Origin of the sequence: Paenibacillus sp. F411, assembly GCF_017582705.1 — a bacterium.
In the GTDB taxonomy this organism is placed as follows: Bacteria; Bacillota; Bacilli; order Paenibacillales; family Paenibacillaceae; genus Paenibacillus_AQ; species Paenibacillus_AQ algicola.
Window position 1 is genome coordinate 56,596 of sequence record NZ_JAGFIP010000017.1, and the last position, 57,671, is coordinate 114,266.

The window sequence follows — 57,671 nt, forward strand, 5'->3', positions numbered from 1 at the left end:
AAAAATATTTTTTGCACGCAAAAAAGCGCCGCTGCCTGAAATCAGGCCCGCGACGCATATATACGCTGTCTTCCTTCCGCAGCCTGCTGTCAACCCTCATCGGCCGAGGCGGCAGACTGCTGACTGGCTTCCAGGCGATACCCGGTGAGTCTGACGGCCGTCAGCCATTCCGGTTCACAGCATACCTCGTTCATCCCCAGCCGATACACCGCTCTTAAATCGGCCGGCCGAATATCCCCCCCGGCGCGGATGTCCAGCTCCGGCTTGATGCTGCGCATGATATCTACAATCTCCTCCAGCCGGGAGCACTGCAGCGCCGGACCGCCCCAATCGCTGACGGGCTCCTCCAGCTCTATCATGCGGGCAGGCCCTCCCAGCGGCTGCTGCTCCTGCAGAAGATGGAATCGCGATGCGCTCTCTATATCCATGACGACCAGATCTGCAGAACGCGCAATGCCGGCAGCATCAACAGGCCGCACATCGGGGTGCAGCAAGGCGCCTACCTTACAATGCGCTTCCGGCCACCATGCTCCTAGCGTCTGCCGGCCCACTTCCTCAATGAAATCATATACGGCCAGCCATTCCTCCTCCTGCATCGGCCACAGCGCCAGCAGCGCAAGCTCAAAGGGAATCTCCTCCTGATCACATCGGAGCATAGCGCGAAACATGGCCTCCAGCTGCACATCCTGAAGGGCTAGCCGTTCCTCCGGAGCTGCAGCCTGCCGGGCATCCCAGGCGAGACTGACGGAGCAAGGCTTGCCGTCTGCGGCCTGAAGCAGTCTGATCCAGGACTCTGTCCATAAATACACCAAGCGCCCACGCTTGAGCTTTCTTTCCTCCTCGTCCTCCGTGCATGAGAGCCATGCCTCATACACGGCCAGCAGGCTTTCGTCCCGCAGCAGCTCTTCACCCCGGAGCAAGCCAATGCCCTGAGCCCCCCGCTGGAGACCGGCGCAAGCCCTGGCCACGGAGTCCGCGCGGCTCGTCACCCGCAGGCGGCGCTGGCCGTCACTCCAGCTCAGCAGACGCTGCAGCGAAGCTTCATCGCTGGAGGCTGCGCCCAGCCTCTGAGCGATGATCGACTCTATATCATCAGGCTGAGCCAGCAGCAGTAAAGCCTCCTCATGCGTGACACCCTTACCGGCTGCCAGCTCTCCCAGCCCGGTCAGATCGAGTCCCTGCCCGGAATTACGCTCCCATTCCTTTCGGGCAAACCGATCATAAAAGCGCTTCCCTTGCTCGGCACCTTGTGTCCGTTTCGCTTCTGTCATGAGACTCTACCCCTTTTCGTGAATGGTATCGTATTCATGTTGCCGCCTCCATACCAGATTATTGTCCCGGGCCCCAAAATATACGGCTTTCCCCCATCTTTCTGAAGATGAACCTGCGCGCAAAAAGACCCATCAAGCGGTTGTTCACCATGCTTGATGGGTCTTGGTCATATTGTGTAATGATAATGTCAGCTTACGCCTGGCTTGCAGCCAGTGCCTGCTCCAGATCATACAAGATATCATCAATGGACTCCGTACCCACGGAAATCCGAAGCAGCTCCGGATTAACGCCGGCCGCCACCTGCTCTTCAGCCGTCAGCTGTTGATGTGTCGTGCTCGCAGGATGAATAATGAGAGACTTGGAATCACCGACGTTCGCCAGGTGAGAGAACAGCTTCACGTTCTCAATGACCTTGCGACCCGCTTCGGTTCCACCCTTGATGCCGAAGGTCAGGATTGCGCCCTGGCCTTTAGGCAAATATTTCTGAGCCAGGCTGTAGGAAGGATGGCTTGCCAATCCCGCATAGCTGACCCATTCAACCGCATCATGCTGCTCCAGGAATTCGGCAACCTTCTTGGCATTCTCGCTATGACGCTCCATGCGCAGATGCAAGGTTTCCAGGCCTTGAAGCAGCATCCAGGAATTGAACGGGGAGATGGACGCGCCGATGTCACGCAGCAGCTGTACTCTGGCCTTGATGATGTATGCCAGCGGTCCTACCGCTTCCGTGTATACCACGCCATGATAGCTCGGGTCCGGCTCAGTCAAGCCTTGGAACTTGCCGCTTTCGGCCCAGTTGAATTTGCCGCTGTCCACAATGATCCCGCCAATGGACGTGCCATGACCGCCAATGAACTTGGTTGCGGAATGAACCACGATGTCTGCGCCATGCTCAATCGGACGGAGCAGATACGGGCTTGGGAATGTGTTGTCCACGATCAGCGGAATACCGTGCTCATGCGCAATCGCTGCAACCGCCTCAATGTCCAGCACGTTGCCCTGCGGATTGCCAATCGTCTCGGCGTACAGTGCCTTCGTGTTCTCATTGATATGCTTACGGAAATTGTCCGGATTTGAGGAGTCTACGAAATGGACCTTGATGCCCAGCTTCGCAAGCGTCGTCGAGAACAGGTTGTATGTGCCTCCGTACAGACTCGAAGCCGATACGATTTCATCTCCGGCACCGGCAATGTTCAGGATGGAGAAGGTGATCGCCGCCTGTCCGGACGCTGTAGCCAGGGCTCCGGCTCCGCCTTCCAGTGCAGCGATCCGCTGCTCGAATACATCCGTGGTCGGATTCATGATCCGGGTGTAAATATTGCCGAATTCCTTCAATGAAAACAGATTGGCGGCGTGATCACTGTCACGAAAGCCGTAGGACGTGGTCTGATACAGCGGAACTGCCCGCGACATCGTCGTGGGATCAATCTCCTGTCCGGCGTGTACCGCCAGGGTTTCAATAGACAGCTTGCGTTGCTCTGACATTAGGTATTTCCTCCCTTGTTTACAATGAAAATCATGAGTACAGTGAGAATTTCTCCCATTCTCTCATACTTTCCATCATTTGAAAAGAGTCAAATCCTATTATTTTCATCGGAATTAAAAGGCGGTCTTAAAATTTTACAAGCTGATCCACATGTACCGGTAATCCGGTAGCAATGGCCTTGTTCGCGGCGATCCCGGTCAGAATGGATCTGGCACCGTCAATCTGGTCCGCCGCACGCTGGAACTTATCCTCCGCCGGCTCTCCGAACAGATCATTCAGCAGGACAGGGTCCCCGCCGCCATGGCCGCCTTCCTTCTCTTCAACTTCAACCTCGTACGGTGCGCCGAACATAGGCAGTACGGTGAGCGTCTTGCCCTTTAAGGCGCCCTCAAGCTTCTTGTCGCCGCCCGAGTTCACGTAGGACTGCTCGACAATAGACATTTCAATCCGGCCCTTCGTGCCGTTGATCGCCAGACGGTAGCCTTCCCATGGCTGATAAGCCACGAGAGAATACGTCAGAATCGCTTTGTTGCGATATTGAACGATGACGCCCATCGTGTCTTCGATGTTAATCCCGTCACCGAATACGCTTTGATCACGCTGATATCCGTCCTCTTCTTCGGCGTCGAGGTACATGGCCTTTAAATGGTCATTGGAATCCAAATGAAGCGCGAACGGATCATCCTTTGCAGCCGGGCTGCCGGTTGCCCGGTTATAGAACTCGGTCACCCCGCGCTCTTCCGCATTTTCTTTACCGTAGAACATAAGGTCGCCAAATGCAAAGACGGTTTGCGGCTGAGAACCGATCCAGAAGTTTACGAGGTCGAAGTGATGTGTAGATTTATGAACCAGCAGTCCTCCACTGTTGCGCTTGTCCCGGTGCCAGCGGCGGAAGTAATCCGCACCGTGCTGGGTGTTCAGCAGCCATTCGAAATGAACCGAGGTTACTTTACCGATGGTTCCCTCCTGAATGAGCTCACGCACCTTGGTGTGGTGGGGAGCGTAGCGGTAGTTAAAGGTAACGCGGATGTTGCGGCCCGTTCTTTTGGAGGCGTCCAGAATTTCCTGGCACTTTTCTTCATCCACTGTCATCGGCTTCTCCGTGATTACATCACAGCCAAGCTCCATGGCGCGGATAATGTAACGATGATGGGTCCGGTCTACGCTGGTCACGATCACATAATCCGGCTTATGCTCCTGAATCATCTGGTCGAACTGATCTGCTGTATACATAGGAATTTCACGATGGTTGTATTTCTCTTTCAGCAGCCGATTGGCATACACCATCCGAGTCTTGTTGCTATCACAAAAAGCGATAAGCTCCGAGCGTTCTTGAAAATGCTCTGCCAGCGCGCCATAAAAAAATTCCGCCCGGCCTCCAGTGCCTACCTGCACATAACGTTTCTTCGTACTCATCATGATCGCCTCCTCTTATATTAGCTTCAGACTATAACAAATAAGCATTTATATCTCCGCATTTTATGCTTTGAAGTCCATAAATGCCGCTTATTTTGCTATAATCTGTGTACAAGGGAGGCGGTATAGATGATGAAAACACCGGTTCAAGGCAGTTATCAGGACCCATCCGGCTGGCTTAGTATCGAGTATGACCGCCGGGTGGGCTATTTCTCCATGGCTACGGATCATATTCATGACCATTATGAGCTGTATTATCTTATTGAAGGGGAACGGATTTATTTCATGAAGGACCGGACCTACCGGATTCGGGCCGGTGATCTGGTATATGTAAACCGGAATGTGCTCCACAAGACGCTGGACAGCGGGCGAGGAGACCACGAGCGGGTCGTATTCTACCTGCAGCCTGACCTTTTTGCCCGCAGCCTGGAGCCGCATCTGGTCCGCCTGCTGCTGGAGCCCTTCGAGCGGGACATTCCGATCCTGCGGCTGCCTGCCCTCGGCAGTGATTCTGCAAGGAGCCTGGTGGAGCGCATTGTAGAGGAAATGGAGCATACCCGGCCGGGACGGGAGCTTCTGCTGCGACAGTGGACGGCCGAGCTGCTGCTGCACGCCTGGCGCAATGTCGCAGCAAGCACGGTCACGCCGGCGGATATTGAACCGATGCTGCATCCCACGATGCAGCAGATCGTCCGGGACTTGAATGAACGCTTTGCCGAGCCGCTGCAGCTTACACAGGTTGCCGAGGCTCACGACATCAGCCCGTCCTACCTCAGCCGATTGTTCAAGCAGACGACCGGCTTCACGTTCAGCGACTACATTAATCTGCTTCGCATTCAGGAAGCCCAGCGGCTCCTGCGCGAAAGTCAGCTTCCTATTACGGATATCGCGTGGCAGTCCGGATTCTCGAACTTTTCCCACTTCGGCAAAATGTTCAAGCGCACGGTCAAGCTCTCGCCCCGGGAATACCGCCGGCAGTATCAGCTGCCGGACTCCCGCTGAACCTTCCCCCAGCCGTATCCGGCTTCAGGAGAGGTATCCTCCGGTAACCAGTGCCACCTTCTCCTGAACAGCTCGTCCTGCAGCTTCCATTTTTAGCTCGCTCCCTTCAAGGTGTCGTTGTACGTGTTTCTTACCCTGCAGCGTACAATTTGCACCTCACCTCAGAAGCGGCTCTCCTCCAGCGCGTCCAGATGCAGGAAAAAAGCGTCCTCCAGCGTCGGCTCCTTCTCCTGATATTCCGGCCCCGGCGCGGTGTGTCCCATTTGGCGAACCGTTATGCCGCCGGGCGACATTTGGAAATGGATCAGCTTGCGCTCCTCGATCTCCTCAAACTGCTCCCGCGACACCTCGGCCTCCCATACGCTCGACGGAACGCACAGCTTCCACGTCCTTACCGGACCGTAATACCGGATGCTTCCAAGGTGCAGCCAGGTCACGTAATCTGCCGCCTCCTCCCACTCGTTCAGCTCGTGAGCCGCCACCACAACGGTTCTCCCCCCTTTGGCATAGCGGGCTAAATAGGTGATGAGGAACTTGCGTTCCTCGGCGTCCATCCCATTCAGCGGCTCATCGAGAAACAGAAAGGCGGGAGACGCGAGCAGCGCCTGAACGACCGCAATCCGCCGCTGGATGCCTTGGGACAGCTTTTTCACCTTCGTTCGCTGGTAAGGCTCCAATCGAAAATCCCGTATGAATCGGTTCACAGCCTCCCGGGAATACACGCCCTTCAGCTCAGCCAGGTAACGCAGCAGCTTCCCGGTCTTCATATCGCCGTACAGCTCGATGTCTGCAGGGACATATCCGATCTGGCTGCGGACCAGCGGCAGATCGTCTGCCGCCTTTCTGCCCTGATACCGAATGTTACCTGCATCCGGAGAGCGCAGCGTCGTCAGCAGCTCCATCAGCGTGGTTTTGCCGGCTCCATTGGCTCCGACAATCAGGTTCAGACCGCGCTGAATCTGGGCCCGCTCCACCTCCAGCCGGTATGTTCCCGCCTTCCGCTCCAGTCCCTCGATGTCAATCATGAACCGCGCCTCCCTTCAAGGAGCTGCCCGGCTTCTGGCTTTGGCTGTAGGCTTTGTACAGCAGCGCACCTCCAAGGATAAGGAGCAGGACCTCCAGAGGCATTTTCAACATCGACGTCCCGTTATCTATCGTCAGCACGGTCAGTAAAGCAATCCAGACTATATAGGCAAACAGCGCCGCAGCTACAGCATATCCCATCCCCTTGCGGAACAGCATGAACATCGCCGTCCCGCCGGTCAACAGGAGCACGCTCATCCATTCCAGCAGAAACGGCCCCATCCGGAAATAGGAGTATTCCACAGAAGCCGCGCGCAGTCCCAGCAAAAATGTACTGATAATCCCCAGCCCTGTAATCATGACGGTAACGGACAGCAGCCGGCTGTACAGGACAAGTGATGGGGGGTACGGCGTAATATGCTCTACAGCCCGCATACCGCGGTCCCGGGTCCGGCTGCTGAACAGCATGGAAGACATCAGCAGGAGGGGCGTCACCAGCGGGAAGTAGCCGCCGGGGATGCCGTTCATCCCACTTGTCGCAGACTGGGGATCGATCAGCAGCACCAGCATACAGAACACAGCGGCGGCCGCAAGCAAAATGGACTTTTGATTCAGGCGCAGCTGATTTAGGAGCAGCTGCTTCAGCGAGGGCGGCTCCACCTCCGCATTAAATTCCAGCTTGATTGTTGCATTATTCATTCTCAGCAGGTCAAATTCGTTTTGCAGCGATGAAATCAATTGCGATGTTTCCTCCGGTGTCGGCGGCGGCTGAATGGCACGGGTTAACGGCTCTCTCAGCTCGTCCTCCAGACGCTGCAGCTCAGGATCGGTAATGGGAGCCATAGGAATACACCTCGCTTTCTGGTTTTGTTCTTGAATGCTCTTTCCGGGCGTCAGCGCAAGACGGGGAGGCAGGAGGAGCCTGGGCGTCCTGCTCCGGGACAGAAGCGCTGGAACGGGGGGAGGCCATCAGGCTCTTCAGCTTGCGAAGGCCGCTATATAAATGCGTCTTGACGGTACTGAGCGGCAGGCCGGTCAGCCCCGAGATCTCCTGCAGCTTCATATCGTGAAAGAAACGAAGTGAGATGACATTTTGCTGTACCTCAGGAAGTGCCGCAAGGGAAGCGGCAATCTCCCTGGAGGTTTCCTGCCGCTCCAGCAGCTCCTGAGCCCCTGCCGTTTCATCTGCGGCATCCGGCAGCTCCTCTGCAGGCAGCTTCTCGGAGCGGTACGCTGCACTTTTCCAATAGTCTCTGCACAAATTGAGCAACACCCGGTACAGCCAGGCCTTGACATGCTCCAGCGCCCCGTGGCGGCGCAAATGGCGAATCAGACGCACAAACGTTTCCTGAACCATATCCTGTGCTTTTTCGCGGTCGCCCAGCTGGCCGGAGGCATAGCTGAGCAGCGGCCCGTGATAACGGGACACCAGCAGCTCAAACGCCTCCTGATCCCCTGCAGCCATCCGCTCGGTCAGCTTCTGGTCACTAATCAAGCTCTTCCCCCCTCTCATGCACCGACATCATCTCATCCCATTTCTCATTCCATTGTTTATAAGACACCGGAGCCTCCGGCCGGTAATACGCTTCTTCTCTGCCCGGCAGCCTCAAGCCGCTGCGGTAGAACTCATTCAGCAGGCTCTTCAGCTGCTCTGTTCTGCCGTCTTGAATCGCTTTCGCCGCCTGCGCGGCCAGCTTGTTACCCAGCCGATTCGGATCGGTGCTCTCATCCCCTTCATGAAGCAGGGTCTGCACGGATCTTGCCCAGCCGTATGAAAGCTTCAGCTCCGCGTCACTCAAGCCTTTTTCCTCTTTGTAATAAAGATACCAGAACAAGCTGCTGATCAAATGACGGACGTCCTGCTCTTGCTCCAGCCCTTCCTCTCTCAGTCCTGCCTGATTCCCGAACAATATCGTATTCATCCATTCCCCGGGAAGGCTTTCTATATCATATTGATAATAATACTTCGCAGAAATGATCAAATCACCTTTCAGATCGCCGCCGACATAAAAGGGGTGGTCTGTATATATAATCTGAACCCGCCTGGTGCGCAGGTCCTTCACCCACGTCTCAAAGTAGGCATATCGGGTCTCCAAATACTGCAGCAGCCCTTCCGCATAAAACCGATCGTACGGCGTCGTAATGATCGTCACCGGAACCTTGTCGCTAGGTAGCTCCAGCAGATCGCGGCTTCCATACAGTTCCACGCCCCGCGTCTCTTCTCCCTCAAATCGCTGATACCCCGGCTTACGCTCGGTCTCCAGAATACTGGCATATACAGGACAAGCATACCCCTCCAGGGTGAGCGACATTTGTGCGGGAGGCAAAATCAGCGGCCGGTACACAATGGCCTGATTATAAATTACGGAGTTCATGCCGCTCTTAAAATAAATAGGCTGATCCCCCGGCAGCGGGTACCAGGCTGCACTGGAAGGAAGGTTCACCTCGCAGCCTACGCTGAACAAGGAGCGGTTATAGGGCGGCTGGTACAAATAATCTCTCGGCTTGCCGGTATAGCTCACTGTAGCCTGCAGCTTCCCCGAGCCCCCCTCCGGCAGCAGGATGTCCAGATGATCCCCTTGGCGGTAATATTCAGCCTTGCGGTTCTCGATGCTGACATCGACGACCTGGAAGCTGCGATGCAGCGTTAGCGGAAATACCTGCCGGCTCTCCCCGCTGGATGGCGGGATGCTGAGCACTGCAGTCAGCTGAAGTGAGTCATCCTGCTGTCTTTGCAGATGTATATCATATTTTGTGATTTCATACTCCGGATGAAAGTCCGGCTTGTAATTATCTGGATTACTTACAGAGAGTAAAGTAGGATCTGCCAGAAGCTGCTCATACACCTCATAACGCTCCTGCCACAAGCCAAGGAATGGCCGGAATGCCGCGGTCGCCAGCAGTATGAACGCCACCGTCAATAAGGCCCAGCCGGCCAGATAGCGCGTCGGGCGTTTCCGGTTCAGCAGCAGCAGGCTGAGTGACAGCAGCAGCAAGGTAAAGGCAAGCACAAAGAGCCAGGACGCATTCAGCTCCTTCCGATACAGGGCAATGCCCCACACTTCAGAAGACATATTCAAGCTGTTCAGGAAAAATTGATTGAGATGAAATGCGGACAGGAACTCCAGTCCAATCTGTCCAATCAGAAAGATATCCATGAAAAAAGTCCCAAACATCCAGGCGCAAAAGCCGATCAGATAGACAACCCGATTGCCGATCCACACCGCCAGCAGCATAGACAGTGCCAGGGTAACCAGATAAGAAATTTCCGATTGTATCATGAAATGCAGAAAATCTCTGCCTGCAATGTCTGCTGCAACCCCTTGTGTCCTCGATACATAATAAAGGACTGTATTCGCCGGCAAGGTATAGAGCAGGAGGTACAGCTGGCCCACGGCATATTTGGCCGACAGCATCAGCGAGTAGGAAACCGGCAGGCTCCGGTTCCACTCGAAGGAAGGCTTGCGGACATCCCGGCGAATCATAAGAATGCCGAGCAGCATAACCACACCCAGCGACAGCGTGTGGGCGATTGCATATCGTTCATACAGCTGCCTGAATACTCCTTGGTACTGCGAGAACGGAAGCTGATCCATATAGAGCAGAAACAGCAGTCCAAGGATTAACGGGAGCAGCAGGAACAAGGGATTGCCCAGTAACAGCCGGAGCTCCAGCTGGCACTGCCGTAGCCATTTATACATGACGTTCCCTCCGCAGCAAAGAAATATAACCTTCCTCCAGCTCTGGCTCTACCATGACGCTGCCGGCGAAAGGGCGCCTTGCATGAATCATGCGGCAGATCATATGCTCCCCTTCCTGCCGGCTCGACAGAATCAGAGAAGGATCTGCAGCTTCATAATCTTCAAGACTCATACGGGCTTCCCACAGAAAGCCTCGCCCGCATGCCTGCAGCTCTGCGAGGCTGCCTGCCATAATGAGAGAGCCTTCATGGAGCACAGCCACCTCATGACAGTTGCTCTGAATGTCCGCCACGATATGTGTGGAGAGCAGCACCGTCCGGTTCAGGCTATAGCGTGTCAGCATGTTCCTAAAGCGGACACGCTCCCGCGGATCCAGGCCAGATGTCGGCTCGTCCACAATCAGTACATCCGGTGAGCCGAGCAATGCCTGGGCAATGCCGATCCGCTGGCGCATGCCTCCGGAGTAGGTCCGCATTTTTTGATCGCTGTGGTTGTTCAGGTTCACCACCTCCAGCAGGCGCGATACTTCTGCTGTGCGCTCCTTTCGGCTCTTGAGCCCTTTCATAGACGCAATATAATCCAGATAATCTCTTCCCGTCATCTGCGGATATACCTGAAAATTTTGCGGCAAATACCCGATGGACTGCCGGATTTCCTCCGGCCGGCTCAGCGGGATACCGCGTATCGTCACCTGCCCGGAGGTAGGAGATGCCAGCCCTGCCAAGATTCGCATCAGCGTGGATTTCCCGGCACCGTTAGGTCCCAGCAGCCCGGTCATGCCTGTCCCGAAGACAGCCGATATGTCCAGCAGCGCCCAGGCGCCGCGGCGATAGGTTTTGGAGACGTGTTCAATGCTAATCATAGAAATTCCTTTCTCATGTGCCCGGTATGATCACGAGTTTACCAGCGGTGCTGGACTCTTACGGTTATAACGATACAACCCGGGATAAAGTTTAAAGGTACAGCGAAATACACGAATTGTAGCACGAGAGCTTTTTTAATATTTAAACTGTAACATCCATGAATCGTTTTAAAAATATGGGAAAGGGTAAGTAACACATGCCAATGAGCAAATTTAAATGAAGAGGTGACCTTAGTATGTTCTTTCACAAAAAAGTGCTGCAAAATCCAGCCATGCCGGAGCGTCCTGATCCGTTGTTTGCCAAGAAGCTGCAGGAAATACTAGGCGGCCAATTCGGTGAAATTTCCGTGGCCATGCAATATTTGTTCCAGGGCTGGAACACGCGCGGCCATGACAAGTACAAAGACCTCATTATGGACACGGCGACCGAGGAAATCGGTCATGTGGAGATGATTGCAACGATGATCGCCCGCCTGCTTGATGACGCACCCGTCAAAGATCAGGAGGAGGCTGCGAAGAACCCTGTCATTGAATCGATTCTGGGTGGAATGAACCCTCAGCATGCGATCGTCTCCGGTCTTGGAGCTATGCCGGTCAATAGTGTAGGTGTGCCGTGGAATGCCGGATATATTGTAGCGAGCGGCAACCTGCTCGCCGATTTCCGGGCGAATCTGAATGCCGAATCCCAAGGGCGCCTGCAGGTCGCCAGACTCTACGAAATGACCGATGACCGCGGCATTAAGGACATGCTGTCCTTCCTGCTCACCCGGGATACGATGCACCAGAATCAGTGGCTGGCCGCCATTCGGGAGCTGGAGGCGAAGGAAGGGGTCATCGTTCCAAGCACGGCACCTCCAGAGCTGGAGAAGCAGAACATGTCCCACGTACTCTATAACTTCTCAGAAGGCGAAGAGAGCAGCCTCGGCAGCTGGGCATCCGGACAAGCCCCGGACGGCGCCGAATTCCAGTACTCTGCCGAGCCCGGTCCGTTTACAGAAGAGCAGAAATTAAAGCCGGCTCCGCCGTATACGCATAATACCTTGCCGGGCGTTACAGAATAATAGAACTCACATAAATGAGGCTGTCCCAAAAGCTCCAGGAGCTTGCGGGATGGCCTCGTTTGTTGTTGTGAACGGCTTCGGAATCTGTAGAAGAAGGCGGCCCTCGATCACAATAAAGACATGGCGGTGCTGGACTAATCTCCCAGTCACCGCCATGTCTTTACTTTGTTGCTTCCTATTCCAATGAATTGCCTCGTTAAACCAAAATCTACTCGGGGACTGCCTCTTTTATAGTAATCTCAGCGAATTGGGTTAAGCACAAAACAGCGTGTCCAGCCGTTGTCCTCCCTGTTAAGGCTCAGCGGTGCTGCTCATACTGATTCCGCTTGCTTACAGCCTGGATATATTGAAGCTCCTGCGGACTCAGCTCTTCGGCCTGAGCCGCCAGCAGGTTATCACGCAGCTGTTGGGCGGAGCTTGCACCGGGAATGGTACAGGCGGTTGCCGGATGAGCAAGCGCATAGCGAATGCCTGTCTGAGACAGCTCACGCCCTGGCTGCAGTCCTTCCCGAAGCTGCTTTACGGTTTCAAGCAGCTCTTCCCGGCTGTAGTCCAAATACCCTTTGACCGCCTTTTCCTCGTAACGCTCGGACAGCACCCCTTTGGCAACCGGACCTCTTGCAATCAGCGAAATTCCGTGCTCGGCCAGCAGCGGCAGGATTTCCTCCTCCGGGCGGCGATCGAGAATACTATACTGCATCATGACACTGACAATGCCAGACCGCTTCACATACTCCCGAATGACATTAGGGCGGATTGAAGAAATGCCATACTCGCGGATCCAGCCCTGCTGCTTCAGCTCTTCAAACGCCTCAATAGTCTCCTCAATGTGATCGTCCATCGTGCCCCCGTGGAGCTGATACAGATCAATATAGTCTGTTCCAAGACGGCGCAGGCTATCCTTCACCGCCGTCTGGATGTAGTCTTTGGAAGGATCCCAGGTCCAGCCCTCCTGTCCGGGAATCCTGCGGTTGCCTACCTTGGTCGCCAGCACAACCTGGTCTCTGCGGCCCTTGATCGCTTTGCCCACAAGCTCCTCATTGATGCCTCCATCATACAGATCGGCGGTGTCGAGCAGCGTGACCCCTTGCTCCAATGCTTCATGCACAAGGGCGACCGCCTTTTGTTCCTCCGTACCCAGGGACATGCAGCCCAGTCCGATCTCTCCTACGACCAGCTCTGATTTACCGATTGTATTTGCTCTCATCCACTGACCTCCTCCTTCAATATTTTTTTTCCCGTTTTGCATGGGTTCAAGATTCATTACATTCCTCACCCTAGTATATCACTCCACGCCTTACAGACTGTAACAGCGATTGGCATATCTACGAATACATAAGCAGCCCTGGTGCAATAATAGCCGACAATTGGGGTAATGATTACAGATCACCATTATGTACTTTTGAAGGAGGGCTATGAGATGAAGCATTCGCTAAAAGAAGTGTCACAGTGGCTGGATTCCCATAAACAGCAGGAGCTGACCATTGAAAAGCGGGAGCTGGACGATGTCGATCAGATCAGGTTAACTGTAGATTCTGTGGAGCTCTTGGACGGCAACAATTGCAGCATTGATGACTATTTGGCCTGTCAGGCTCTGCTGCTCCGCGGTAACGGAGTCATTGTGACCGACGTCGAGGAGGCTCCCCTGCCAGGCGGCTCCTTCTCGATTCCCTTGGAAAGCCTGCGCGAGGCGGAGGTTCAGGAACGGCAGATCGTGCTTGAAAATGAACGGGGGACGTACACGATTACAGTGTAGCTATATTTGATAAATACTGTTTCTGCAAGCAGAACCGGGACTTGAGTAAGCCATACTGCTTCATCTGACAGCCGTAACGGGTAGATGCCGAATATCTGCAGTTACGGCTGCTGTCTGTGACTTCGTAGCTGTACAAAAGCTGTACAAAACAGTGCCCTTATGTGCAACGAAATGCTGATCAGAAGGGCCTTCGAGCATTATTCTCAATATACCACTACCACACTCTGCTATAAAAATGGTAAACTGAATGAAGATCATTTCATGTGCGACCGGATTCATGCTGGAACTTCAGGTAAGATTTCTGGTATAAGGGGCAGGATAGACATATATTCTCCGATGGGAGACCGCCTCTGTTCCGTCATAATCCTTAAGGTTTAAATATATAAGATGAGCTATTGATTTAAGATCGCCTGAATGGACACAGAGACCGTGAACAACCAGGCTGCCCTATATAACTTTTTAGTTTGGATGCAAGCCGTGCGATTATTCACGCTAAGCTGCTGCCATCCTGTCCTGAAGTCATGCCCAGCGCTTGCTATGGCGTCTTATGCGCGCCCGTATTTTGATGCTCATTTTTTCCGAGTCTCGGATTACATATTGTTAAATATGAAGGAAATCCACGCCACCGACTATCGATAGAGAGGAATATTACCACATTATGTCCAAACCATTATTGAATGATAAAATACAAAGTCCGCCTGCCCGCAAATCGAAGCCATCGAGGCCATCCTCCCCGCCTGTACGTGTATTCGCACTCGGAGGATTAGGCGAAATCGGCAAGAATATGTATGCGGTCGAATTCCGCAATGAAATCGTGATCATTGATGCCGGATTGAAGTTCCCGGATGCTGAAATGAGCGGAGTCGATTACATTATTCCAGATATCCGCTATCTGATTGAGAATAAGAGCAAGATCAAGGGCCTGTTCCTGACTCATGGACATGAAGACCATATCGGAGCTATTCCTTATGTACTGCGCCAGATTCAGATGCCTATTTATGGAGGACCGCTGACGATCGGTCTCGTTCGCGCGAAGCTCGAAGAGCACCGCCTGCTGGATCAAAGCGATCTGCGGGTGTTTCATGAGAATGATAAATACAGCTTCAAGCACCTCGCCGTGCATTTCTTCCGCACGACACACAGTATTCCGGATGCATTCGGCGTCGTCATTGAAACTCCGTACGGACCTATTGTCCATACCGGAGACTTCAAGTTCGACTTTACTCCAGAGGACAAGCCGGCCGACATTCATAAGATTATGAGCCTTGGCCGCCGAGGGGTGCTTGCGCTTCTCGCGGACAGCACAAACAGTGAGCGTGAGGGCTTCACTCCTTCCGAACGAACCGTAGGGCTGTCCATCCTGAAGCAGTTCCAGGAAAGCCCCGGCCGAATTCTGTTCGCGACCTTCGCCTCCAATGTCCACCGTCTGCAGCAGGTCGTAGAGGCCGCTATACAGACGAACCGAAAGCTCGCCATCGTGGGACGAAGCATGGAGAAGGTGTTTACGATCGGCCAGGAGCTGGGCTATATCCGAATCCCGGACGGCATGCTGATTGATGTGAAAACGGTCAACCGTTACCGTGACCATCAGGTCGCGATTATTTGTACAGGCAGCCAGGGCGAGCCCAACGCGGCTCTCACCCGAATTGCTTCAGGATCACACCGCTCGATTCAGATTCATCCCGATGATACGGTAATCTTCTCCTCCTCGCCCATTCCGGGGAATACGCAAAATGTGAACCGGAGCATCGATCTGCTCATGCGCGCTGGCGCTGAAGTAAGATATGGCTCGATTCTGGACATCCACACGTCCGGCCACGGTTGCCGCGAGGATCTCAAGCTGATGCTCAGCAGCCTGCGTCCGAAATATTTCGTGCCGATTCACGGAGAATACCGGATGCTGCTCAACCATCGCCAGCTGGCGAAGGATGTGGGCGTTCCCGAGAATCATGTTTACTTGCTGAACATCGGCAACACCCTTTCCTTGTTCCGCAACGGGGCTCGTAAAGGCCGTAACATCCCATCCGGAGATGTTTATATTAACAACGGAGAGCTTCGCACGCACGAGAAGGAGCTGCTGGAGGAGCGCGTGCAGCTTGCTCACGACGGTGTCGTCATTGCTGCCATGACCCTGAACCGTGAAACGCGGAAGCTCATTGCCGGTCCCGAGCTGATCACCCGCGGATTCGTTTACATGCAGGACTCGAAGCCGCTGCTGCGCCGGGCTGAAGCCATGCTGCGCAAGCATCTTAACAAGGCTGGAGAGCAGCGGGAGTACGATGAGTCTGCATGGGAGCAGATGACAACATCGACCCTCAATCGTTATTTCAAGCGCGAGCTTGGACGGAGCCCTTACATCATGCCTTCCATTATGGAGATCTAAGCGCTTGGCTTGGCAACGATTGAGCAGCGATGCTGATTTGACTGTTTAACGAGGCAGGTCCCTGGAGTGAAACAGGAAACAAAAAAATAAAGACATGGTGGAGTCAGGGAATTTATCCCGTCACCGCCATGTCTTTATTTTGTTCTATGGCCCGCCTTCTTCAAGAATGATGGGCGATCACCTATTAATCCGCCAGCTCCAGTCCCTTGGTCTCCCGGCCCCAGACCAGGACAGCCGCCGCCCCGATCAGAATGGTTACAAAGAACAGCAGAAAGATGCTGGAGATGCTGTTGCCGTTCTCTTTCAATACACCGACGAGCAGCGGTGCAATGACACCGCCAATACGTCCGAAGGACGTCGCCAGGCCTACGCCGGTGGAGCGCATTCTCGTGGGATAGAGCTCCGGGCTGTACGCATACAGTCCGCCCCAGGCGCCCAGATTGAAGAAGGACAAGCAGATGCCGGCAGCAAGAAGCATTCCTACAGAGGTGGCATAGCCGAACCACATTGCGCTTAAGGCTGTGAACACGAGATAGGTGACGAGTACAAATTTGCGGCCAAACTTCTCAATCAAGTAAGCAGCCGTGAAATATCCTGGCAGCTGAGCGAGTGTCATGATCAGCACATACTGAAAGCTTTTCACCAGACTGAAGCCCTTATCCACCATCACGGTAGGCAGCCACAGGAACATGCCGTAATAAGAAAAGACGACTGTAAACCACAAGACCCACAGCATCAGTGTGGTCTTCCGGTGCTCGCTCGACCAAACAGAGGAAATACGCTCTGACAGGCTCAGCCTCCGCGCCGCCTTCTGTTTCACATACCGCGGAGAATCCTCAATCGCCCGCCGGAGATACAGCGCATAGAAAGCGGGAAGCGCTCCAATGACGAAAGCCATCCGCCACCCGTAATCCGGGATAATAAAATAAGCGATCAGCGCAGACAGAATCCAGCCTGCCGCCCAAAAGCTTTCCAGAAGCACCACCGATCTCCCCCGGTCCTCTACCGGCATGCTCTCCGAAACGAGCGTTGCTGCCACCGGAAGCTCACCGCCCAATCCAATGCCCGCAACAAAGCGAAGGATACACAGGACCGCGAAGCCGGTCGCCAGCGCCGATAAGCCGCTGGCAGCCGAGAAGATGATCAGGGTCCAGAGCAGCAGATTTTTCCGTCCGTACCGGTCTGCCAGCATCCCGGCCAGCAAGGCGCCGAACACCATACCGATGGAGGTGCTGCTGGCGAGCAGCCCCACCTCCTGAGAGCCCAGGCTCCATTCCTTCGCCAGTGCAGCAACCACGAAGGAGATCATGCCGACATCCATGGCATCAAACATCCAGCTGATTCCGGCACTGAACAGCAGCTTACGCTGCTTCGGATTTCTCAATAGATGAGTACGATTCATTATATGACCCTCCTTGCTTCTATTGGTAGCTTGTTACGAAAGCCGCTCTCCCATGCATTCCTCCTCCTAGAGTGATGAACTCTTTAAATCGCGGCAGCATTATAGACTGCGGGCAGCATCACCCGGACCGTTGTGCCCTGCTCCGGCTTGCTCTTGACCTCAACCGTTCCCCGGTGCTCTTCAATCATCTTCTTGCTGATCATAAACCCGAGCCCCGTTCCCTTCTCCTTCGTCGTGTAGAACGGCTCTCCCAAACGGGACAAAATATCCTCCGGCATGCCGCTTCCCTCATCGGTAATGTCGATCAACAGCTCACCCTCCAGGCTGCGGGTAGAGATTGTGATCATCCCCCCGCCCGGCATCGCCTCAACTGCGTTCTTGATAAAATTAATAAACACCTGCTTCATTTGGTTCTCATCGCACTCTACATCCATGTCCTGATCCCGAAAATCCGTTTGAATCTCGACGTTATTCAGTATGGCCTGCGTATTCAGTAACGTAATCACCTGGCTGAGTAGCACCCGAATGTTCCTTCGCTCGAACTTGATGCCCTGGGGCTTAGCCAGGATGAGCAGTTCTCCAAGGATCAGCTCGATGCGTTCGATCTCGGAAGAAATAATTTCATAATACTGCTCTTTACTTCCAAAGCCGCTGCGCAGCAGCTGGATAAAGCCCTTGATCGAGGTCATAGGGTTGCGGATCTCATGCGCAATACCGGCAGCCAGCTGTCCCGCGATGGAAAGCTTGTCCGACTGAATCATCATCGACTCCGCATAATCACTCGCTCTTTTCTGCTCGGTGAGGTCCTGGATATGTACGACATAGCCAGCCGGAAGCTCCTCTTCACTCATCATGGCAGACCATGACACAGACACCCAGATAATATGGCCGTGCTTATGCAGCAGCCGAATTTCAGTTTCGAAGCTTCCCTGGCCTTTTCGAGTCCATTCCGCCCTGTTTACTGGGTTAATAAAAGCATCCTCTGGATGAAATACGTCCCCATAAGGACGATTCATCAACTCCTCGGGTTCATAGCCCAGCATGGCGCAAGCAGAGCCATTCATATATTGTATGCGGCCATCCGGCTTGAGAAATGCACTACCGATCGGCGAGCTTTCCATTGCATGCAGCAGCATCCTATTCCATAGACGTTCATCATCTGCCATAGCCCGACGCTCCTCCATTCTTGCGTTGTACAATCATTCTACATAAATTCGAGGCAGCGTGGTGTTTTTCCTTCTATGTTGGTGAATTCAACCAGTTCCTATCTGATGCTGTCATATTCTCAGAGATGCTGTCACATCCCCTGCGGCGGCAGGCGGAGAAGAGCTACGTCTAGAGACCGATTTGAAAAAAATGGGTTTATTTTACCTTGAACAACCTGGGGATTTCGTTTATTGTGGAGGAAGAACGCACGGGCAGCATGCTGTATCAACAAGCACCACCGTTAAAAGGAGTCTGCGAGTATGGATACAAAACAACATATTTGGATCGTGCTTACAGGCACGGGAACCTGGTTAAGCCGGATTATACAATGCTTTACGAACGCCCCGCTCAACCATGCATCCATTTCATTTGACGGCCAGCTGCAGGAGGTTTACAGCTTCGGCCGAAAGGATGTCAGCAATCCATTCAGCGGCGGACTGGTCCGCGAGAATCTGCGGGCCCCTTTCTTCTACGCCTCCCATTGCGCGATTTATCGGATGGAAGTCAGCCATGATAAGTATAAGCTTATGGTTCATCAGGTTCAGCAGATGATGAACGATCGGGATCGCTATAAATACGATCTGCTGGGCATGATGGGGATGCTGTTCCGGGTCCGCATTGACCGGGCGGATGCGTATTTCTGCTCTTATTTTGTGGCCAGCATTCTGGAGCAGGCAGGCCTGCATCCTGTAGGCAAGCCGCCTCATCTGGTTACTCCCTGTGATTTCTCCCACTCCGAGCAGCTGGAGGAGATCTATCAGGGATCGCTGGACCACTACCTGGACCGTTTCCCGGCAGAATCACTGCCGTACCCTGCACCGGCTTATATCTCCTCTGAGCCTGGAGAGCCGGCCAAGCGCCTGCAAGTAGGCGCCGGTTGAAGATGATTCGAGGACTGAGCCGGGTCCTCTCCCCTTAATCAATACCCCAATGAGAGCGCTTGAAACAGTCCGGCTCACTCACCCTTGGAATTGACAGCACGTACCTTTCTCACGTCTAAGTGTATGTACACATGAAACCGCTCCTTTTTAAATGGTGGCTTCGTCACTTCCATTTAACAAAGAGCGGTTTCTTATTGTTATCTGTTTGTTGGGATCTCTTGAGCAAGGGGAGGAACGTTTCGTACGCGGAGCCTCTCACAACAATAAACGAGGCCACCTTCGCAAGATCCTGGATCTTGTGAGGATGGCCTCCATCATACGGTTTCCGGGTGCCGTAATCCCCCGGCTACGCCGAGGGGGTTTGAGTCTCCGGAAGCACCTTCATTGCAGACTGCTGCTCCGCCTCCAGGCGGGCTGCTTCCAGGCGGGCTGCTTCCCGCTTTCTTTTACGTCTGCGAACCAGAAACATAACAAGCAGGAGCAGCGGCACAGCGATAACAAAAATATACAAGGATACATTCTCCACCATATTCTCGGCGCTTCTCCCGTAATAATAGAACAGGATTCCGACGACGTAGAATTTAGTCGCTCTCCCCAGAGCGGCGTACGCCATCAGGCGCCACAGTGGAAAATTCAAGCATCCGGACAAAATCGTAAACACTTTAAAGGGAATGGGCGTAAAGGAGCCTACCAGAATGGCCGCTTCCCCACTTTTCTGAAAACGATCCGTGGCCGCGTCAATCCATTCTTTCTTCAGAATCTTGTAAAGCACCGATTTACCGAGCAGCTTGCCGATGAGATAGCCGACGGGCGTTCCCAGCAGACAGCCGATAAAGCCGGCCGTAGCCAGCCACAGGGCTGACGATGGATGAAGTATACTAAGGGATACCTGCAGAAAAAACGCGGGAACCGGAAATATAACCGCATCAAGGAAGGAATGAATAAATAACCCCCATGGACCAAACTTCATCAAAAAATCCATTACGTCCTGAAACATAACTCAACCCCTAAACATTTTCTGCCTTACCAGACCCTTACTCATTGAGTATATCACATTCCCCCCTGCAAAAAACCGGAAAACCGTTCGGATTTAAGATTAATTGTCGAATTTATTAGCAAAAAGGACTGTCCCTCAAGATCCGAAGATCTAAAGAGACAGCCCCTGTCTGTCTGGCCGCCTAAAGGCGAGCAGGTTGATTAACGCTGTGTGCGATGTGCCGAATGGCGCGTCGGCCCAACAAATTCATTCAGCTGAAATCCGTTGGCAATCGCTTCCGTTACGAACGCCTTGGCGCGTGCAATGGAATCGGCCATGGAATGTCCATGAGCCAGATTCGCCGTCACCGCAGCGGAGGAGGTGCAGCCTGCACCGTGTGTGTATGCCGTCTCTATGGCTGGCGACTGGAACCACTGATATTCCTTGCCGTCATACAGCAGGTCCATCGCTTTGCCCTCTACAATCCGGCCTCTGTCCTTGATCAGCACATGCTTCGCGCCCTTGTCATGAATGATGGCCGCGGCTTCCTGCATCTGCTCTACCGTCCGAATCGGACCGGATTTAGCGAGCTGGGAGGCTTCGAACAGATTCGGCGTGACGAGATCTGCCCGGGGAAGGAGAAACTCAATCATGGCTTCCGTATTCTCTGGCTGCAGAACCTCATCGGTACCTTTACATACCATAACCGGGTCAATCACGACCGAGGTCAGGCTGTACTGATCTATATATTTCGACACCAGCTCAATCATATCCACCGAGCCCAGCATGCCGGTTTTCATTGCGTCAAAGCCGATGCCTTCAATGACGGTCTTCAGCTGCGTCTCCAGAATGTGCAGATCCACCGGAAATACCTGATGATTCCACGTTCCCGGCTCCATGCACACGATGGTGGTCAGAGCCGTCATACCGTAGACGTCGAATTCCTGAAAAGTCTTGAGATCGGCCTGAATTCCGGCGCCGCCGCTAGTATCCGAGCCTGCGACCGTGAGTGCTTTCTTTACTGTCATGATGAACCATATCCCTTCCTGTATACAAAAATGACTTCTCTATTATACGGGACAGGGTGAATTCTTACAATTACTGCTGTTCGGTCAAAATCACAGGCCCGTTCTTGGTGATGGCAATTGTGTGCTCATATTGTGCCGAAAGCTTGCCATCCGCCGTCCGGGCTGTCCAGCCGTCCTCATCAATCTTGACGTTGAAGGTGCCGATATTGAGCATTGGCTCGATCGTAATGACCATGCCTTCCTTCAGGCGCGGTCCACGGTGCGGAGGTCCATAATGCGGAACCTGCGGCTCCTCGTGCATTTGCTGGCCGATCGCATGGCCGACAAAATGACGGACAACCGAGAGGTTCTCCCCTTCGGCATATTGCTGAATCGCGTGTGAGATATCGCCGATGCGGTTGCCGACCACTGCCTGCTCAATGCCCAGATACAGCGATTTGCGAGTGACCTCCAGCAAATGTGCAGCTTCCTGTGAAATGGTGCCTACCGGATAAGACCAGGCGGAATCCGCAAGCCAGCCGTCCAGACGAACGACCATATCAATGGTGACAATATCTCCGTCGTGCAGCGGCTCCTCCTTAGGAAAGCCGTGGCAGATGACATCGTTCACCGATGCACAGGTTGCATAAGGATAGCCATGGTAGCCTTTTTGCTCCGGGTGAGCCCCGTTCTGCTGCAGGAATTTCTCAACGAAACGATCAATCTCTGCCGTCGTAACCCCCGGCTTGATCATCGCCCCGATCTGACGGTGGCACTCCGCCAGCAGCTCGCCGGCTTTCTTCATCTTTGCAATTTCATCTTCCGTTTTGATAATAATCATGATAGCGCTCCTTTATTCACTCATCCAGCATACCCGTAATCATTTTATTCTACTCTTGGCAGGCTGCGAACACAAGATGAGGCCCATTCAGCAACAACGAAGGCTTATTCATGCATGAGCTCTTTTTTCTCCGCGTCGGTCATTTCCGATTTGTCCTTGGAGAGGAACCAGCCGAGAACCGCAATCAGAATCAGAACGCCCCAGAAGATCAGCTTCCAGCCCGTGCTTTTCGGAAAGCTCTTGTCAATGATGCCAATCTCGGGGTGAGCCAGTGTGTAGATGGCCAGCTTGATGCCGACCCAGCCCACGATCAGAAACGCGGCTGTTTCAAGACCCGGCTTCCGAACCAGCAAATTGACGAATTTGGAAGCTGCAAACCGCATAATAATCAAGCCGATGATTCCGCCGGTCAAGATCACCAGGAACTGCCCTCCGTCCATTCCGCCAATCGCCGGAAGTCCGGTCGCCGGAAGCGTCAATGCCAGCGCTACAGCCGCCAGAATCGCATCGACAGCAAACGCGATGTCCGCCAGCTCCACTTTAAGCACCGTGACCCAGAAATTCTCCTCTTTGTTGGCTGCCTTCTGCTCGTGGACCTTCTTTTTGACAAATAGCTGCTTCACGATGTGGTTAATGCTGATATACAGCAGGTAGACGGCGCCCAGTGCCTGGACATACCAGACATCCGCCAGATAAGAAATAATGAATAAGGAAACAAACCGAAATACAAACGCACCTGCCAGGCCGTAAAACAGCGCCTTCTTGCGCTTCTCCTCCGGCAAATGCTTGACCATGATCGACATAACAAGCGCATTATCCGCCGCCAGAATGCCCTCCAGGCCAATCAACACCAGCAATACCCATCCATACTCTAATAACAATCCCGTGTCCACATCCATCGTTCCCTTCCGGTTAGTGATCCGTATTGTTCAGGGTACCTTATGGCGATATAAAAAATACCCTTACCCCGAAAAATCCGGCGGTAAAGGTATTTACCCACAAATAGATGAAGGGAAAAAGACCTTTACCGATGAATATCGGCAAAGGTCTCGCTTACAGCGTAATGCTGCCAATAAAGCCGGAGACACCGGAGGTGTCACGGAATGACGACTTTATTGCTAGAGCTACTCCCCTTTACGAATTACAAGCATTATAGCATGGCTCCATGGAGGAGCAAAGAGATATTTTTCCTATTACTTATTTGAACTTTGGAAGCCAGTCGCCATGAGCCTCGATCAGATCGTCACACAGTGCCGTGATATCGTCCATCGACAGCTCTGCTGCCGTATGCGGATCCAGCATTGCAGCATGGTAGATATGCTCCTTACGTCCGGTCAATGCCGCTTCAATCGTCAGCAGCTGTGTATTGATGTTTGTGCGGTTCAGCGCAGCCAGCTGCGGCGGCAAATCGCCTACGTAGGTCGGCGTTACGCCGGAAGCATCCACCAGGCACGGAACCTCGACACAGGCTTCCTTCGGCAGGTTTGTAATCAGGCCGGTGTTCATGACGTTGCCGCCGATTTTGAACGGAACATTCGTTTCGATCGCTTCCATAATGAACGATGCGTACTCGTAGGAACGCTCGTGCTCGATGCTTTCGCTCGCGAACAGCTTCTCGCGCATATCCTTCCAGCCGTTGATCTGGTCCACACAGCGGCGCGGATACTCGTCAAGCGGAATGTTGAATCTTTCGATCAGCTCCGGGTAATTGCGCTTGATGAAGTATGGATGGTATTCTGCGTTATGCTCGGAGGATTCTGTTACATAATATCCAAACTTCTGCATCAGCTCGAAGCGGACCATATCCTCATGCTTTTCCTTCTGCTTCTCGGCAGCGCGGCGCTTGATCTCCGGATACAGGTCAACTCCGTCCTTCTTAACCTCCAGCAGCCATGCCATATGGTTGATGCCGGCAATTTTGGATTGAACACCGGTAGCGTCCATATCCAGCGCTTTAAACAGACGGGACACACAGACCTGAACACTATGGCACAGACCTACGGTGTTTACACCGCCAGCAGTGTTCATTACGCTTGTCAGCACGGACATAGGATTGGTGTAATTCAGGAACAGGGCGTCCGGGCATACCTCCTGGATATCACGGGCGAAATCCAGCATCACCGGGATGGTGCGCAGGTTCCGGAAAATTCCGCCAATGCCCAGCGTATCTGCAATCGTTTGACGCAGGCCGTATTTCTTCGGAATCTCAAAGTCCGTAATTGTACAAGGATCATAGCCGCCAACCTGGATGGCATTAATGACGTACTTGGCACCGCTGAGTGCTTGCTTGCGGTCCAGGTAAGCCTTGACGGTGCAGGTGCTTCCCAGGGTGTTCTTGATGCTCTCAAGCAGACGCTCCGAGTCGCGAAGACGCTCCTCGTCGATATCATACAGAGCCAGCTCGAAGCCCTGCAGTGCAGGGGTTGTCAGAACGTCACCCAGAATATTCTTAACGAACACGGTGCTGCCCGCACCGATAAAAGTAATTTTTGACATGCTTGGTTCCTCCTGTGACAGCGCTTTTATTTGCTTTAACTATACTGCGAAAGGCGGTCACTTCACCATGGCGCAAACTCTGTTCTGCATGTCATAATCCCACTTTCAACGGTGCTCTGTCCCTTAAGACTTCCCTTTGTTTACTGCCAGTCCGATGATCATCACAATGAGTGCCAGCAATGCAATCAGCTGATCCAAAGTCATACCGTCCGCCTCCTTGTTTCCTAAGGATGGCTCTTCCAGACGGCTCTTCTCTCCCGGGTTCTTTTACAGCCCAGTCGTTTCCCCATTAGCAATCTATGAGGCCCTGACCTGAAATATGACCAATCCAGATAATTTATACAAAAAAAGCCCCCTCCCTGCTTGGCAAAATAGCGGCGGTAAAGCCAGCCCAGCATATGGAGGAAGCCTCTTATTTATAATGCTTAACCCGTCACGATATCCAGCACCAGTGCCGGAGCCTTTCCCTCTGCTGCAATCGTAATACTGGCGTAGAGCTTCTGAATCACGTCGTCCACCTGCTCCGTGTTCGCATGGATGGTGGCCAGTGACTCGCCCTGCTTCACCGTATCTCCGATCTTCTTGTTCAGCATCAGGCCTACCGCCAAGTCAATCTCAGATTCCTTGGTTGCACGTCCCGCTCCCAGCAGCATCGCTGCCGTGCCGATTTCGTCAGCCACCATCTCTGTCACCTTGCCGGATGCTCTCGCCGGCACCTCGATGTGGAATGGGGCCTGCGGCAGCCGCTCCGGATGATCAACAACGGAGGCATCTCCACCCTGATTGGCTATGAATTCCTTAAACTTCTGCAGTGCTTTGCCGTTACTTATAGCCTCTCGCAGCTTCTCCTCCGCTTCCTCCAGAGAGGACGCCTTGCCAGCCAAAAACACCATTTGCCGGCCTAGAGCGAGACACAGCTCCTCCAGATCCTTCGGTCCCCGACCGCGCAGCGTATCTATCGCCTCCTGCACCTCCAGGGCATTACCGATTGCCTGGCCCAGCGGCTGGCTCATATCCGAGATCACTGCCATCGTCTTGCGCCCGACACGGTTTCCGATGCGTACCATAGCCTGAGCAAGCTCGCGGGCATCCTCCGGAGTCTTCATAAATGCACCTGCACCGGTCTTCACATCCAGCACAATGGCGTCAGAGCCTGCTGCGATCTTCTTGCTCATAATCGAGCTGGCAATCAACGGAATGGAGTTGACCGTAGCCGTTACATCGCGCAGCGCATACAGCTTCTTGTCCGCCGGCGTCAAATTGCCGGTCTGTCCAATGACCGCAATCTTCTGACGATTAACCAGATCTACAAACTGCTCCTTGCTGATCTCGACGTCGAAGCCTGCAATGGATTCCAGCTTATCAATCGTGCCGCCGGTATGTCCCAGACCGCGACCGGACATTTTGGCAACCGGAACATCCAGAGCGGCCACGAGCGGAGCCAGCACGAGAGTCGTCGTATCGCCGACACCGCCTGTGGAGTGCTTATCTACCTTGATCCCTTCAATGGCAGAGAGATCAATCGTCTCGCCCGAATTCACCATTGCCATGGTCAGGTCAGCCCGCTCCTGCTCACTCATATCCTGAAAATAAATGGCCATAGCCAGCGCACTGGCCTGGTAATCCGGAATCTTTCCTTGCGTATACCCCTCAATAAAAAACTGAATCTCTTCAGAGGTCAGCTCCTTGCCGTCACGCTTCCTGGCGATTATATCAACCATTCTCATCGCGTACACTCCTCACCGCTTGATGTCTGGGGGTTAAACGGTCACGGCTGTGTCCAGCGCAACCTCCATCATGTCATTGAAGGTGGACTGGCGCTCTTCAGCACTGGTCTCCTCACCTGTCAGCAGATGATCACTGACCGTCAGAATGGTCAGCGCCTGCACGCCTTTACGCGCAGCGATCGTATAGAGCGCTGTCGTTTCCATTTCTACTGCAAGCACGCCATGATCCATCAGCTTCTGCACGGCGCTTTTGTCCTCACGATAAAAGATATCCGATGTGAAGACATTCCCTACACGAAGCTGCAGCCCCTTCTCAATACCCCGGTCGTAGGCAGACTTCAGCAGCGGGAAGCTCGCAATCGGAGAATAGTCATAGCCTTGAAAATGATGCCGGTTCATACCGGAATCGGTGCAAGCCGCTTGGGCGAGGATGACGTCACGGACCCGGACATCCTCCTGCATCGCACCGCAGGTACCGACGCGGAACAGGTTCTTGACGCCGTATTCAGAGATCAGCTCATTCACATAGATGCCGATGGATGGCACTCCCATACCGGTCCCTTGAACCGATACACGCTTGCCTTTATAGGTTCCTGTAAAGCCGAGCATGCCGCGAACCTCGTTATAACAGACAACATCCTCCAGATAGGTCTTGGCAATAAACTGGGCCCGCAGGGGATCTCCCGGCAGCAGAATAGATTCTGCAATGTCGCCCGGTTTCGCTCCAATATGAGTACTCATAGCTCCTTCTCCTTCCTTATTCCATATCCTTGGCACTAAATGCACCTGGCAGCAGACGCTCCATCGTCCACTCCTCTGTATTACCGTGCAGGTTGCTCAAATAGATGACCGTATCCGGGTCACAAAACTCTGCAAGCACCTGACGGCATGCGCCGCAGGGAGACACGGGGCCTTCTGTATCGGCTACGACGGCAATGGCCTCAATCTTCTGATGGCCTTCGGAAACCATCTTGAATATGGCGGTCCGTTCAGCACAGTTCGTTAAGCCGTAGGCTGCGTTTTCTACATTACAGCCCTGGTATACCTTTCCGCCGGCCAGCACGGCTGCACCAACACGAAATTGAGAATACGGCACATAAGCCTGCTTGCGGGCCTCCAATGCTTGCCGAATCAGCTCTTCTCGGTTCATTCTTTCCCCTCCTTCACAGCATTACAGCAGGATTAATAATTGCCTTCTGACTGCTCGCCTTCCATAATCTTAACGCCGGAGCTGGCGCCGATCCGCGTTGCCCCTGCCTGAATCATGGCCTGCATATCAGCCAGGCTGCGAACGCCGCCGGAGGCCTTCACACCGACTCGGTCCCCAACCGTTCTGCGCATCAAGGACACATCCTCTACGGTTGCGCCTCCGGTAGAGAAGCCCGTGGAGGTCTTGACGAAATCAGCGCCTCCTTGCACGGCCAGCTCACACGCCATGACCTTTTCTTCTTCACTCAGCAGGCAGGTTTCAATAATGACCTTCACCAGCGCCCGGCCTGCAGCCGCATTGACGACGGCCTGAATATCCTGAAGCACCAGCTCCTTGTGGCCCGACTTCAGAGCGCCGATATTGAGCACCATATCCACTTCGGCTGCCCCTTCCTCAATCGCTGTCGCAGTCTCAAAAGCCTTAACTGCGGAGGTCGACGACCCGAGCGGAAATCCGATGACGGTGCATACCTTGACCTCACTACCCTTCAACTCCTCCGCTGCCACCTTGACCCAGGCCGGATTCACGCAGACAGAAGCAAAGCCGTATTGCTTCGCCTCCTCTGCCAGTTTCATAATGTCTGCTTGAACGGTATCCGCCTTCAATGCGGTATGATCAATCATGCTGGCCAAATTCATGGGGAACCCACTCCTTATCTATTTTTAAAGTTTCACTTGTCTCCAAAATTCGCGAAAATCATAACATACTCCCCGGTCTATGTACAACTTGCTCCAGAGGAACGGCTGCCCTTACTTTCTTCCGTAGTCTGCTTTGATTTCGCCCCACTCCCGGGTCTGCCATTTCAGCACCTTATTGCTGTACGTATGCGTCCTCAGCCAGGCTTCCGCGCGGTCGATCAGCTCCCAGATTTCCGTGGTGGAGGAATCGCGCGGCAGGGTGGAGGACACCTTCTTCTGCTTGACCCACTTCAGCGCATTCGCGGAATCGCTGTAGATACTCCGGCTGTCCCCCAGCTGATGAAGATAGGCCAGCGCGTGGACGATGGCCAGGAACTCCCCCAGATTATTCGTTCCCTTTGCAATAGGTCCCTTTGAGAAGATGATGCTGCCCGTCCGGGTGTCCACTCCTTTGTACTCCACCGGTCCCGGATTCCCACGGGTGCCCACATCCACCGAGATGCTGTCATAGTCAATCTCCTCCAGGCTGCCAGGCGGCGAGCCTTCGGTCCCCTTTTTCCCGGATTCCGCTGCTTTCTTCTTCGGTGCACTGCCGGACTGTCCCCAATAGCCCTTCCATCCGGCGGCATAAGCCTGCTCTGCTTCAGCGCGGGTGGCGAACGCCTTGTACTTCGCACCCGCCGAATGATTCACCTGCTGCTGACATTCAGCCCAGCTGGTATAAATACCGGGCCTCGCTCCCACCCAGACAACATAAAATTTCCCCTTCGCCACGTTACTTCATCCTCTCCACTCTTGCCGCAGCGCTCCTTCTTAGAAGCGCCGGCCTTCCGTTAGCTTGACCCAGAAGCCGCCTTTAAAATTCTTGGGCTCGTGGGAAATAATAAACGCATGCGGAGACAGCTTCTTGAGGGTATCCATCAGCCGCCGCTCATTGCTGCGCTTCACCAGCACCTGCAGCACCAGCCGCTTGCCCTCCTTGCCGTCCGCCGTCCAGGAGGTGACCCCATAGCCCTTGTCCCGCAGCTCAGCGGCCAGATCCAGCTCCAGCGAATCCACAATGACCTGAACGACCAGATATCCCAGCGCCAGGTACTCCTCGATCCGGCTGCCCAGATATACCCCGAGACCGAAGCCGAGACAGTACGCCGCCATATTAAACGGATTGTCCAGGTTCTGCAGCACCAGATTCAGACCCATCAGATAGACGAACACCTCCGCCATCGACAAGAAGGAGGCGAGCGCTCTGCGGTTTTTGATCATCAAAATCAGACGAAGCGTAAAAATAGACACATACACTACATTAATTCCGATGATGGAAGCGATCAGCCCAATAGATATCGTCATGTAATACCATCATCTCCTTTTTTATTTTGCTTTTTGCTATGCCGAATGGTCAGCCTTCAGCCTTTAGTGTGGACGGGAGCATACCATTTCAGTCATCCACAAGCGGACGAAGACCATGCTCATCATTACCCCGTGCAGGAAGGTTGTTGACCCTCAATCCCCCGGCTTCTTCCTCTTCTCGGGGGCCTGATCCTTATACAAGGTAAACGGATTGCTGAAGATCAGGCGCGACAAGATCAACGACACCTGCCGTGGCGATTCCTTCATGCCTTCATGAAGCCAGTGCTGGATCACCCCGAGCTGCGCGGAGATTGCATAAGCTGACAAGTATTCCATGGGTACAATCAGCTCCTCCCGATCTTCTGCCAGCCGGGACAGAACACTCTGAGCCATGGTGCGCTGCATAATCTCCTTCAGCTTGACATGAAACGCCGGATTACCGCCGGGACCCAGCAGCAGCGCTACAAACTCTCCATTCTCCTGCAAATATTTGAACAGCTCCTCTACCAGCGGCAGCGGCTTGTTCATATAGTCGAAATTCGGCAGCTCTTCCTTCGTAATCCGCTTCTTCTTCTCGCTACGGATTTTGAGCACTCCGTTCAGAATCTCCTCCTCGCTTTGCTGAAGCAAATCATACTTGTCCCGATAATGGAGGTAAAACGTACCCCGGTTAATATCTGCCCTTGTCGTCAGATCCAGCACCGTGATTTCATCGAACGTTTTCTCTTTCATTAAAGAAGTCAGGGCGTCACGAAGCGCTTTCTTCGTCTTCACAATTCTCCGATCCAGTCCAGGCTCTTTCATAGCTCCCCCTTATGTCAACATTTTAATATACTCTAAGGCCCCTTTATTAGACAAAAGCGGGTGTCGTGTCCATAACATGACAGATGCACTGATATTGTCGGTTGCATTGCAATATGGGTATATTATAATAGACTCCACGATCAATAATAAACAGTTTGTTTATTATTTTTTTGTCAAAGAGTACGTTATTCAAGGACTGGAGGAAGTATCATGGAAGACACCCATAAACAGACACCGGCGATTCCAAGGTCTGTTTATCTGATCATTGGTATTTTGCTGGCAGGCGCCTTTGTCTCCCTGCTGAGCAATACGCTGCTAAATATCGCCCTGCCGTCGATCATGAATTATTTCGAGCTGTCCAGCCCGTCTACGGTACAGTGGCTGACGACCGGATATATGCTGGTCAATGGCATTATGATCCCTACCACCGCTTTTCTCATCCAGCGGTTCTCGGTCCGGGGATTGTTCCTGACCGCCATGACCCTGTTCACGCTCGGGACGATGCTGGGCGGCTTTGCCCCCAGCTTTGGCATTCTGCTCACGGGACGAATGATTCAGGCCTCCGGCTCGGCCATTATGATGCCCCTGCTCATGAACGTCATGCTCACCAGCTTCCCCGTGGAAAAACGCGGCGGTGCCATGGGCATGTTCGGGCTCGTGATGATCTTTGCCCCGGCCATCGGCCCCACGCTGTCCGGCTTTATTATCGAGCGCTATGACCGCTGGGATATGCTGTTCCACCTGATCTGGCCGATTGCACTGCTCGTGCTTCTGTTCGGCTTCATCAAGCTGCGGGACCATAAAGAGAGTGTGGCTATTCACCTGGATTCCCTCTCCATCGCTTTATCCAGCATTGGCTTTGGCGGCATTCTATACGGCTTCAGTACAGCCGGCAACACCGATCTGGGCGGCTGGGACAATATCATCGTGTACTATACGCTTGCTGCCGGCTTCATCGGCCTGCTTCTATTTATTGTCCGCCAGTTCAAGCTGGAGAAGCCAATGCTCGATTTCAGGGTCTACCGGTATCCAATGTTTGCCTTGTCGTCCGTCATTTCGATCATGATGAATATGGCCATGTTCTCAGCGATGCTGCTCATGCCGATCTACCTGCAGACCATCCGCGGTATTTCACCGCTGGACTCCGGCCTGCTGCTGCTGCCCGGCGCCATCGTCATGGGGATTATGTCTCCCATTACCGGCAAGCTGTTTGATAAATTCGGAGCGAAGCTGCTCGTTTTTACCGGCCTTGCGATCTCCGTAGTTACGAGCTACATGTTCAGCCAGCTGACGCTGTCCACGGCGTACTCTACGCTGATCGTCATTTATACACTGCGGATGTTCGGGATGTCGATGGTTATGATGCCCATTATGACAAACGGGCTGAATCAGCTGCCGATGCGCTATACGCCTCACGGCACGGCAATGAACAGCACCCTCTCCCAGGTGTCCGGAGCCATCGGCACCTCGCTGCTCGTCACGATCATGACGACCCGCACGAAATCGTATGTAGAGAGCATGGTTTCTGAGGCGGCAGCCGGTCTTCCGGCTCAGCCTACCGGAGAACAGCTGCAGCAGCTTGCTGCCGAGGTAACGCCTCAGGCGACGGTTCACGGCATTAACGATTCTTTTATGGTTTCCGTCGTGCTGCTTCTTGCCGCGCTGCTGCTGTCACTCTTTATTAAGCGGACATCCCCGTCCAAGGACAAGAATCCCGAGACCGCGCCCGCAGCCCGCACACCGCAAGTTAAACGGGCCTGACCTGTGCTTACCCCGCATTCATAAATAGAAGCTGCTCCTTGAAGATCTTCATCTTCAGGGGCAGCTTCTTTATTAGATTTATCTTAGAAAAAGCAAGGAGCGCAACAGCTCACAAGCAGCACCAGGCTACGTCTTGTCAGGGTTACAATGCCTGGTCGTCCACACTGTTCAGCCAAGCCTCAATCTGATCCACTACCGATGCCACACAGCCATCCTCAAATGGCGATCTCAGGCCCGCGTACTTGACCAGCTCCACGAAGGATCGGCTTCCGCCCACTTGACACAGCTTCAAATAATCAGCCCAAGCGGCTTCATAGTTCTCATGCAGGCGCACCCAGAACTGGAATGCACAGATTTGTGCCAGCGTGTAGTCGATATAGTAAAACGGCGTTCTGAAAATATGGCTCTGCTTATGCCAGAAGCCGCCCTGCTCCAGATAAGCATTTCCGGCATAGTTCCGGTGCGGCATATATTTACGCTCGATCTCGCGCCAAGCCGACTTGCGCTCTGCCGGGCTAGCCTCCGGGTTAAGATATACATAGTGCTGGAATTCATCCACAGCCACGCCATAAGGAAGGAACAGCAGCCCGTCCGCCAGATGGTTGAATTTATATTTATCACTGTCTTCCTGAAAGAACAGCTCCATCCATGGCCAGGTGAAGAACTCCATGCTCATGGAATGAATCTCACAGGCTTCATAGGTCGGGAAATTATATTCCGGCACCTGGAAGCTGCGGCTTTCGTACACCTGGAAGGCGTGCCCGGCTTCGTGGGTCAGCACGTCAATGTCACCGGAGGTGCCATTGAAATTGGAGAAAATAAACGGGGCACGGTGCTCCGGAATGTACGTACAGTAGCCTCCGCCCTGCTTTCCTTTTTTGCTGACGAGATCCATCAGGTTGTTATCAATCATAAAATTAAAAAATTCATTCATTTCCGGCGACAGCTCGCTGTACATCTTCTTTCCGTTCTCGACAATCCATTCCGCATCACCCTTCGGCGCTGCATTACCGGATTTAAAGCTGAAGCCCTCATCGTAGAAGAGCAGCTCCTCCACACCAATCCGGCGTGACTGCCGCTCTCTTAACCGGGTAGCGATCGGTACAATATATTCCTGCACCTGCTTGCGGAAGTTATCCACCATCTCGGCATTATAATCCGTCCGTGCCATACGGGCATAGCCCATCTCCACAAAATTTTGAAAGCCAAGCTTCTTGGCCATCTTGTCCCGTACCTTCACCAGCTCGTCATAAATGCGGTCAAATTCCGCTTCATGCTCCGCCATAAATTGGTAACGAGCCTCAAACGCGGATTGGCGCATCTCGCGGTCTGTAGACAGCTCATAAGGTGTCAGCTGAGACAGCGTCAGCTCCTCGCCATTAAACGGAATTTTGGCCGAAGCGATCAGCTGGGCATATTCGGTGGACAGCTTGTTCTCCAGCTGCAAATCCTGAATGATGTCGGGACTGAAGGTTTGCAGCGACAGCTCAGCCAGGGCGAACAGCTGCCGGCCCCACTTCTGCTCCAGCTGCTCCCGGAACCGGGATTTCGTCAGCGAACGATAGTAATCGGTTATGTACTCCTGATAAACCGGCTCTGTTTCATCCATGTAATCCTGCTCTTGCTTGTAAAATTCATCATTGGTATCTACAGAATGGCGAATGCTGACCAGGGTGCTCTGGGTTTCCACATGCTGGCGAAGCTTGTTGATCTCAGCCATCGCTTGATCCTGCTCTTCAAACGTTGCAGCCCCGTCAAACTGCTGCAGCAGTTCTTTAAACCGCTGTTCAATTACCTTGATGTCCGGGCGTTCATACGGATACTCCGTAAATTTCATGAAATAACCCAACCTTTCTGCTCTTAAAGTAGCTTTATTATACTAAATTTACAGGGAGTTAAATACCATAAATTTTCAGGGATATTCATAAAGGACGGTCAAAGCCGCTGAAAAATAAAACACAGACCAAAAAACCGCCCCTCGTCAGAGTCCAGGCGGCAGCGCCCTTCTCTTATCCGAGAAACGGTTTATGGTGTTAAATATTTATGCAGCTATGGCTGAGTAGCCGAATTCTACAATGATCTTACCAGTGGCCGCCGTAGCGAATCGGTCCCCGCCAAGCGAAAGGATTCTTCTGGCGGTGCTTCCGCTCGTCATCCTCGGATGACTGACCTTTGCGGCCTTCAGCCGCAGCGGTGTCCGGAAAGCGCTCGGAAAGCAGGCTGCGGTAATGCGCAAGCCGCTCAGCATGCTCCGGCTCCGGCGCAAGATCCTGCATCTCGTACGGATCACTCTCCAGATGAAACAGCTGCTCTCTGGCATCCTGGGCGTAGTATACATACTTCCATTTCCCATCCGTACTCATATACAATCCGCCTTCATCCTGGATGTAACCAAGCAGGACTCTTTCCCCGTTCGGGTCCTTCATCGCTTCGATCAGAGAGCGTCCAGCCCGTTGATCCCGATCCGTCTCCACACTGCAGCCTGCCAGCTGGGTCAGAGTCGGATACAGATCGGCCAGCATGACCGGACGGTCGCAGACACTGCCCGGTCCAAGCGGAAGCTTGACGTCGCCGCCTGGCTTGATGATCAGCGGAACCCGCGCGGAAGGGTCGTAGAAGCAGGACTTGTGGAACAAGCCATGGTCTCCCAGCATTTCGCCGTGGTCGGAGGCAAAGACGATGATCGTATTATCCCACAGTCCTTGCTGCTTCAGCTCTCCGAACAAACGTCCCAGCTCGTAGTCAATATGCGTAATCATCGCATAATAATGCTTGCGTGCAGCCAGAATGACCTCATCATTCAGCCGGTCCAGCTTGCGGGACAAGCGGCGGTGGTGCACCCATTCCGGCTCACCTTCTCCGGTCCATGCTCCCGCCAGCGGCTTTGATATCGGCAGATCCCGGTACAGTGACACAAACTGCTCTGGCGGATCGAACGGCGGATGCGGCGCTTCAAAGCTGGTCCACATGAAGAAGGGCGATTCTCCGTCCCGCTGTCTCAGAAAATCAATGGATTCCGAAACCGTCCAGTGCGTGGACGTATGCTGAATCGGAACAGCGCTGAATACAGGATAGACCTCATTGCCTCCGAGTCCATGTCCCCGGTACATGCCTTTATATTCCGTGCGCTCCAGATCATTGACATAATCCTCCGGAAGAAGGCGCATGCGTTCAAATCCGTTGCGGTTGCGCGGAGGATAGAAATGCATTTTGCCGGCCGCATGGGTCTGGTATCCTATCGAGGTCAGACGCCCCGGCAGCGTATGCTCCCGCTCCTCGGGAATACGGAATTCTCCGTTCGTATCCACCCCGTGCTCGTAGGCTGCTTTCCCTGTCATAATCGTCGTGCGGGAAGGAATACACAGCGGACAGTCACTATAAGCCCGGGAGAAGCGCACACCTTCGTCAGCAAGCTGATCCAGATGCGGCGTCATGACCGGATGTGCAGACTTCTCAATACCGAGGCAGTCCGCCCGCTGCTGATCCGTCGTAATCAGTAAAATATTCGGCTTCCTGCTCATCTTGGCTCAGACTCCTTCCTCCAGGCTGTCATCGCGGTCCAGCATTGCACCCTGACTGCGCAGTACGGCTTGAAGCTCCTCAATATTAACCTCGCTCGGAGCAATGCTGTGCTTGACCGACAGTCCTGCCGCAGCGCCCGCAGCTTGTCCTGTTGCCATACAGCTTGGCGTCAGGCGGGTCGTGGCCAGAGTTTCATGCGTTGTCGAGATACAGCGTCCGGCGACGAGCAGGTTGTTGATCTTTTGAGGCAGCAGACAGCGGTAAGGAATGTCATACGCTCCGTCTCCCTCGACCCAGGCTGCTTCCACACCTTTGCCTGTCGGGTCATGAATGTCAATCGGGTACCCGCTGCGCGCGATGCAGTCCGGGAATGGCTTACCCTGCAGCACATCCTGCACCTGCAGCGCGTACTGACCGTCAATACGGCGCGTTTCCCGAATCCCGATCTGGGTGCCTACAGAGGACAGGGAAGCGTTCTGGAAGCCCGGCAGACAATCTCTCATGAAATCGGATACCATTTTGACCTGCTTGCGGCCCAGCACCTCGGCTTCTGTCAGATCCTGAACATTGGTTCCGTCCAGACCTTGTACGCGGGTCGTATTTACCAGTACCTCGTCGGGTCCCGGACCGGTAAAGAAGAGCACCTGATCCCGGTTGATCGGCAGGTCAGCTTCCTTCCAGTGCTTGTAGTAGCCCAGCACTCCCGATAATGGCAGCTCCTCTAACTCGTCAAACGGAGTCTTTTTGTAGAATTCGTCCGGATGGTCGATCATGTACTGCTTGACCTCATCCAGATCGACGCCGCGCATCCGGAATTTCATCGTCATCGGCTGGGTCTGCTTATCGCCTTCCCGGCCCTGCAGGCACGGTGCCCCGGACAGGAACGCCAGATCCGCATCTCCCGTCGTATCTACAAACTGCTTGGCATAGATGTTGAAGCGCCCTGACTTGGTCGTCACCTCAATGGACTCGATCACGTCATCCACGGTATGAACCTCATCCATAAAGCTGTGCAGCAGGACGGTAACGCCTGCTTCACGGAGCATATCAAACATAAGAATCTTATAATATTCCGGATCATATGGAGTAATCGTATTTACAAAGCCAACGGTGTCCCGAACATGGCCCGGGGAAGCGCCCGCTGCCTGCAGCCGGTCTACAATTTCCTGAGCGATGCCGCCGATGACCTGCTTGCCCTCTGTCGTGTGGAACGTCATCCACGGATAGACCAGTGCAATCGTGGACATGCCGCCGAGAAAGCCGTACCTTTCAATCAGAATCGTCTTGGCTCCGCTGCGGCCGGCAGCCAGCGCTGCGTTAATGCCTGCGGGACCTCCGCCGCAGACGACAATATCTGCATCCATTCTTTGAAGCTTACTATGTTTCATGGTGTTGTCGCTCCTTCCGATTGATCTGAGTCTCATTATAGGCAGGGAACGCACTTTAATATAGTTTCATTTTTGTTTAAGATAAGAAGAATGACTGTACATAAGGAGGCGACTCAACCGGCTATGGGGAGAAGAAAAGCAGCCACACTGGAGGATTTATCCTTGGAGCTTGGCATCTCGGTTCAGACGATTTCCAAGGCCCTGCGGGGACGGCCCGGCATGTCGGAGGAAACGCGGGGGCGGATTTTGCGCGCGGCTTACGTCCGCGGCTATTTGTCGACCGCACAGGCCCGGGAAATGGCAAGGCAGGGCATTGCACCGTATCCATCCATACGCCTTCGCTTTATTTTTGTTCAATCGCACCAGTCCCTGAACTATAACCGGCTGCTGACCGACGGGCTGGAGGAGCGCTTTGGACAGTTTGATCATCAGCTGGAGCGGTATGTGCTGGATGAGGACTGGACCGACCCGCAATTTCAGGAGTGGGTCCAGCAGCACAACATTTTGCATGCCGACGGACTCCTGATCGCGCCGCGAATCCGCTCTAGCCTGATCGAGAACAAGCTACTGTCACTGCCGCTCGCCAAGACGCTCATTAACTATCCGAAGCCGCTTTCGCAGGTCGATAGTGTAGTGTGGGATGTGCAGGAGGCGATCTATCAGGCAGTGGACGCTTTATATGCCGGGGGCCACCGCTCTATCCTCTATGTCGGAGATGCACATTCGCAGCGGGGGTATGTGCTCCGGCGGCAGGCGTTCGATGAAGCCATGAATGACCGGGGCTTGCCGCTCATGCACACTTCAGCAGAGGCCTTTCTGGACAGCTACCGCCGCTTCCGGCCGACGGCCGTGCTGTGCGGGATTGACGAGGATTGCAGCCGGATTTACGAAGCCCTTACGGGTGCCGGGGTAAGCATCCCGAAGGATTGCTCCATGGCGGCGCTCGTCAATGAGCAGCCTCCCGGCCTTCCCTTGCTCAGCCGTCCGCAGCTGCTCATCAAGGAAACCGGATTTGAGGCCGCAGACCGCATGCTGTGGAGAATTGCACATCCCCATCAGCCGGTCATGCATTCCCGGATTACCGGCTCCTTTATGGAAGGAAGCACGATTGCCGAGATCTAGGCGTCCCGGGCCCGCTTAAGCCCTTCCCTTCCTCAGGCCTGATCCGGCTTCACTTCAAGCTCTGCCATAGCTCTGCGCTGACGCTTGCGGTACTGATGGGGCGTCACACCGGTCCACTTCTTGAACCGCTGTACAAAATGTGACGCCACCGGCCAACCCACCTGTGTGCCGATGTCTGCGACCGGCAAAGAGCTGCTGCCGAGCAGCTGGCAGGCCTCCTTCATCCTTCTCACCTGAATGTAGTCCGTGATCGTGCTGCCGGTCTCCCGCTTGAAGGTGTGCAGCAGATGGTACTTGGATATATGAAGCTCCTCCGCCAGCACCTCCAGTCGATACGGCTCCGCGTAATGCTGCTCGACCCATTGCAGCACTGCCTCGGAATGGGTCAGGCTCCGCGTAGCGGCAAAGCCTGGCTGCGGCAGCACATCCTGCAGCTGCCCCTGAACCGCCAGCAGCAGCTGCTGCAGGAGCGTCGCAAACCGCTCCATGCGCCCCCGCTCGTGTCCCGGCAGCATAGACGCTGTGCCATAGTACTGCAGCAGCGTCTCGATCGGAGCATGCTGCGGCATGAGGCGGAACACCTGTTTTTGCATCGCTCCCTTCCATAGATGCTGATAGACCTCCATCAGCTGCTCAAAGGGCTCAAAATATCGCTGAAATACCTGCGGCTCGAACTGAATTCTGGAGCGGACATACGGCGTTTCTTCGCCAACATCGGCTTTGACATGATGCAGCTGAAACGGCTGAAAAATATACAGATCGCCAGGCTTCATGGTGTGCACCTGCTGGTCCAGCACCAGCGTCCCGCTTCCCTCATGGATATAGAGCAGCTCCACCCCCTGATGATAATGGAAGTAGCCGCTGTACGAAAGATCAGCCTTTGCCATAATACTGGAGCGAAAAGGCATCGTAATAAAGTCAATGGTCTGAAGTCGGTTGTTTCCCATCATACACTCCCAATACAACAATATAGCTACATTTTAACACAACCAGCATGCACTAAGGGTAACCGTTTTCTTTTATGATAGAGAGAGAATAACGAGGAGGCTGAGTGTATGTGGAAGCAAGCGATTGAAGATGCGGTAGAGAAAACAAGATTAAACATTGAGCGTTTCGGAGATGCCTATCCGCAATGCAGTAAAAATGATGAGTATATGCTATTGCCTAATGCCAACTGGACGAACGGGTTCTGGTCCGGCATTTTGTGGCTGTGCTATGAATACAGCGGAGACGAGGTGTTCCGCACGGCAGCACGCCGGACGGTAGACAGCTTCAAGGAGCGCCTGGATCAGCAGATCAAGATGGATACACATGATATCGGATTCCTGTTCTCCTTGTCCTCGAAGGCACAGTGGATGATCGACAAGGACCCGGCTGCCAAGCAGCTGACTCTTGATGCGGCTGATATGCTGATGAGACGCTGGCGTTCTACAACCGGTGTGCTTCAGGCCTGGGGCCCTGAGGGCGATGCAAGCAATGGCGGACGGATGATCATTGACTGCCTGATGAATCTGCCGATCCTGTACTGGGCGTATGAAATGACGGGCAAGCAGAGCTACCTGGATGTGGCTACTAACCACGCCAACAAAAGCCGCCGTTTCCTGGTTCGCGGTGATGACTCTTCATACCATACCTTCTACTTCGACCAAGAGACCGGTGAAGCACTCCGCGGAGCTACTCAGCAGGGCTACACTAACGGCTCGACCTGGACACGCGGACAGGCATGGGGCATTTACGGCTTTACGCTGTCGTACAAATACACCAAAGACCCGCTCTATCTGGAAACGGCACTGCGCATGACCCGCTTCTTCCTGGACCGCCTGCCGGAGGACAAGGTTGTGTACTGGGATTTCGATGCACCGATTCACGCCGACACGAACCGGGACAGCTCTGCTAACGCCATTGCGGCCTGCGGTATTCATGAAATGCTCAAGCTGCTTCCGGCAGATCATGACGCAAGAGGCTGGCTGCAGAAGGGCTTCGACGATTGCATGAGCGGATTGATGGACCCTGAATATTCCACCATTCAAGAGCCGGAAGCACAAGGCTTTATCAAGCATGGCTCATACAGTGTTCGCAAAGGTAATAATCCGGACGATTTCACCATCTGGGGCGATTATTTCTATCTGGAAGCCCTGATGCGTATGGAACGCGGACATAAAGGCTACTGGTACGAGTAAGCCTTCTGACAATTGAAACAGACCGGCCCGAGAAGATCCTGACGATCTCCTTGGGCCGGTCTGTTTCGTTGTATCATAAAAAGCGGCTCTCTCCGCACCAGCGCCATAGCGGGCGGGAGAGAAACCGCTGTAATACGTCTATTTATTCATAGTCGGGAACCTGGTTGCTGACACAGCTTACCTTGTTGATGCGCGCTCCCTCCGGCTTCTGCACCTTGCCATGCAGCAAAGGATCGCCGGTTTCCTCCATCCAGGCCATCAGGCGCGAGGACAGGTCTTGATATATGCCGGCATACGCTTCATCCCGGACGACATTGACCCGCTCCACCGGATCGAGGTACAGATCATACAGCTCTACTGGCTCTCTTCGTGTGCTCAGCAGCCCCTGCTCTACCAGGAAGCTCTTGGTCGGGGAATCGTCGATATTCGCCGGCACCAGTCCGTCATGCTCATCAAACCAGCGGATCAGCTTGTACCGGTCGGTCCGGATACACCGCATCGGCTCATAGGCAGCATGGAAGGTGACCTCCGCAAAAATCTCCTCCCGAACCTTGTCGCGGCTTCCTTCAATGAGCGGCAGCAAGGATACGCCCTGCAGCCTTTCTGGCTGCTCTACACCCAGCATGTCGCACAGCGTCGGGAACAGGTCCACCTGGGATACCAGCGAATCCTCGACATGTCCGGCCCGGATGAGTCCCGGCTTCTTCATCATTAGCGCGACCCCGATTCCGGTATCGTACAAGCTGCATTTCATGTGCGGGAAGGCGAGGCCGTGATCGGTTGTAAAGATCAGCAGTGTGCTGTCCTCCTGCCCCGATGCCTTCAGCGCCTCCATCACAATGCCGACACAGCGATCCATCAGCTTGGCAGAGCTGATATAATTCGCCATATCCTCGCGGTTCTGAGCCGTATCCGGGAACGGGTGCGGAGGCAGCACATAGTTCGGATTCACCTCCGGATCTCTCTCCGGGAACTCCCGGTGAGTGTTGAACAGTCCCAGCGACAGGAAGAACGGCCGCTCCCGATCTTCACGAATATAAGCTGCGGCCCGTTCGGCACATCTTACGTCCTCATGCTCCTGCTCCGGTGCAGCCTCAGGCTCAAGCAGGTGCTCATATCCGAGGATCGCTTTGTCCGGCGCTTCATGCTGAACGCCGCACAAGGCGGTCTCATATCCCTGATCCTCCAAGAACGAAACCAGGTGCTCCTTGTAATCATTTAGCAGAAAGCCCCGGTGCGTCAGTCCCAGCATACCGTTGGAATGCGGAGCCATGCCTGTCAGCAGCGCAGCCCGGCTCGGCGAGCAGGTAGGTGCAGCACAGAAGGCCTGACGGAACAAGGTTCCCCCGCGCGCCAGCTCCATCAGGTTCGGCGTCGGAACGGCGTAGCCGTATGGCTGAATGTATCTTCCAGTATCGTGCGTATGCAAGTATATGATGTTCATCTCACGAACTCCTTTTGTATGTTTATATAAAAACAGACGGAGGGAAGGGACCCGGCGCAGCTGCTGCCGCCTTGATCCCTCCCCTGTCTTTTATTCCGTCACGGACACCGTGACTTTCGCCTCGGCTCCTTTATACATCGCTACCAGCTCGGTGCTGCCCGCGCTCAAGCCCTCAATGACAGCTTCAGCGCCGCGGGATTGCAGCAGCCGTGCCAGGCTTGCGTCATCGCTGTACCAGATGACTTCCTCCGGATCGCTCACCGGCTGCCCCGATGGATCCAGCACCTGTGCATGGACGGTCAACTGCTCGAATGAATCCAGTGCAATGCTAGAGGTACTGATCTGTACAGTGTACGGTGCCGTGCTCGGTCCCGGATAATGATAGCCCTTGGAAGCGCCGTACAGCTGGCTGTTGAAATCCGTGCTGTCGCCTTTCCAGTTCGCATTCGAGCCATTCACCAGCTGCGGGTCCGTGCCTTGAATTCCTGCGGAGTACTCCTCAGTCTGATAAGCATTCACCTGACCGCCGTTCAGCGTGTACAGGTCTCCTCCCCGGCTGTCGCCGATGATGGAGTTGTACAGATCTACCTGGTTGGTCGGGCCCTCCAGGGAAATCTCGGACTGCGCATTGTTGTACAGGGTGCTGTAGTACATTTCAGCTTTGCCGACTGCGCTGCCGACCCACAGCCCGATGGAGTCACTGTTACCGCCGCGCTTGTAGGAATAACCGCCGATCGCTCTCATAAATACCGCCTTATCGGCAGACCAGATCCGGTAATTCCGCTTGTTGCCGAAGGCCACTGTATCAATAAACACCGGATTGATCGACTTGTCATCCCAGCCGCCGTCCGTGCTGTCAAACGCCTTGCTGCGTACATAGGTCAGGTTATATACCTGCCGCTCCGCACTAAAGCCGTCTCCATTCCAGTAATTACTGCTGCCATTCTCATGCCAGCTGTTGCTGCTCACGACATCCTGGAACACGATATCATGGTCAAAAATATATTCCGATTCCGGCGAGTTACCAATTCTGAAGCCCATAGGGAAGCTGCCGGATGTGAAGTTAGCCTGACCGCCGGCATCTGCCGTTACGCCAATAACACTGGCCAAATAGTTGCCGTTACGGAATCGAACTGCACTTTTCGTGTAATTCGTATATGTGCCGCCCTTGATCATAATATCATGGGAGCCCGCGTCCGGATTGGAACGGGTTGCCCGGCCCCACAAGTACACACCGTCGCTCATATTATGCATATCCACATCCACGACGCGGATGCCGGTATGCTGTCCATTCGCATAGATGCCATAATAATAATTTTCGATCACAATGTCCTCGATCTGCCAGTAGCTGACGCCCAGCGGCACATCAATCAGCGAACGGTTGACTTGATTTTGCAGCGACCAGTCTCCCTGGAATACAGGCACCCCGGCACCGGTATCGACACCCTGAAGCTTCTTCCAGTTCTCCCGGTCCGTACCGCCACGAGTCAGGGTCAAGGTTTGCGGAACGGTGTAGGTGCCGCTGCCGATATACAGCGTGTTGGCATCCCCGGTAGCATCCCAGGCTGCCTGAAGGCCGCCGACCTGATCTCCGGCCAAGGCATTCGCCCAGCTGCTGCCATCCTTCGTACCTGCGCCCTGCGGCGTCACGTACCGGTCTACCGCCGCCGGAGCCGGTACTGTAACCGCCGTGCCTACCGTGTCCGCCAGTAAGGTGGCGTCGCCGAAAGCGACCGTATTCTTGTAGTTATCTGCAATGCCGTTCCAGACGAGCTGCGCTTCCCTTGCACCGCCGTTATCGTCGTCATTGACGGCAAGATCAAATCCGAAATCAAGGCCCGCCTCTGCCGTCAGACCGAGATTCAGCCAAGGAATGGCCAGCTCGACTGCGTACCCGCCAGGAATCGCGGCGGAGGCATGCTGCACGCCGATCCGCTCATTCAATCGCTCGAAGAGCGCATCATCGTTGTACCCTTTACGGAAATGCCAATCATTCACATCATAGGTCGAGCCGTGATTGTGGTCACCGTCGATAAACACCTCGACAGAGTCATTCTCGTAGGAATCCTCGGAATCACTGTAGAGCTGATCATCAAACACCTTCACACCTACGTATAAGTATTTGTCATCCCAGAGCGTACCGAAGTTTACCGTATTACCGCTGGTGCCCAGAACGGCTTTGCGTGCCGTGCGGTCCAGATTCCAGACGCTTTCATCCAGCACGCCATCGACCGCGATCGGCTGCAGCGTACGCTTCAGCTCCAGCGGAAGCTCTTCCTCCAGCTCCTGCACCGTTACCGCTGCGGTAGCCTCCAGATTGTTAAAGGAAGCACGGATCGTTGTTGTGCCTGCAGCCACAGCCGTCACGTTACCGGCGCTGTCTACGGCTGCTATTGCAGCATCATCACTGCTCCAGCTTACCGCTGCGTCGTTCATCGGCTGTCCGCCCTGATCCAGCACCGTCGAGCTCAGCTTGCGGACCTCATCCACGAGCAGCACCGGACTGTCAGGCTGAACGTCGATGGACACGGCCGTTCTCAGGTCGCTGACCAGAACGTCATCCACGCTGTAGCTGGACTTGCTGTAGCCGCCAATGGCAATCTTGCCCTTGGTGAGCGAGCTGTCCGTTGCCGAAAGCAGCGGCGCCCCGTCTACATAGCCTGTGAGCTGGTTTCCGTCTACAGCAAGCTTGACGGTATACAGCGTGTTCAGATCGAGCACGACAGGCGCCGAATCCAGCAATGTCGCGTTACCGTTCAGCTTTTTGACAAGAGAGAGTGTGTCGCTCCCTGTATCCAGCCGAAGCAGATAATGGTTATTTTCTCCCCCATATCTGGCATACACGCCAATACTGTTGCTGTCCGAGGAGCTTTGAAGCTTCGCCTCCACCGCGTACTGGCTCCAGTCCGAGCTGCCCGCTACCGCATACTTGCGCGTAGAGCTGCCAGACTGATATACATACCGGAGCATTTTGTTTCCATTGTCGGTATGCAGGGCAAAACCAGAAGGAAGGTTCCAATCTGAGGTATTCCCGTCCTCAAAATCATTAAACAGCAAAGGGGGATTTCCCTGAGCCTCTACTGCAGTATTTGTAGTTCCAATCCAGGATAATGACAGACAGATCACAAGCATAATCGAAATCGTTTTCATAAATGATGAATTCATTTTGGCATCTCCTCCAGAAGTTTAATCTTGAATCAGGATGCTTCGATTTTCGAAAATACGACGCATTGTGTCGCACCTTTTGCCCCTTTCCTTTGAAACGTTAGCTTCACCGTGGGCTGTAGCTGGGTCACGGCGATCCATTCACTACAGGCGATCACCTCCCGTCCGGCTGGAATGGCGAGCTCCAGCTCGATGGTTCCTTCCTCGGCATGCGTCGGATCCGCAACACACACTTCAATACGTTCTTCGCTTTCCTTCACCATGACACTGGCACGCCGGTCACAAGTGATCGGTCCCGCCGATTTCACCCCGTCCTCCCAGAAGAAGGCGGCGAGCCTGCCTTGCCCCGGCTCCGCTGCCGCGTGGACCTCGCGGGTGCAGGCCAAGATGTGGATGCCTGGTTCGGCGGCATAGCGGGCTGTTTCCTGCGGGCTGGCCCCAGGCAGCAGCATATAGGCATAGCCCTCATCCTTTGCCTTCGCATCGTGCTCAAACCAGGCTGTGAGATAATGTCTGGTAACCAATTCCGCCGAGCCCTTGTTATCCAGCTCTCTCCAGCTGCCGCTCCGGGCTTCTCTCAGCACCTGCAGGAGGCCGGCATCCGGGAATACGTAGCCTACATCGGCTCCCGGAACACTGCCGGACAGATGCATCCACGCTGGGCTTGACGCCAAGGTGTCACCGGATTCCTTCACGCCCTCCTGTCCGTCGATCAGAAGCACGTTACTGCCCTCTTGATTCAGCATCCGGTTGTCCACGATCGTTTCGGTCGCCCCGGCTGCTCCTTCCAGCACCGTTCCCAGGCAAACGTAGACTTCTCCGAACAGAAACCAGGATTTCCGGGCCCGGAATTCATCCGGCTCCACGAGCTCCATACCGACCAGACCGCTGTCCTGTCCGCATTGCACGCCGCCGGCAAACTGTCCCAGCAGCGGACGGTTCAGCCCGAAGCCGTTCTGCCTTGGCACCGTGCTCACGGTCGTCCCCGGCAGCCGGTGCGGATTCACCGTAGGCCAGAAGCCATCAGCGTATACCCGTAAATCGGAGTTATACAAATACGTCATGCCATGGGCAGTGTACCAGCCCTTTAAGTTCTCGCCATTGATGGATTCATAGCTGCCGATCCGCTCGGAGAACATACTCACGCCCAGGGCATGGCCCGGTGCTCTCGATACGGCCCGGTCCATGCTGGCAAACACCTTGCAGAAGACCTTCTCTTCGGCCGGCTCAATACTTTCGTCTTGAAGCACCTCCTGAGCGAGAGAAGCCGCGGCAGGCCCTAGGCCGATATCCCCCCAGCCCTCGGAGAGTGCTAGCAGCCATTGCTTGGCCTGGCTGCGCAGCCAGGCGGCAGGCTCCGGTGAAGCGGCTTTAGCCAGCTGCAGCGACGCCACGGCCACCGCCTGAACATTGGCATGGCTTCCCGGAGTCTGGCGCGACAGCTCCCTGCCCCGAACCATCTCCATCATGAGCCCTCGGAAGATAAAGGGAGCGAAGGAATGCTGGACCCAGCCGGCCATCTCATCCGCCTGTTCTTTGGAGATCGTCCACTGCGAGCCCTGCAGCACAAAGGTCAGCTCTGCCAGCTCCTTCAGCAGCGATTTGCCATACCCGCCGGTGTACGGAAATTTCTTGTGCTGAATAAATGATCCGTCCGGGTAGAAGCCGTCCCCTGCGGAAACGGTTCCAAAAACTGGCGAAAGCGCATCTCTTGCCGCAGCAATTCCTTCTGCATCTTCATGCAGCAAGGAGTAGAATAGAAAGGCGCGGGATTTCCATACCCGATTCGCGCCGGTAGAGAGATAAGGCTCCGGCAGATCGGCCGTCCGCATTATCATCGGATTCGGCACAAACCGGTGCACGGGACGAAGATATTGAACCATTCTCTCCGGCGTCAGCCGCTCCTTCATCAGGCAGAGGATATTGACCAGAAGCAGCGGCGAGCCAATCTCCCAGTACCACCAATTGCCGTAAGTCGGTACCTGCTCGTTGTAGCGGTGCTCATACATCCATTCCAGGCCCTGCAGTATCGACTGCTCTAAAGCGCTGTCTTGATAAAGCGGCGAGCCGGCGGTTTCCAGTGCCAGCGTCATTTCGTAAAGCCGGGAGTAATTATGGTGCAGATCGGCCGCATTGATGAGCTTCGGCAGATCGCTCCACAGTGTTTCCCCGTGGCCAGGTGTCATTGACTGTACAAAGCGGGTCACTCCCTGGCTCTGCTTATCTCCGTCATTCCCGCGGGCCGGGGAGCGGCCTGACTCTGCAGCCGCTCCGCCAACCAGCAGAAATCTCCACCGTTCCAGCAGCATATCAAGCATCGGCAGTCTCCTGGGATTCTTCCGTCAGCTTGATCGCCTCTCCATACAGCATGAACAGGACTCCGTACGCATACAGCGTCTCGGTGTAAGGAACCTGCAGATAGCCTTCCTTCTCCTGACAATCGGTGCCGCCGGAGGCAGATTGCGGAATTCCTTCTTCCGACACATGCTGCGCCAAGGTCTCTGTGGTCTGCCGGCCCCAGGCCTCAAATTTATGTTCCAGAATGCCAAGTCTGACGCCCTTCAGCGCAGCGTAGCCGAACAATGCGGTTGCAGTTGCTTCCGGATAGGCCTCCTCCAGCTCCGGCAGGGTGCGGAGCATCCCGTCCTTCAGGCGAAGCTGATAGCCCTTCTCCATCAGACGCTGGAACACCTCCACATAGCGGCCTTCCTCGCTGTCTACTCCTTGATTCTCAATCAATTCAATCAGGCTCGCAGCAGCCCAGCCGTTGCCTCTGCCCCAGAATTCGCCCAGCGGCTTCTGTTCCAGACAGTGATAGCCGTGATAGAACAGCCCCGCCTCCGGATCAAACTGGGAACGGATATGAATATCAAACTGCTCTTTCCCTGCTGCCAGCAGCTTCTCGTTCCGGCTCCAGGCACCATAGCGGAGCATGAACAGGCCAGCCATAAACAGGGAATCGATCCACAGCTGATTTTTGTAGTCCTCCAGGCCGCCCTCGCTCCATACGTGAGCAAGCCCCCCATTGGTCGTCTTGAGCGAAACGTTCAGGCACCAGTCGGCATACTCCTCGCAGATGGCTGCATATTTAGCATCCCCGGTTTCCTTCAGCAGGAGCAGGGCTACGTTCGCCGGAATGACCGTATTCACCGAGCCCGTCTTGCGCTGCTCAACGTTCCGGTCGTACCACTCACTCAGAAAAGACAGATATTTCTTCTCGCCGGTTGCTTCATACGCCTTGATGATCCCGAACAGGCAGACACCGGAGTTCCACTCCCAGAAATCCATTCTGAGGCGCCATACGTCCGATTCAATGCCCTCTACGCGATGCAGCAAACGTTCCAGTAATTGAGATTGTTCCATAGTATTCATGTGTAATTTGCTCCCTTCTCCTGTTCATTCTTTGGATCGATCCGCTTCTTGCTTTTCTCCAGCAATCTTGCTCATGCTTCATAGATTTCCTTATTTCTTCGAACGCCGGTACTGCTGGTTCAGCTCCTCTATGACCTTGCTGCCCCCGGCATCCATCCATTTCTGCACAGCCTTCTGGTAGCCTTCGGCATCCAGATCGCCCATCACATATTTCGCCATCATGTCATATCGCATATCATCCAGCTGCTGTCCCTGCTTTGTGTAGGTATTGGAATCAAACGGCTGCGCCGGATTGTACACGGCATACTCCTCATTGGCTGCCTTTAGCTCCTCCACCTTCTCCTGCACGGGATGCAGTCCTCCCGCCGGCAGCAAATTCATCGCTACCTTTAGCTGCAGATGCTTGTAATCCATAATCTCACTCTGCATCAGCTCGGTGTCCAGCATGACGGCCTTGCCGTCCTCCACCTTGTAGTGCCTGCCCTCGATTCCGTACTCCAGCAGGTTCTGCATCGGTGCATCATTCATCTGGTCCAGGAATTGCAGAATGCGATGAAATTGCTCCTCTGTCTGGACGGAGCGCTTGGGAATCATATAGACCCCGAGATATCCGCTGCCGGCCCGCGCTCTTTTCCCGTATCCGGCTTCCAATGTGGAGAATACGCCCAGCTCTGCGCCCGGCTCTGTCTTGCCGGCAAGCGACCAGGCCGCCGGATTGTTGAGAGAGCTGAACATGGCTCCTCCCTCGCCGGCAAGAAACATATCATTCGCTTTGGCTCCGGCAAGGACGGCAAAGTTAGCATTCATCAGCTCTTCGTCATACAGCCTTTTCATGAAATTGAGAGCATCCATATATTCTTTGGTCACAAAATCCGGGATGAGCTCTCCGTTCTCGTCCACACCCCAAATATTCGGACTGCCATACCAATTAGCCAGAATGCGGAACATCGACAGAAAGTCCTCTTTCCAGTAAATAAAGCCGTACGTATCATCCTTGCCGTTCTGGTCCGGATCATTCTCCTTGAACGCCTTCAGCAGCTTGTAGAGCTCCTCCGGCGTCCGGGGCTCTGATAATCCAAGCCGCTCCAGCCAGTCTTTCCGGTACGTGACCCCGACCTGCGCCGGCGCAGAGTGCCGGTAAACGGCATACACCTTCCCGTCAATCGCCAGGTTGTCCAGAATCTCTTCATTGGCCTGACTCAGGTTCGGATAGTTCTTGAGCTCGGGTCCAATCTCCCAAAATGCTCCCGCTTTAATAGCATTCAAAAAGCTGGAGGACTTCATGCTCTTTACATACATCAGGTCAGGCAGCTCGCCGGAAACCATGAGCAGATTGCTCTTCTCGTCATAGGTATCCTGCGGCACCCAGGTGATGTCCAGACTACTATTCGTATACTGCTCAATGGCTTGATGAAACGCATTGTCCTTGCCCGGATTCTCGGCATTGAGACCGGGGATCATCAGCTTCATAGGGAAAGGCTCATTCCCGGAGCCGGCTCCGCCTTCCCGGCTGCTTCCCATAGCCGCCTCATTGCTTTCCTCCGAGCAGCCGGATATCAGGCCGGCCATTAGCAGGAGTATCCCTGCCAAGGTCCAAAGCCCTCTCCATGTTCGCCCTAGTGTGATCATGTGCTTGCCTCCCTTGAAGTTATCAGGTCTGGTTGCCAGCCGCTAGCATTTCTGCCAGACGACGCATATGACAGAGGGGTCAGCCTGGGTTAACTTGAACGCTCAGCCTCTCATGAGGCCCTCACTGCGACTCACTGCAGCAAGGGTCAGGCCGTAAAGAGCAACGCGCTGCGATCTCTCCTGCAATCACTGTCATTACTCTAAATTATAGCGTCAAACTAGTCTCTTCGGGGTGCCCCAGCGCAAAAAAGTGCAGCTACAGCATTTACCAGCATGAACAAAACCGGGAGAAGCAGTGGCTCATAGGGATCAGGGAGTCTTCCATCACAGCATGTAAACGGTTACGAAGATGGACATCTTTAAACATTCTATAGTCCTTAATCTATCACCCTGCTCTATAACCGTATATAATCTTTTCCCTGCTCATTTCCATAACTGCAGCCCAAGCCCCCGTTTCAGCCCTTACACGCCGCCGCGAGTGTCATATCAAGGCAATAATCTCTGTGTAGACAATGATTGCTCGATAAATTCAACAGAATGATTATATACAAAAAGCTCCCGAGACACGGGTCTCAGGAGGCATCGGGATCATGATGCTGCTTTCTGTATTTGCCGGGCGATACGCCCTCCATTTTCTTGAAGTAGCGAATAAAGTTCTGGGCATTGTTGTAACGAAGCCGCTCGGCAATTTCTGTAATCGTCATTTCCGTTTCCTCCAGCCACTGCTTGGCCATCTTCAGCCGGTGCTGAGCCAGGTATTCACTGAAGCTGATGCCGGACTCCTTCCGCAGGATGCGCCAAATGTAGCTGGGATGATAGTGGAGCCGGGCTGCACACTCCTCCAGTGTCAGATCGGTGTCGTATTCCTCATGAATGATGCGGATGACCTCATCGGAAATCGACTTGTATTTCTCGCCCCGCCGTTCATCCAGCAGTGTAACTGCCGGGGCAATGACGGTATCCCGGAACCACTCCAGAATATCCTGTCTGCTGTTCAGCTCAAACAGCTGGTCAATGACCGACTTGTTCTCCTGATCCTGCCAACGCAGCGATTCCCCGGAATCCTGCACAATGCGCATAATCTGGGTCAGCAGCCGCACCAAGGACAGCCGGTATTCATCAATTCTCAGCTCTGTCCGGAACAGCTCATTGACCCATTCCTCCAGCAGAGTCACAGCCTGATCGGCATTGGTCTCCTTCACGGCATCCAGCAGCCGGTTCTCCAGCTGCTCCGGATAAGCCAGATTGCCGCCGCCTGAGGTCATATCCTCAATAAACAGAATGGACTCATAGCCCAGCTTCATCCGGTATTTGAGCGCCTCTACGCTTTCACTATAGGCCAAAGGCAGCTGTTCGAAGTCGCTGTATACCCTGCTGATGCCAATGCTGGCCTTCAGCTTCAAATAATGCTTGATCTCCTTCTGGAACGTCTCCGCCTCGGCATACAGCTCCTGAAGAAACTGCTCCTTCGAGGATTGATTGCTGCCGCGCACCACAATTACGCTATGTCCCGTCACCATGCAGGCATGCAGTCCTTGGGATGGCGCAAGCTCGGTCACTATATTTTTCATAGCGAAGAGCATTAAATCCTTATCCTTCTCCTCGTACAGAGTGCCTTCCAGTGTATCAATCTGAATGGCCAGCACACACTGGTGCATGGTGGATTCATCGTATCCGAACATATGGAGCCGTTCTCCAATGTCCTTGCGGGGAATTTCGCCGTGCAGCAGCTTCAGCATAAAAAATTCGTTCAGCTGCTCCACCTGCCGGTCCAGCTGCTCCGTCAGGCGGCTCCGGTTCATATCCAGCCGCTGGATCCGCTCGCTAATAATCCGGAACTCATCCCCGCCCCGGGCGAGCGGCTCTGTCGTCCCGGTCATCTGCGCAGACAGATCATACAGACTCCGGATCGGCTGATACATTCGGAAGGAGCCGAAGAAGGAGATCAGCGACGTGAACAGCAGGGTCACGACACAGATAACCAGCGTCAGCCAGCCGATCATGCGCGATTCGCTCGTGATATCATCAATCGAAACGATGGATAGATAGGTCCAGCCATTATAGCTGGACTCAATAAAGCTAATGGCTGAACGCTCCTCGCCAACATCACTTTCGGTGTAGCCGGATGTGAGGCCAGTATTCTGAATATCCTGAAAGAAGCCATGGCGCGCCGCATTGTCTCCTATAGCCAGCTCGGTTTCGGACAGCAGCACCCGATCCTGATGGTCCAGAACCATGATGCTCCCGGAGCGCTGGCTCTTGAAAATGTGGCGGTTCACGTCTCCCGACGACGTGCGCACCAGCAGCAGGCCGGACGGGTTGCGGTCATTGAGTGGAATTTTGATGACGAGATTAATATCTCCGGCCTGACTGCCCGTGAAGGGATCGCCGGCCTCACTGATCCAGAAGGACTGTCCCGGACGCTCCAAATAATAGTTCAGCTCATCGTATCCGATCTTGTCGGCCATAGGGCTCAGACCGTCATCACTGACGGCCCAGCCCTCCCGTACACTGATCAGAACCGGGTCCATATATTGAAGCTGGCCGCCTGACAGCGTCGTCAGCTCGTTCATTAAATCACCAACGATGCCAAACTCATGCGGCGTTAAAGACACGTCAATATGGTCATTCACCAGCGGGGAATTGGCAAACCGCACCGCGGTATGCTCCACCGTCTTCAGCACCTGCTCCACGGTCATCTGCGTCTGCTTCAGGCGCAGCATGTTTCCGTCATTAACCTTGTCCTGAATGTCTGATGATGATTTAAAGTAAGAAAAAATACCAAGAATGGCGACAGGCAGCATGCTCAGCAGCAAAGTAAACGCAATCAATCTCTGCAGATAACCATTCAGCTTCATAAGTAAACACATCCTCAACGAGATCGCACTGATGTATATAGTATAGCGCAGAATCATCATTTGCGCGCCTTGACAGCAAAGAGATGCTGCCGAAGCAGCACCTCTTTGTGAACGCTTTTACTGGCTTTACCCTAGCATAAAAAGGATGTAACAATCAATCCTTATTTGCACAAAGTATCATCCAGGCGCTGCAGGCAGCACGCCTCCAGCAGCTCCCCGGCATCCAGCATTTCAGGCTGCAGCGGCAGCTTACTGCCCATGCCCCTGGCACATACTGCGAGCTTGTAGCCGCTGCCCAGCGCGTCATACGTTCTTAAGGTATAGGGAATCAGGCGGTCTCCGTCCTGAATGTGCAGATGCCCGGCTTCAGGTTGAATCGTAATGTCGCGGGGCGGGTAGGAGAATCCCGTACCCATCGCCTTCAGGCAGCTTTCCTTGCACGTCCAAAGCGTATAGAAGTACTCTCTCGCGTCGGCACCCTTCCGGGCTGACAGCGCCTCTCGCTCCGGGGCTGAGAACACCATGTCTGACACGGAGAGATCTATGTCCTGTACCTCTTCAACATCGATTCCGACCGGAACCCCGCCGATGACACCGACCACCCACTCCCCGGAATGGGAAATGTTAAAGCAGCATTCCGGATCCGCAAGCCAGTATGGCTTGCCATAAGTCGTCCTTGTCAGCTGGCTGCTCTCTGGAAATACGCCCCTGTATGCCGAGATGAGCCAGGCCGACAGCAGCTGGCCGGCGGTGCTTCGAACCTGATCCTCCCGGCGGACAAGCTGACGTATCCGCCTCTCTTTGTCACGGCTGAGAAGGGACAAGCCGGCTTCCAGCTGAGAGGAAGCGTAGCCGTTCCCCACATGCACTGCATACATCAGCATAACTCCCACCTCTTTTCTCCCTCTTCGATGAGGATATTGGGCTTGCCTGCCTGAAGACCCTGCTGGCCATTAGTGAAAGCTCATCAATGAGGTCTGCCCCTTCCGCATCCGGAAGGATACAAAATGCTCCAAAGAGGCGATCTGGAAGTAAGCATTCATCTCGTGCAGGCGGCTCATGCTCTGACCTGGCCGCTCACCAAAGGAATGTCCCGGATACACCCTGGTGTCTGCCGGCATAAGCTGCTGAAGCCGTTTGACGCTGTAATACATCTCCACAGGATCACTGCCTTCCGACGAACACATGCCGCAGCCCTCTGTAAAAATGGTATCCCCGGTAAACAGGCTCCCCTCCAGCCAGTAGCATCCCCCGCCCGCCGTATGTCCCGGTGTGAGCAGTCCGGTGATCGAGGTATGCCCTACCTTCAGCTCCTCGCCGTCTTTCAGCCCATAGAGGGAAGGAGCGCTAAAATGATAATAGTCCAGCTCCTTCTGCATCATAAATACGTGCGGAGCATATCGCTGGCACAGCGGCGGCACGAGATGCACATGATCCTTGTGAGAGTGGGTCAGCAAAATCGTACTCAGCTCTGCCTCATAGCGTTCCAGCGCCGACTCAATGGCTTCCAGCTGCCAGGCAGGGTCTACGACCGCCGCCTGCCTGCTCTTGCGGTCCACGATCAGGTAGCTGTAATTGATATACCTGCCGCTGCATACGCGAAGGATTTCAAGCTGATATGTGTTACGGTTCATCCTTTGCAGCCTCCCCTCGCTTCCCCTCTTGAACCGTTCTAACGGGTGAGCTCCAGATCCACAGAAACGAAAGGGCCCCGCCGCAGGCAGCAGCGCAAATCGTTTCATACAGCCCGATCCAGGTGCCCAGCGCCCCGCCTGACAGGGCTCCGAGCGGAATGACGCCCCAGACGACAAAACGCATTGTAGCGTTCATCCGTCCCAGCATGTCCGGCGCAGTGATCGATTGCCGGAAGCTGATCTGCGCCACATTGTATACCGTTGTCGTCAGCGAGACGATAAACATGGACAAGAGGATCATAAGGAACGCCGCCGTTTTCGTGCCGGCTGCGCCGAACAGAAACAGAAATCCCAGCCCTTGTCCCAGTGCAGACCCCGCGATAACAGGACCCAGGCCGAACCGGGCAACAAGCCGGCCGCTGAACACTACGCTCAGCACGGCCCCCAGCGAGCCGAGCGTCATCACCAGGCCAATCTCGGCGGGACTGAAGCCGAGTGTCCTGGTCGTGTACACAATGATGACGGCGAGGATCATATTATAGAAGAAATTAAAGGTAGCCGAGCAAGCGGCAATGGAGCGCAAATAATGATTCTGAAACACCAGGCGCATGCCCTCGCCAATCTCCCGCGAAAGGCCTGAAAGGAGCGATTGCTTCACTTGCCGCGGCGGCTCGTCCACCTGCACTCTACAGGTTAGCAGGCCCGATATGAGAAATGAGAAGGCATCCAGCACAATAGCAACTGCGCCGCTCAGCCACTGGACGAGCAGACCGGACAAGCCCGGTCCGGTTACACCGGCGGCAGACCGGCTCAGCTCCATCTTCGCATTGGCATCCACCAGCAGGTCCTTCCTCAGCATGTAGGGCAGGATGGACTGATATCCGATTGAATAAAAGGTGGTGCAGACTCCCACCACGAACGCGACCAGGCATACATAGAAGAAATTCAGGAGCCCGACCCATGCCAGAATCGGAATGCTCATGAGCAGTGCAGCCCGGCTGAAATCCGCAGCAATCAGCAGCGGCCGCTTCGGAAGCCGATCCACCCACACCCCGGCCACCAATCCGAACAGCAGAAAGGGCGCATATTCAACAGCATGTAAAATTCCCATTTGCAGCGGTGATGACTTCAGCGACAGTGCCGCAATCAGCGGAAGAGCCATCGCCGTAATCTGGGAGCCAAACATGGAGAGGGACTGCCCCGTCCACAGCTTCAAAAAATTATGATCTCCCCAAACCGTACGCGCCGGATGGATGCTGCTGTTTCCCTGCTGGATTTCTACTTCCATCCTCTCACCTTCTTTTTTTGTGAAATGCCTTGCTCTATACAGGAACCTGCAGCTTCGCCGGAGTAAACCAGGACCTCAACTCATTCAGATGCTCCAGTCCCTCCATCACCTGCTGAAATTCCAGCCCGAAGTCCAGCAGGCAGGCCACCTCATCGACTCCGATGCGGTGCAGCTTCTCGATCATGGCGGCACATTTCTCCTTGGAGCCCATTAATGAGCTGATCTGAAAATATTTCTCGAAGGCGAAGGTAATCAGCGCGTCCCGGCTGCTGCTCAGCATACTGCCGACCTCGGACTGCTCGTCCTTCAGTGGATTCAGCGTCTCATATTGATCTAAAAAGGTGTCTAAATAATCCCGGAGCGGGCCTCTGACCTGCTCCTTCACCTCCTGATCCTTTTCGCCGACACAGGTGTGGACCATCACCGAGACGATGCCGGCTTCGGGATCATGTCCATGCTTGGCGCGCTGCTCCCGGTACAGTTGAATCCGCTCCTTCAGCGCATCCAGTGTATGTGTTGCCATGGAGCAGAGCACATGAAAGCCCTGCTCTCCAGCCTTACTCCAGGTCGCCGGATTCCCCGAAGCCGTCAGGAAGACGGGAAGCTCTGGCTGCACCGGCTTCGGCAGCACCGCCACCTCTACCTGCTGGCCCGAAATATCCTTGCATTCCACCGACTCGCCTCTCCACAGCCGCCGGATAAGCTCCAGATGCTCATACATCACTTCCTTGCGGTTCTCGTAATATTCCGGCTTTAATATAAAGTCGGCGGGGTGCCAGCCCGTGGCTACCGATATGGCCGCCCGGCCCCGGGATAAATTGTCCACCAGCGACCACTCCTCCGCGACCCGCAGCGGATGGTGCAGAGGCAGCACGACGCTGCCTGCCCGCAGCTGGATGTTGTCTGTAATGGTAGCCAAGGCGGCACTCAGCACCGACGGATTGGGATACAGTCCGCCGACAGCCTGGAAGTGACGCTCCGGGGTCCAGATCGCCTGAAACCCGTTCTGATCCGCGAATTTGGCGCTTTCCAGTACCAGGCGATATTTGTCAGGACCGTCTGTCGAGCCGTCGCCGGAGAAGAAGATGAGCGAGAAGCCCATTCCCTTTTGGCGCAGGCTGTCACTGATAGAAATCCCCTTCTCCCCGGCGGCACCGGCGGCACCGGCCGCACCGGCTGTGTCCGGCGCAGCCGAGCGCTGCTTCAGGCGCGCCTCCAGCATGCTGCGCTGCTCGGGAGAAAGCGAGGAGAGCTTTTTTTCCAGATCGTTCATGAAATCAACCGCCTTTTCCACAGATTATGATCACGAGCCTTGCTTGTACACGGTCTCCTGGCTGCGTCTCCGCTGCTTCAGCTTCTTTTTGACGTGGCTGTCGTTGGTGCGGAACAGATAGTCCCATAAGGAAATGAAAAAGGAATAGTTGCATTTGTACAGCTTGTGGTGCTTCAGGTGAAACACGCCGACGGGAATAATGTTCGTGAATTTGCCGGTCAGATTCGGGTTATGGTCCAGGACGTTCCGGGACAGAAAAATTTCATAAATATAATGAAAGGCGAACAGGATGATGCCATACACCGGATCAAAGAACATCAGCACGACAATCGGCAGGGTAAAGGTCAGCCACACATCCAGACTTTCCTTCCACCCGCCAAACCAGAAAAAGAAATCATGCCATGGCGGCCACTTGGAATCTCCATAGTCGTATTTGTGGTGGGCCATGTGAATGTGATGCAGGAAGTTTTTTTTGTGCGGAATGTGGGCCAGAACGTGCATCGTGTAGGAGTACAGTGTCCACAGCAGGAAATACAGC

46 protein-coding genes (1 of these 46 running past the window's edge) are annotated in these 57,671 nt (G+C 54.3%); 8 read left to right on the top strand and 38 right to left on the bottom strand.

Annotated elements, in window-relative coordinates; genetic code table 11:
* Nucleotides 1–89: 89 nt before the first annotated feature.
* The 3 genes from JJQ72_RS16420 to JJQ72_RS16430 form a co-directional block, all read right to left on the bottom strand.
* Complete coding sequence (locus JJQ72_RS16420) at nucleotides 90–1,271, bottom strand: hypothetical protein (protein WP_208204333.1); 1,182 nt, start codon at nucleotides 1,269–1,271, stop codon at nucleotides 90–92.
* Between the two features lie 193 nt (nucleotides 1,272–1,464).
* Complete coding sequence (locus tag JJQ72_RS16425; RefSeq protein ID WP_138227017.1) at nucleotides 1,465–2,757, bottom strand: homocysteine synthase; 1,293 nt, start codon at nucleotides 2,755–2,757, stop codon at nucleotides 1,465–1,467.
* 127 nt (nucleotides 2,758–2,884) lie between these two features.
* Entirely contained in the window at nucleotides 2,885–4,174 is a 1,290-nt protein-coding gene (locus JJQ72_RS16430) for a Gfo/Idh/MocA family protein (RefSeq protein ID WP_138227882.1), read from the bottom strand.
* 129 nt (nucleotides 4,175–4,303) lie between these two features.
* Here JJQ72_RS16430 and JJQ72_RS16435 point away from each other — a divergent pair, with 129 nt between their 5' ends.
* Entirely contained in the window at nucleotides 4,304–5,176 is an 873-nt protein-coding gene (locus JJQ72_RS16435; protein WP_233281051.1) for a helix-turn-helix domain-containing protein, read from the top strand.
* Between the two features lie 161 nt (nucleotides 5,177–5,337).
* Here JJQ72_RS16435 and JJQ72_RS16440 read toward each other — a convergent pair whose 3' ends face one another.
* From JJQ72_RS16440 to JJQ72_RS16460, 5 genes are read right to left on the bottom strand one after another with little or no spacing between them, the layout of a single operon-like run.
* Entirely contained in the window at nucleotides 5,338–6,201 is an 864-nt protein-coding gene (locus JJQ72_RS16440) for an ATP-binding cassette domain-containing protein (RefSeq protein WP_208204334.1), read from the bottom strand.
* Nucleotides 6,194–7,042, bottom strand: a complete 849-nt coding sequence (locus JJQ72_RS16445; protein ID WP_208204335.1) for a hypothetical protein — start codon at nucleotides 7,040–7,042, stop codon at nucleotides 6,194–6,196. Before JJQ72_RS16445 ends, JJQ72_RS16440 begins: the two co-directional genes overlap by 8 nt.
* Entirely contained in the window at nucleotides 7,020–7,694 is a 675-nt protein-coding gene (locus tag JJQ72_RS16450) for an RNA polymerase sigma factor (RefSeq protein WP_208204336.1), read from the bottom strand. The genes JJQ72_RS16445 and JJQ72_RS16450 overlap by 23 nt, the downstream gene beginning before the upstream one ends.
* Nucleotides 7,687–9,900 (bottom strand): ABC-2 family transporter permease, encoded by a 2,214-nt coding sequence (locus JJQ72_RS16455; protein WP_208204337.1) that lies wholly within the window; start codon nucleotides 9,898–9,900, stop codon nucleotides 7,687–7,689. The genes JJQ72_RS16450 and JJQ72_RS16455 overlap by 8 nt, the downstream gene beginning before the upstream one ends.
* Nucleotides 9,893–10,762 (bottom strand): ABC transporter ATP-binding protein, encoded by an 870-nt coding sequence (locus JJQ72_RS16460; protein ID WP_208204338.1) that lies wholly within the window; start codon nucleotides 10,760–10,762, stop codon nucleotides 9,893–9,895. The genes JJQ72_RS16455 and JJQ72_RS16460 overlap by 8 nt, the downstream gene beginning before the upstream one ends.
* Before the next feature lie 236 nt (nucleotides 10,763–10,998).
* Here JJQ72_RS16460 and JJQ72_RS16465 point away from each other — a divergent pair, with 236 nt between their 5' ends.
* Entirely contained in the window at nucleotides 10,999–11,823 is an 825-nt protein-coding gene (locus JJQ72_RS16465; protein WP_208204339.1) for a manganese catalase, read from the top strand.
* A gap of 298 nt (nucleotides 11,824–12,121) precedes the next feature.
* Here JJQ72_RS16465 and JJQ72_RS16470 read toward each other — a convergent pair whose 3' ends face one another.
* The gene (locus tag JJQ72_RS16470) at nucleotides 12,122–13,030 is read right to left on the bottom strand and encodes an aldo/keto reductase (protein ID WP_138227024.1); all 909 of its coding nucleotides are present in this window, start codon (nucleotides 13,028–13,030) and stop codon (nucleotides 12,122–12,124) included.
* Between the two features lie 213 nt (nucleotides 13,031–13,243).
* On the opposite strand from JJQ72_RS16470, the gene ymzB reads away from it, so the two are divergent.
* Together ymzB and rnjA are read left to right on the top strand one after the other, a co-directional pair.
* Complete coding sequence (gene ymzB, locus JJQ72_RS16475) at nucleotides 13,244–13,579, top strand: protein YmzB (RefSeq protein ID WP_138227025.1); 336 nt, start codon at nucleotides 13,244–13,246, stop codon at nucleotides 13,577–13,579.
* A gap of 658 nt (nucleotides 13,580–14,237) precedes the next feature.
* Nucleotides 14,238–15,962 (top strand): ribonuclease J1, encoded by a 1,725-nt coding sequence (gene rnjA, locus JJQ72_RS16480; RefSeq protein ID WP_138227026.1) that lies wholly within the window; start codon nucleotides 14,238–14,240, stop codon nucleotides 15,960–15,962.
* Between the two features lie 184 nt (nucleotides 15,963–16,146).
* Here rnjA and JJQ72_RS16485 read toward each other — a convergent pair whose 3' ends face one another.
* Both JJQ72_RS16485 and JJQ72_RS16490 read right to left on the bottom strand, forming a co-directional pair.
* Nucleotides 16,147–17,364 carry an MFS transporter gene (locus tag JJQ72_RS16485; protein WP_208204340.1) on the bottom strand — a complete coding sequence of 406 codons (1,218 nt, stop codon included), beginning with the start codon at nucleotides 17,362–17,364 and terminating at the stop codon, nucleotides 16,147–16,149.
* 83 nt (nucleotides 17,365–17,447) lie between these two features.
* Nucleotides 17,448–18,530 (bottom strand): ATP-binding protein, encoded by a 1,083-nt coding sequence (locus tag JJQ72_RS16490; RefSeq protein WP_208204341.1) that lies wholly within the window; start codon nucleotides 18,528–18,530, stop codon nucleotides 17,448–17,450.
* A 300-nt stretch (nucleotides 18,531–18,830) separates the two neighbouring features.
* Between JJQ72_RS16490 and JJQ72_RS16495 the strand changes: the two genes are divergently transcribed.
* Complete coding sequence (locus tag JJQ72_RS16495) at nucleotides 18,831–19,451, top strand: hypothetical protein (RefSeq protein WP_208204342.1); 621 nt, start codon at nucleotides 18,831–18,833, stop codon at nucleotides 19,449–19,451.
* Nucleotides 19,452–19,797: 346 nt separating this feature from the next.
* On the opposite strand, the gene JJQ72_RS16500 is transcribed toward JJQ72_RS16495, so the two are convergent.
* The 12 genes from JJQ72_RS16500 to JJQ72_RS16555 all read right to left on the bottom strand — a co-directional run bounded on the left by JJQ72_RS16500 (nucleotide 19,798) and on the right by JJQ72_RS16555 (nucleotide 30,497).
* Complete coding sequence (locus JJQ72_RS16500) at nucleotides 19,798–20,448, bottom strand: YqaA family protein (RefSeq protein WP_138227029.1); 651 nt, start codon at nucleotides 20,446–20,448, stop codon at nucleotides 19,798–19,800.
* Between the two features lie 200 nt (nucleotides 20,449–20,648).
* On the bottom strand, nucleotides 20,649–21,455 hold the full coding sequence (gene thiD, locus JJQ72_RS16505) for a bifunctional hydroxymethylpyrimidine kinase/phosphomethylpyrimidine kinase (protein WP_138227030.1): 807 nt from the start codon (nucleotides 21,453–21,455) through the stop codon (nucleotides 20,649–20,651).
* A gap of 70 nt (nucleotides 21,456–21,525) precedes the next feature.
* On the bottom strand, nucleotides 21,526–22,275 hold the full coding sequence (gene map / locus JJQ72_RS16510) for a type I methionyl aminopeptidase (RefSeq protein WP_208204343.1): 750 nt from the start codon (nucleotides 22,273–22,275) through the stop codon (nucleotides 21,526–21,528).
* 104 nt (nucleotides 22,276–22,379) lie between these two features.
* Nucleotides 22,380–23,168, bottom strand: coding sequence for a TerC family protein (locus JJQ72_RS16515; protein WP_138227884.1), 789 nt, complete (start codon nucleotides 23,166–23,168; stop codon nucleotides 22,380–22,382).
* Between the two features lie 304 nt (nucleotides 23,169–23,472).
* Entirely contained in the window at nucleotides 23,473–24,771 is a 1,299-nt protein-coding gene (gene melA / locus JJQ72_RS16520; RefSeq protein ID WP_138227032.1) for an alpha-glucosidase/alpha-galactosidase, read from the bottom strand.
* 425 nt (nucleotides 24,772–25,196) lie between these two features.
* A complete protein-coding gene (locus tag JJQ72_RS16525; RefSeq protein WP_138227033.1) occupies nucleotides 25,197–26,498 on the bottom strand; it encodes a pyrimidine-nucleoside phosphorylase in 1,302 nt (433 codons plus the stop codon).
* A 33-nt stretch (nucleotides 26,499–26,531) separates the two neighbouring features.
* On the bottom strand, nucleotides 26,532–27,239 hold the full coding sequence (deoD, locus tag JJQ72_RS16530; protein WP_208204344.1) for a purine-nucleoside phosphorylase: 708 nt from the start codon (nucleotides 27,237–27,239) through the stop codon (nucleotides 26,532–26,534).
* 16 nt (nucleotides 27,240–27,255) lie between these two features.
* Nucleotides 27,256–27,648, bottom strand: coding sequence for a cytidine deaminase (locus tag JJQ72_RS16535; protein WP_138227035.1), 393 nt, complete (start codon nucleotides 27,646–27,648; stop codon nucleotides 27,256–27,258).
* A gap of 32 nt (nucleotides 27,649–27,680) precedes the next feature.
* Nucleotides 27,681–28,346 carry a deoxyribose-phosphate aldolase gene (gene deoC, locus JJQ72_RS16540; RefSeq protein ID WP_208204345.1) on the bottom strand — a complete coding sequence of 222 codons (666 nt, stop codon included), beginning with the start codon at nucleotides 28,344–28,346 and terminating at the stop codon, nucleotides 27,681–27,683.
* 111 nt (nucleotides 28,347–28,457) lie between these two features.
* Nucleotides 28,458–29,120 (bottom strand): ribonuclease H, encoded by a 663-nt coding sequence (gene rnhA / locus JJQ72_RS16545; RefSeq protein ID WP_138227037.1) that lies wholly within the window; start codon nucleotides 29,118–29,120, stop codon nucleotides 28,458–28,460.
* A 39-nt stretch (nucleotides 29,121–29,159) separates the two neighbouring features.
* Entirely contained in the window at nucleotides 29,160–29,693 is a 534-nt protein-coding gene (locus JJQ72_RS16550) for a DUF2179 domain-containing protein (protein WP_138227038.1), read from the bottom strand.
* Between the two features lie 153 nt (nucleotides 29,694–29,846).
* Entirely contained in the window at nucleotides 29,847–30,497 is a 651-nt protein-coding gene (locus JJQ72_RS16555; RefSeq protein ID WP_138227039.1) for a TetR/AcrR family transcriptional regulator, read from the bottom strand.
* Nucleotides 30,498–30,707: 210 nt separating this feature from the next.
* Here JJQ72_RS16555 and JJQ72_RS16560 point away from each other — a divergent pair, with 210 nt between their 5' ends.
* Nucleotides 30,708–32,258 (top strand): DHA2 family efflux MFS transporter permease subunit, encoded by a 1,551-nt coding sequence (locus JJQ72_RS16560; RefSeq protein WP_138227040.1) that lies wholly within the window; start codon nucleotides 30,708–30,710, stop codon nucleotides 32,256–32,258.
* 142 nt (nucleotides 32,259–32,400) lie between these two features.
* Here the strand turns inward: JJQ72_RS16560 and JJQ72_RS16565 are convergent, their stop codons facing one another.
* The 3 genes from JJQ72_RS16565 to JJQ72_RS16575 form a co-directional block, all read right to left on the bottom strand.
* The gene (locus JJQ72_RS16565) at nucleotides 32,401–34,095 is read right to left on the bottom strand and encodes a M3 family oligoendopeptidase (RefSeq protein WP_138227041.1); all 1,695 of its coding nucleotides are present in this window, start codon (nucleotides 34,093–34,095) and stop codon (nucleotides 32,401–32,403) included.
* A 244-nt stretch (nucleotides 34,096–34,339) separates the two neighbouring features.
* Nucleotides 34,340–35,779, bottom strand: a complete 1,440-nt coding sequence (locus JJQ72_RS16570) for a sulfatase-like hydrolase/transferase (RefSeq protein WP_208204346.1) — start codon at nucleotides 35,777–35,779, stop codon at nucleotides 34,340–34,342.
* Nucleotides 35,780–35,785: 6 nt separating this feature from the next.
* Nucleotides 35,786–37,168, bottom strand: coding sequence for an FAD-dependent oxidoreductase (locus JJQ72_RS16575; protein WP_138227043.1), 1,383 nt, complete (start codon nucleotides 37,166–37,168; stop codon nucleotides 35,786–35,788).
* 123 nt (nucleotides 37,169–37,291) lie between these two features.
* Between JJQ72_RS16575 and JJQ72_RS16580 the strand changes: the two genes are divergently transcribed.
* On the top strand, nucleotides 37,292–38,290 hold the full coding sequence (locus JJQ72_RS16580) for a LacI family DNA-binding transcriptional regulator (RefSeq protein ID WP_208204347.1): 999 nt from the start codon (nucleotides 37,292–37,294) through the stop codon (nucleotides 38,288–38,290).
* 32 nt (nucleotides 38,291–38,322) lie between these two features.
* Here JJQ72_RS16580 and JJQ72_RS16585 read toward each other — a convergent pair whose 3' ends face one another.
* Nucleotides 38,323–39,240, bottom strand: coding sequence for an AraC family transcriptional regulator (locus JJQ72_RS16585; RefSeq protein WP_138227045.1), 918 nt, complete (start codon nucleotides 39,238–39,240; stop codon nucleotides 38,323–38,325).
* Nucleotides 39,241–39,345: 105 nt separating this feature from the next.
* On the opposite strand from JJQ72_RS16585, the gene JJQ72_RS16590 reads away from it, so the two are divergent.
* Nucleotides 39,346–40,470 (top strand): glycoside hydrolase family 88 protein, encoded by a 1,125-nt coding sequence (locus JJQ72_RS16590; RefSeq protein ID WP_138227046.1) that lies wholly within the window; start codon nucleotides 39,346–39,348, stop codon nucleotides 40,468–40,470.
* Nucleotides 40,471–40,612: 142 nt separating this feature from the next.
* On the opposite strand, the gene JJQ72_RS16595 is transcribed toward JJQ72_RS16590, so the two are convergent.
* The 11 genes from JJQ72_RS16595 to JJQ72_RS16645 all read right to left on the bottom strand — a co-directional run.
* The gene (locus JJQ72_RS16595; RefSeq protein ID WP_208204348.1) at nucleotides 40,613–41,914 is read right to left on the bottom strand and encodes a sulfatase family protein; all 1,302 of its coding nucleotides are present in this window, start codon (nucleotides 41,912–41,914) and stop codon (nucleotides 40,613–40,615) included.
* A gap of 90 nt (nucleotides 41,915–42,004) precedes the next feature.
* Nucleotides 42,005–45,079 (bottom strand): sugar-binding protein, encoded by a 3,075-nt coding sequence (locus JJQ72_RS16600; RefSeq protein ID WP_208204349.1) that lies wholly within the window; start codon nucleotides 45,077–45,079, stop codon nucleotides 42,005–42,007.
* A gap of 32 nt (nucleotides 45,080–45,111) precedes the next feature.
* Nucleotides 45,112–47,397, bottom strand: a complete 2,286-nt coding sequence (locus tag JJQ72_RS16605; RefSeq protein WP_208204350.1) for a polysaccharide lyase 8 family protein — start codon at nucleotides 47,395–47,397, stop codon at nucleotides 45,112–45,114.
* The gene (locus tag JJQ72_RS16610; protein WP_208204351.1) at nucleotides 47,390–48,451 is read right to left on the bottom strand and encodes a glycoside hydrolase family 88 protein; all 1,062 of its coding nucleotides are present in this window, start codon (nucleotides 48,449–48,451) and stop codon (nucleotides 47,390–47,392) included. Before JJQ72_RS16610 ends, JJQ72_RS16605 begins: the two co-directional genes overlap by 8 nt.
* A 90-nt stretch (nucleotides 48,452–48,541) precedes the next feature.
* Entirely contained in the window at nucleotides 48,542–50,080 is a 1,539-nt protein-coding gene (locus tag JJQ72_RS16615) for an extracellular solute-binding protein (protein ID WP_208204352.1), read from the bottom strand.
* A gap of 572 nt (nucleotides 50,081–50,652) precedes the next feature.
* A complete protein-coding gene (locus JJQ72_RS16620; RefSeq protein ID WP_208204353.1) occupies nucleotides 50,653–52,938 on the bottom strand; it encodes a helix-turn-helix domain-containing protein in 2,286 nt (761 codons plus the stop codon).
* A 161-nt stretch (nucleotides 52,939–53,099) separates the two neighbouring features.
* Nucleotides 53,100–53,822: a 4'-phosphopantetheinyl transferase family protein gene (locus tag JJQ72_RS16625; protein ID WP_208204354.1), complete on the bottom strand. Its 723-nt coding sequence runs from the start codon at nucleotides 53,820–53,822 to the stop codon at nucleotides 53,100–53,102.
* A gap of 69 nt (nucleotides 53,823–53,891) precedes the next feature.
* Nucleotides 53,892–54,572, bottom strand: coding sequence for an MBL fold metallo-hydrolase (locus tag JJQ72_RS16630; protein WP_138227054.1), 681 nt, complete (start codon nucleotides 54,570–54,572; stop codon nucleotides 53,892–53,894).
* Nucleotides 54,562–55,860: an MFS transporter gene (locus JJQ72_RS16635; protein WP_208204355.1), complete on the bottom strand. Its 1,299-nt coding sequence runs from the start codon at nucleotides 55,858–55,860 to the stop codon at nucleotides 54,562–54,564. Before JJQ72_RS16635 ends, JJQ72_RS16630 begins: the two co-directional genes overlap by 11 nt.
* 34 nt (nucleotides 55,861–55,894) lie before the next feature.
* The gene (locus JJQ72_RS16640) at nucleotides 55,895–57,133 is read right to left on the bottom strand and encodes an LLM class flavin-dependent oxidoreductase (RefSeq protein ID WP_208204356.1); all 1,239 of its coding nucleotides are present in this window, start codon (nucleotides 57,131–57,133) and stop codon (nucleotides 55,895–55,897) included.
* Between the two features lie 30 nt (nucleotides 57,134–57,163).
* Nucleotides 57,164–57,671, bottom strand: the 3' portion of a protein-coding gene (locus JJQ72_RS16645; RefSeq protein ID WP_208204366.1) for a sterol desaturase family protein. It continues 23 nt past the right edge of the window; only the last 508 of its 531 coding nucleotides appear in the window; its start codon lies beyond the right edge, outside the window — the gene reads right to left on this strand; the stop codon is at nucleotides 57,164–57,166.

Coding starts and splice junctions, on each gene's coding strand:
- JJQ72_RS16455 (WP_208204337.1), bottom strand. CDS start 9,900: ATGTATAAATGGCTACGGCAGTGCCAGCTGGAGCTCCGGCTGTTACTG.
- JJQ72_RS16580 (WP_208204347.1), top strand. CDS start 37,292: ATGGGGAGAAGAAAAGCAGCCACACTGGAGGATTTATCCTTGGAGCTT.
- JJQ72_RS16500 (WP_138227029.1), bottom strand. CDS start 20,448: ATGTTTCAGGACGTAATGGATTTTTTGATGAAGTTTGGTCCATGGGGG.
- JJQ72_RS16565 (WP_138227041.1), bottom strand. CDS start 34,095: ATGAAATTTACGGAGTATCCGTATGAACGCCCGGACATCAAGGTAATT.
- JJQ72_RS16495 (WP_208204342.1), top strand. CDS start 18,831: ATGGATACAAAACAACATATTTGGATCGTGCTTACAGGCACGGGAACC.
- JJQ72_RS16470 (WP_138227024.1), bottom strand. CDS start 13,030: ATGAGAGCAAATACAATCGGTAAATCAGAGCTGGTCGTAGGAGAGATC.
- JJQ72_RS16420 (WP_208204333.1), bottom strand. CDS start 1,271: ATGACAGAAGCGAAACGGACACAAGGTGCCGAGCAAGGGAAGCGCTTT.
- JJQ72_RS16435 (WP_233281051.1), top strand. CDS start 4,304: ATGATGAAAACACCGGTTCAAGGCAGTTATCAGGACCCATCCGGCTGG.
- JJQ72_RS16440 (WP_208204334.1), bottom strand. CDS start 6,201: ATGATTGACATCGAGGGACTGGAGCGGAAGGCGGGAACATACCGGCTG.
- JJQ72_RS16555 (WP_138227039.1), bottom strand. CDS start 30,497: ATGAAAGAGCCTGGACTGGATCGGAGAATTGTGAAGACGAAGAAAGCG.
- deoD (WP_208204344.1), bottom strand. CDS start 27,239: ATGAGTACTCATATTGGAGCGAAACCGGGCGACATTGCAGAATCTATT.
- JJQ72_RS16575 (WP_138227043.1), bottom strand. CDS start 37,168: ATGAAACATAGTAAGCTTCAAAGAATGGATGCAGATATTGTCGTCTGC.
- ymzB (WP_138227025.1), top strand. CDS start 13,244: ATGAAGCATTCGCTAAAAGAAGTGTCACAGTGGCTGGATTCCCATAAA.
- JJQ72_RS16615 (WP_208204352.1), bottom strand. CDS start 50,080: ATGATCACACTAGGGCGAACATGGAGAGGGCTTTGGACCTTGGCAGGG.
- JJQ72_RS16610 (WP_208204351.1), bottom strand. CDS start 48,451: ATGAATACTATGGAACAATCTCAATTACTGGAACGTTTGCTGCATCGC.
- JJQ72_RS16490 (WP_208204341.1), bottom strand. CDS start 18,530: ATGGCAGATGATGAACGTCTATGGAATAGGATGCTGCTGCATGCAATG.
- JJQ72_RS16630 (WP_138227054.1), bottom strand. CDS start 54,572: ATGAACCGTAACACATATCAGCTTGAAATCCTTCGCGTATGCAGCGGC.
- JJQ72_RS16635 (WP_208204355.1), bottom strand. CDS start 55,860: ATGGAAGTAGAAATCCAGCAGGGAAACAGCAGCATCCATCCGGCGCGT.
- JJQ72_RS16550 (WP_138227038.1), bottom strand. CDS start 29,693: ATGACGATATCTATTGGGCTGATCGCTTCCATCATCGGAATTAATGTA.
- JJQ72_RS16595 (WP_208204348.1), bottom strand. CDS start 41,914: ATGAACATCATATACTTGCATACGCACGATACTGGAAGATACATTCAG.
- deoC (WP_208204345.1), bottom strand. CDS start 28,346: ATGAATTTGGCCAGCATGATTGATCATACCGCATTGAAGGCGGATACC.
- JJQ72_RS16535 (WP_138227035.1), bottom strand. CDS start 27,648: ATGAACCGAGAAGAGCTGATTCGGCAAGCATTGGAGGCCCGCAAGCAG.
- JJQ72_RS16590 (WP_138227046.1), top strand. CDS start 39,346: ATGTGGAAGCAAGCGATTGAAGATGCGGTAGAGAAAACAAGATTAAAC.
- JJQ72_RS16620 (WP_208204353.1), bottom strand. CDS start 52,938: ATGAAGCTGAATGGTTATCTGCAGAGATTGATTGCGTTTACTTTGCTG.
- thiD (WP_138227030.1), bottom strand. CDS start 21,455: ATGACAGTAAAGAAAGCACTCACGGTCGCAGGCTCGGATACTAGCGGC.
- JJQ72_RS16600 (WP_208204349.1), bottom strand. CDS start 45,079: ATGAATTCATCATTTATGAAAACGATTTCGATTATGCTTGTGATCTGT.
- JJQ72_RS16430 (WP_138227882.1), bottom strand. CDS start 4,174: ATGAGTACGAAGAAACGTTATGTGCAGGTAGGCACTGGAGGCCGGGCG.
- rnjA (WP_138227026.1), top strand. CDS start 14,238: ATGTCCAAACCATTATTGAATGATAAAATACAAAGTCCGCCTGCCCGC.
- JJQ72_RS16570 (WP_208204346.1), bottom strand. CDS start 35,779: ATGAGCAGGAAGCCGAATATTTTACTGATTACGACGGATCAGCAGCGG.
- JJQ72_RS16585 (WP_138227045.1), bottom strand. CDS start 39,240: ATGATGGGAAACAACCGACTTCAGACCATTGACTTTATTACGATGCCT.
- JJQ72_RS16465 (WP_208204339.1), top strand. CDS start 10,999: ATGTTCTTTCACAAAAAAGTGCTGCAAAATCCAGCCATGCCGGAGCGT.
- JJQ72_RS16460 (WP_208204338.1), bottom strand. CDS start 10,762: ATGATTAGCATTGAACACGTCTCCAAAACCTATCGCCGCGGCGCCTGG.
- JJQ72_RS16425 (WP_138227017.1), bottom strand. CDS start 2,757: ATGTCAGAGCAACGCAAGCTGTCTATTGAAACCCTGGCGGTACACGCC.
- JJQ72_RS16605 (WP_208204350.1), bottom strand. CDS start 47,397: ATGCTTGATATGCTGCTGGAACGGTGGAGATTTCTGCTGGTTGGCGGA.
- JJQ72_RS16640 (WP_208204356.1), bottom strand. CDS start 57,133: ATGAACGATCTGGAAAAAAAGCTCTCCTCGCTTTCTCCCGAGCAGCGC.
- JJQ72_RS16625 (WP_208204354.1), bottom strand. CDS start 53,822: ATGCTGATGTATGCAGTGCATGTGGGGAACGGCTACGCTTCCTCTCAG.
- JJQ72_RS16560 (WP_138227040.1), top strand. CDS start 30,708: ATGGAAGACACCCATAAACAGACACCGGCGATTCCAAGGTCTGTTTAT.
- JJQ72_RS16525 (WP_138227033.1), bottom strand. CDS start 26,498: ATGAGAATGGTTGATATAATCGCCAGGAAGCGTGACGGCAAGGAGCTG.
- JJQ72_RS16485 (WP_208204340.1), bottom strand. CDS start 17,364: ATGAATCGTACTCATCTATTGAGAAATCCGAAGCAGCGTAAGCTGCTG.
- JJQ72_RS16445 (WP_208204335.1), bottom strand. CDS start 7,042: ATGGCTCCCATTACCGATCCTGAGCTGCAGCGTCTGGAGGACGAGCTG.
- melA (WP_138227032.1), bottom strand. CDS start 24,771: ATGTCAAAAATTACTTTTATCGGTGCGGGCAGCACCGTGTTCGTTAAG.
- map (WP_208204343.1), bottom strand. CDS start 22,275: ATGATTATTATCAAAACGGAAGATGAAATTGCAAAGATGAAGAAAGCC.